General features: G+C 69.2%; 45 protein-coding genes (2 of these 45 only partly in view). 27 read left to right on the top strand and 18 right to left on the bottom strand.

Annotation, left to right across the window (positions count from 1 at the left end; all coding sequences use genetic code 11):
• The 3 genes in view from ACIBTM_RS38625 to ACIBTM_RS38615 are tightly spaced (each overlapping or abutting the next) and all read left to right on the top strand, a layout consistent with a single transcriptional unit that may run on beyond the window.
• Positions 1-914: the 3' portion of an AI-2E family transporter gene (locus tag ACIBTM_RS38625; RefSeq protein ID WP_395882094.1), read on the top strand. It extends 283 nt beyond the left edge of the window; 914 of the gene's 1,197 nt are visible here — the last part of the coding sequence; the start codon falls outside the window, past its left edge; the stop codon is at positions 912-914.
• Positions 911-2,077: a MacS family sensor histidine kinase gene (macS, locus tag ACIBTM_RS38620; RefSeq protein ID WP_395882093.1), complete on the top strand. Its 1,167-nt coding sequence runs from the start codon at positions 911-913 to the stop codon at positions 2,075-2,077. The genes ACIBTM_RS38625 and macS overlap by 4 nt, the downstream gene beginning before the upstream one ends.
• Positions 2,074-2,733 carry a response regulator gene (locus ACIBTM_RS38615; RefSeq protein WP_395882092.1) on the top strand — a complete coding sequence of 220 codons (660 nt, stop codon included), beginning with the start codon at positions 2,074-2,076 and terminating at the stop codon, positions 2,731-2,733. Before macS ends, ACIBTM_RS38615 begins: the two co-directional genes overlap by 4 nt.
• Here the strand turns inward: ACIBTM_RS38615 and ACIBTM_RS38610 are convergent, their stop codons facing one another.
• Positions 2,734-3,633 carry a hypothetical protein gene (locus ACIBTM_RS38610; protein ID WP_395882091.1) on the bottom strand — a complete coding sequence of 300 codons (900 nt, stop codon included), beginning with the start codon at positions 3,631-3,633 and terminating at the stop codon, positions 2,734-2,736.
• Between the two features lie 216 nt (positions 3,634-3,849).
• Between ACIBTM_RS38610 and ACIBTM_RS38605 the strand changes: the two genes are divergently transcribed.
• On the top strand, positions 3,850-4,512 hold the full coding sequence (locus ACIBTM_RS38605; protein ID WP_395882090.1) for a DUF1707 domain-containing protein: 663 nt from the start codon (positions 3,850-3,852) through the stop codon (positions 4,510-4,512).
• On the opposite strand, the gene ACIBTM_RS38600 is transcribed toward ACIBTM_RS38605, so the two are convergent.
• The 8 genes from ACIBTM_RS38600 to ACIBTM_RS38565 all read right to left on the bottom strand — a co-directional run bounded on the left by ACIBTM_RS38600 (position 4,509) and on the right by ACIBTM_RS38565 (position 14,429).
• Positions 4,509-5,927: an MFS transporter gene (locus ACIBTM_RS38600; protein WP_395882089.1), complete on the bottom strand. Its 1,419-nt coding sequence runs from the start codon at positions 5,925-5,927 to the stop codon at positions 4,509-4,511. The two genes, ACIBTM_RS38605 and ACIBTM_RS38600, sit on opposite strands and share 4 nt — an antisense overlap.
• 105 nt (positions 5,928-6,032) lie before the next feature.
• The gene (gene ptsP, locus ACIBTM_RS38595) at positions 6,033-7,667 is read right to left on the bottom strand and encodes a phosphoenolpyruvate--protein phosphotransferase (protein WP_395882088.1); all 1,635 of its coding nucleotides are present in this window, start codon (positions 7,665-7,667) and stop codon (positions 6,033-6,035) included.
• Between the two features lie 56 nt (positions 7,668-7,723).
• Positions 7,724-8,584: a ribokinase gene (locus ACIBTM_RS38590; protein ID WP_395882087.1), complete on the bottom strand. Its 861-nt coding sequence runs from the start codon at positions 8,582-8,584 to the stop codon at positions 7,724-7,726.
• Between the two features lie 316 nt (positions 8,585-8,900).
• Complete coding sequence (locus ACIBTM_RS38585; RefSeq protein ID WP_395882086.1) at positions 8,901-10,046, bottom strand: hypothetical protein; 1,146 nt, start codon at positions 10,044-10,046, stop codon at positions 8,901-8,903.
• Between the two features lies 1 nt (position 10,047).
• The gene (locus ACIBTM_RS38580) at positions 10,048-12,420 is read right to left on the bottom strand and encodes a hypothetical protein (RefSeq protein ID WP_395882085.1); all 2,373 of its coding nucleotides are present in this window, start codon (positions 12,418-12,420) and stop codon (positions 10,048-10,050) included.
• A 28-nt stretch (positions 12,421-12,448) separates the two neighbouring features.
• Entirely contained in the window at positions 12,449-13,549 is a 1,101-nt protein-coding gene (locus tag ACIBTM_RS38575; protein WP_395882084.1) for a hypothetical protein, read from the bottom strand.
• A 2-nt stretch (positions 13,550-13,551) separates the two neighbouring features.
• Positions 13,552-13,854 carry a hypothetical protein gene (locus ACIBTM_RS38570; RefSeq protein WP_016338319.1) on the bottom strand — a complete coding sequence of 101 codons (303 nt, stop codon included), beginning with the start codon at positions 13,852-13,854 and terminating at the stop codon, positions 13,552-13,554.
• A gap of 26 nt (positions 13,855-13,880) precedes the next feature.
• On the bottom strand, positions 13,881-14,429 hold the full coding sequence (locus ACIBTM_RS38565) for a YbaB/EbfC family nucleoid-associated protein (RefSeq protein WP_395882083.1): 549 nt from the start codon (positions 14,427-14,429) through the stop codon (positions 13,881-13,883).
• Between the two features lie 190 nt (positions 14,430-14,619).
• Here ACIBTM_RS38565 and ACIBTM_RS38560 point away from each other — a divergent pair, with 190 nt between their 5' ends.
• From ACIBTM_RS38560 to ACIBTM_RS38540, 5 genes are all read left to right on the top strand, one after another.
• On the top strand, positions 14,620-14,991 hold the full coding sequence (locus ACIBTM_RS38560; protein ID WP_395882082.1) for a hypothetical protein: 372 nt from the start codon (positions 14,620-14,622) through the stop codon (positions 14,989-14,991).
• 79 nt (positions 14,992-15,070) lie between these two features.
• Entirely contained in the window at positions 15,071-16,438 is a 1,368-nt protein-coding gene (locus tag ACIBTM_RS38555) for a hypothetical protein (RefSeq protein ID WP_395882081.1), read from the top strand.
• 2 nt (positions 16,439-16,440) lie between these two features.
• A complete protein-coding gene (locus tag ACIBTM_RS38550; RefSeq protein WP_395882080.1) occupies positions 16,441-17,196 on the top strand; it encodes an ESX secretion-associated protein EspG in 756 nt (251 codons plus the stop codon).
• A gap of 10 nt (positions 17,197-17,206) precedes the next feature.
• Complete coding sequence (locus ACIBTM_RS38545; RefSeq protein WP_395882079.1) at positions 17,207-17,605, top strand: hypothetical protein; 399 nt, start codon at positions 17,207-17,209, stop codon at positions 17,603-17,605.
• A 32-nt stretch (positions 17,606-17,637) separates the two neighbouring features.
• The gene (locus ACIBTM_RS38540) at positions 17,638-18,231 is read left to right on the top strand and encodes a DUF3558 domain-containing protein (RefSeq protein WP_395882078.1); all 594 of its coding nucleotides are present in this window, start codon (positions 17,638-17,640) and stop codon (positions 18,229-18,231) included.
• Here ACIBTM_RS38540 and ACIBTM_RS38535 read toward each other — a convergent pair.
• A complete protein-coding gene (locus tag ACIBTM_RS38535) occupies positions 18,215-19,306 on the bottom strand; it encodes a hypothetical protein (RefSeq protein WP_395882077.1) in 1,092 nt (363 codons plus the stop codon). The two genes, ACIBTM_RS38540 and ACIBTM_RS38535, sit on opposite strands and share 17 nt — an antisense overlap.
• 93 nt (positions 19,307-19,399) lie before the next feature.
• Here ACIBTM_RS38535 and ACIBTM_RS38530 point away from each other — a divergent pair, with 93 nt between their 5' ends.
• Positions 19,400-20,119 carry a TetR/AcrR family transcriptional regulator gene (locus ACIBTM_RS38530; protein ID WP_395882076.1) on the top strand — a complete coding sequence of 240 codons (720 nt, stop codon included), beginning with the start codon at positions 19,400-19,402 and terminating at the stop codon, positions 20,117-20,119.
• A 1-nt stretch (position 20,120) separates the two neighbouring features.
• Here the strand turns inward: ACIBTM_RS38530 and ACIBTM_RS38525 are convergent, their stop codons facing one another.
• The 3 genes from ACIBTM_RS38525 to ACIBTM_RS38515 all read right to left on the bottom strand — a co-directional run bounded on the left by ACIBTM_RS38525 (position 20,121) and on the right by ACIBTM_RS38515 (position 25,116).
• Positions 20,121-20,858, bottom strand: coding sequence for an SDR family oxidoreductase (locus ACIBTM_RS38525; protein ID WP_125731332.1), 738 nt, complete (start codon positions 20,856-20,858; stop codon positions 20,121-20,123).
• Positions 20,859-20,947: 89 nt separating this feature from the next.
• Positions 20,948-23,794 (bottom strand): leucine--tRNA ligase, encoded by a 2,847-nt coding sequence (gene leuS, locus ACIBTM_RS38520; protein ID WP_395882075.1) that lies wholly within the window; start codon positions 23,792-23,794, stop codon positions 20,948-20,950.
• Positions 23,795-23,964: 170 nt separating this feature from the next.
• The gene (locus ACIBTM_RS38515; protein ID WP_395882074.1) at positions 23,965-25,116 is read right to left on the bottom strand and encodes an esterase-like activity of phytase family protein; all 1,152 of its coding nucleotides are present in this window, start codon (positions 25,114-25,116) and stop codon (positions 23,965-23,967) included.
• Between the two features lie 65 nt (positions 25,117-25,181).
• Between ACIBTM_RS38515 and ACIBTM_RS38510 the strand changes: the two genes are divergently transcribed.
• Entirely contained in the window at positions 25,182-25,604 is a 423-nt protein-coding gene (locus tag ACIBTM_RS38510; RefSeq protein WP_395882073.1) for an SdpI family protein, read from the top strand.
• Here ACIBTM_RS38510 and ACIBTM_RS38505 read toward each other — a convergent pair.
• Positions 25,601-26,182 carry a YqgE/AlgH family protein gene (locus ACIBTM_RS38505; protein ID WP_007032276.1) on the bottom strand — a complete coding sequence of 194 codons (582 nt, stop codon included), beginning with the start codon at positions 26,180-26,182 and terminating at the stop codon, positions 25,601-25,603. The genes ACIBTM_RS38510 and ACIBTM_RS38505 overlap by 4 nt on opposite strands.
• A 209-nt stretch (positions 26,183-26,391) precedes the next feature.
• Between ACIBTM_RS38505 and ACIBTM_RS38500 the strand changes: the two genes are divergently transcribed.
• The 10 genes from ACIBTM_RS38500 to ACIBTM_RS38455 all read left to right on the top strand — a co-directional run bounded on the left by ACIBTM_RS38500 (position 26,392) and on the right by ACIBTM_RS38455 (position 45,537).
• Complete coding sequence (locus ACIBTM_RS38500; protein WP_395882072.1) at positions 26,392-27,654, top strand: MFS transporter; 1,263 nt, start codon at positions 26,392-26,394, stop codon at positions 27,652-27,654.
• 83 nt (positions 27,655-27,737) lie between these two features.
• Positions 27,738-28,355 (top strand): YbaB/EbfC family nucleoid-associated protein, encoded by a 618-nt coding sequence (locus ACIBTM_RS38495; protein WP_395882071.1) that lies wholly within the window; start codon positions 27,738-27,740, stop codon positions 28,353-28,355.
• Complete coding sequence (locus tag ACIBTM_RS38490) at positions 28,355-28,684, top strand: WXG100 family type VII secretion target (protein ID WP_395882070.1); 330 nt, start codon at positions 28,355-28,357, stop codon at positions 28,682-28,684. The genes ACIBTM_RS38495 and ACIBTM_RS38490 overlap by 1 nt, the downstream gene beginning before the upstream one ends.
• 10 nt (positions 28,685-28,694) lie before the next feature.
• Positions 28,695-36,065 carry a toxin glutamine deamidase domain-containing protein gene (locus ACIBTM_RS38485; protein ID WP_395882180.1) on the top strand — a complete coding sequence of 2,457 codons (7,371 nt, stop codon included), beginning with the start codon at positions 28,695-28,697 and terminating at the stop codon, positions 36,063-36,065.
• On the top strand, positions 36,062-36,508 hold the full coding sequence (locus ACIBTM_RS38480; protein ID WP_395882069.1) for a hypothetical protein: 447 nt from the start codon (positions 36,062-36,064) through the stop codon (positions 36,506-36,508). The genes ACIBTM_RS38485 and ACIBTM_RS38480 overlap by 4 nt, the downstream gene beginning before the upstream one ends.
• Before the next feature lie 5 nt (positions 36,509-36,513).
• Complete coding sequence (locus tag ACIBTM_RS38475; protein ID WP_395882068.1) at positions 36,514-37,983, top strand: TNT domain-containing protein; 1,470 nt, start codon at positions 36,514-36,516, stop codon at positions 37,981-37,983.
• Positions 37,984-40,230 carry an ADP-ribosylglycohydrolase family protein gene (locus ACIBTM_RS38470; RefSeq protein ID WP_395882067.1) on the top strand — a complete coding sequence of 749 codons (2,247 nt, stop codon included), beginning with the start codon at positions 37,984-37,986 and terminating at the stop codon, positions 40,228-40,230.
• A gap of 190 nt (positions 40,231-40,420) precedes the next feature.
• On the top strand, positions 40,421-42,436 hold the full coding sequence (locus ACIBTM_RS38465; RefSeq protein WP_395882066.1) for a YrhB domain-containing protein: 2,016 nt from the start codon (positions 40,421-40,423) through the stop codon (positions 42,434-42,436).
• A gap of 4 nt (positions 42,437-42,440) precedes the next feature.
• Positions 42,441-43,568: an ADP-ribosylglycohydrolase family protein gene (locus ACIBTM_RS38460; RefSeq protein WP_395882065.1), complete on the top strand. Its 1,128-nt coding sequence runs from the start codon at positions 42,441-42,443 to the stop codon at positions 43,566-43,568.
• Positions 43,569-43,608: 40 nt separating this feature from the next.
• Complete coding sequence (locus ACIBTM_RS38455; protein WP_395882064.1) at positions 43,609-45,537, top strand: TNT domain-containing protein; 1,929 nt, start codon at positions 43,609-43,611, stop codon at positions 45,535-45,537.
• Here ACIBTM_RS38455 and ACIBTM_RS38450 read toward each other — a convergent pair whose 3' ends face one another.
• The 4 genes from ACIBTM_RS38450 to ACIBTM_RS38435 form a co-directional block, all read right to left on the bottom strand.
• Positions 45,538-46,524, bottom strand: a complete 987-nt coding sequence (locus ACIBTM_RS38450) for an LLM class flavin-dependent oxidoreductase (RefSeq protein WP_395882063.1) — start codon at positions 46,522-46,524, stop codon at positions 45,538-45,540.
• Positions 46,525-46,544: 20 nt separating this feature from the next.
• Positions 46,545-47,396, bottom strand: a complete 852-nt coding sequence (locus tag ACIBTM_RS38445) for a class I SAM-dependent methyltransferase (RefSeq protein WP_395882062.1) — start codon at positions 47,394-47,396, stop codon at positions 46,545-46,547.
• 16 nt (positions 47,397-47,412) lie between these two features.
• The gene (locus tag ACIBTM_RS38440) at positions 47,413-48,720 is read right to left on the bottom strand and encodes a sensor histidine kinase (protein ID WP_395882061.1); all 1,308 of its coding nucleotides are present in this window, start codon (positions 48,718-48,720) and stop codon (positions 47,413-47,415) included.
• 79 nt (positions 48,721-48,799) lie between these two features.
• Positions 48,800-50,218 carry a CCA tRNA nucleotidyltransferase gene (locus ACIBTM_RS38435; RefSeq protein ID WP_395882060.1) on the bottom strand — a complete coding sequence of 473 codons (1,419 nt, stop codon included), beginning with the start codon at positions 50,216-50,218 and terminating at the stop codon, positions 48,800-48,802.
• Between the two features lie 147 nt (positions 50,219-50,365).
• Between ACIBTM_RS38435 and ACIBTM_RS38430 the strand changes: the two genes are divergently transcribed.
• The 6 genes from ACIBTM_RS38430 to sigM form a co-directional block, all read left to right on the top strand.
• On the top strand, positions 50,366-50,890 hold the full coding sequence (locus ACIBTM_RS38430) for an NUDIX hydrolase (protein WP_395882059.1): 525 nt from the start codon (positions 50,366-50,368) through the stop codon (positions 50,888-50,890).
• A complete protein-coding gene (locus ACIBTM_RS38425; protein WP_395882058.1) occupies positions 50,887-53,028 on the top strand; it encodes a DUF6049 family protein in 2,142 nt (713 codons plus the stop codon). Before ACIBTM_RS38430 ends, ACIBTM_RS38425 begins: the two co-directional genes overlap by 4 nt.
• Positions 53,029-53,127: 99 nt before the next feature.
• Positions 53,128-53,361: a hypothetical protein gene (locus tag ACIBTM_RS38420; protein WP_395882057.1), complete on the top strand. Its 234-nt coding sequence runs from the start codon at positions 53,128-53,130 to the stop codon at positions 53,359-53,361.
• Positions 53,362-53,438: 77 nt separating this feature from the next.
• The gene (gene murJ, locus ACIBTM_RS38415; RefSeq protein ID WP_395882056.1) at positions 53,439-55,397 is read left to right on the top strand and encodes a murein biosynthesis integral membrane protein MurJ; all 1,959 of its coding nucleotides are present in this window, start codon (positions 53,439-53,441) and stop codon (positions 55,395-55,397) included.
• Between the two features lie 120 nt (positions 55,398-55,517).
• The gene (locus ACIBTM_RS38410; RefSeq protein WP_395882179.1) at positions 55,518-57,074 is read left to right on the top strand and encodes a protein kinase family protein; all 1,557 of its coding nucleotides are present in this window, start codon (positions 55,518-55,520) and stop codon (positions 57,072-57,074) included.
• Positions 57,075-57,105: 31 nt separating this feature from the next.
• On the top strand, positions 57,106-57,671 hold the 5' portion of the coding sequence (sigM, locus tag ACIBTM_RS38405; RefSeq protein WP_395882055.1) for an RNA polymerase sigma factor SigM. Its footprint extends 94 nt past the window's final position; 566 of the gene's 660 nt are visible here — the first part of the coding sequence; its start codon is at positions 57,106-57,108; its stop codon lies off the right edge, out of view.

The following is a 57,671-nucleotide window of genomic DNA, read 5'->3' as shown; positions in this document are numbered from 1 at the left end:
CCGGGATAGTGCTGATCGCCGGTCTCGCGGTGCTCGGCGGGCTGCTGACGTTCGTCGTCGCGCAGTTCTCCTCCGGCCTGCCGGAACTGCAGAAACAGCTGACGGAGAGCCTCAACCAGATCAAGGTCTGGCTCATCGACGGGCCGCTGCACCTGCGCCAGGAGCAGATCCAGGAGTTCATCAACCAGGCGATCAGCTTCCTGCAGAACAACCAGGCGTCGATCACCACCACCGCGCTCACCACCGCGGGCACGGTCGGCGAGATCGTCACCGGTTTCATCCTGACGCTGTTCATCCTCATCTTCTTCCTCTCCGGCGGCGACCAGATCTGGACGTTCCTCGTCCGCGGCGTGCCGGGCCGCGTGCGGAACCGGGTCGACGTCGCGGGCCGGCGTGGCTTCGCGTCGCTGGTCAGCTACGTGCGCGCGACGGCGGCGGTGGCCGTGGTCGACGCGGTCGGCATCGGCATCGGCCTGGCGATCGTCGGCGTGCCGCTGGTGATCCCGCTGGCGACGCTGGTGTTCCTCGGCGCCTTCATCCCGATCATCGGCGCGGTGATCGCGGGCGCGGTCGCGGTGCTGATCGCGCTGGTGACGAAGGGCGTCGTCGGCGCGCTGATCGTGCTGGCCATCGTCATCGGCGTCATGCAGCTGGAGAGCCACGTGCTGCAGCCGATCCTGCTCGGCCGCGCGGTGAAGCTGCACCCGCTCGCCGTGGTGCTCGCGATCACCGCCGGTCTCGTCGCCGCCGGGATCGCCGGCGCGCTGCTGTCGGTGCCGCTGCTCGCGGTGCTCAACGCCGGTATCCGGTCCCTGCTGCACGAACACGATCCCGATCCGGCCGAGATCGACGTCCTGCGGGATCAGGCGGCGCAGCCGAACGATCCCGGGGAAGAGGCCGAAGCGAAGTCATGACCGAGCCCCCGCTCTGGCGCGCCGTTTCGGCGCTCGGCACGCGGGACCCGGCCACTCCGCTGTGGCGCGGGGTGATCGTGCTCCGCGTGACGACGCTGCTCTTCGCACTCGGCTCGTTCATCGTCCATTACGACGGCTACGCGAATAAGTGGCTCGCGTGGACGTCGTTCGGCGTGATGACGCTGTGGACGGTGCTGAGCAGCGTGTTCTACGCGCGGCCGTCGAGCCGCTGGCCGTGGCTGGTCGGCGTCGATCTCGCGCTGACCGCCGCTCTCATGGTCACCTCGGCGTGGATCCTGACCACCGCGCAGTTCGACGCCAACACCCCGCTCATCACGACGGTGTGGGCGGCGGTCCCGCCCGCGGCCGCCGGGACGCGGTTCGGCGCGCTCGGCGGGGTGCTGGCCGGGCTGGTGGTCTCGGTGGTCACCGGGCTGGTGCGCTGGCGGTTCGACGTCGACGTCGCGCGGGACGGCTTCCTGCTCACCGCGAGCGGGTTCGTGATCGGGCTGGCCGCGACCATGGCCCGCCGGTCGGCGGACGCGCTGACCAGGGCGTTGCGCATGGAGGCCGCGACAGCGGAACGGGAGCGGCTCGCCCGCTCGATCCACGACAGCGTCCTCCAGGTGCTCGCCCGGGTGCGCAAACGCGGCGCCGAATTCGGCGGGGAGGCCGCCGAACTGGCGAAACTGGCCGGTGAGCAGGAGATCGCGCTGCGGGCACTGGTCACCACCGAGCCGACGCATCCGAGCGAGAACGGGACCACCGACCTCCGGTCCGCGCTGCAGCTGCTCGCGACGCCGTCCGTGCAGGTCTCGACGCCCGCGGGCGAAGTCCAGCTGCCCGAACACGTGACCGCGGAGCTGGTGGCCGTGGCGCGCGAGGCGCTGTCGAACGTCGAGAAGCACGCGGGGGAGGACGCGCACGCCTGGGTGCTGCTGGAGGACCTCGGCACCGAGGTCGTGGTCAGCGTCCGCGACGACGGGCCGGGAATCGCGCCCGGTGTCTTGGAACGCGCGGCGGCCGAGGGACATCTAGGTATCGCGGAGTCCATCAAAGGGCGGGTGCGGGATCTGGGCGGAAGCGTCGCCCTGGACACCGCGCCCGGCCAGGGCACGGAATGGGAAGTCAAGGTTCCAGTGGCGGCGAGGGGAAAGCGATGACCGAAGCGCCTCAGGTCTCGGTGATGGTGGTCGACGACCATCCGATGTGGCGGGACGGCGTCGCGCGCGACCTGGCCGAGCACGGTTTCGACGTGAAGGCCACCGCGCCGGACGCGCCCGCCGCGGTGCGGATCGCGCGCACGGTCCGGCCGGACGTCGTGCTGATGGACCTCAATCTCGGCGACACGTCGGGCGTCGACGCCACCCGCGAGATCACCGCGGAACTGCCGTCGACGAAGGTGCTAGTGCTGTCCGCGAGCGGCGAGCACAGCGATGTCCTCGAAGCGGTCAAGGCCGGGGCGTCGGGGTACCTGGTGAAGTCGGCCTCGGCGAGTGAGCTGGTGGACGCGGTCAAGCGGACCGCGGCGGGCGACCCGGTGTTCACCGCCGGACTCGCCGGACTCGTCCTCGGCGAGTACCGCCGGATGGCCGACGCCCCGGACGACGGGCCCGCGCCGCCGCGGCTGACCGAACGCGAGACCGACGTCCTGCGCCTGGTCGCGAAGGGGATGACGGCGCGGCAGATCGCCGAGAAACTCGTGCTCTCGCATCGGACGGTGGAGAACCACGTCCAGTCGACACTGCGCAAACTCCAGCTGCACAACCGCGTCGAACTCGCCCGGTACGCCATCGAGCACGGGTTGGACGAGGAATAGTCAGCCCTGGGCGATGGCCACCACCCGCTGGTTCCGCTCGGCGGGCAACGCGGTTTTGACGACCGTCCACTGTGGCCGGTCGAGCCGCCAGCTCGCGACGACGTCCGTGGCGAGCACCAGGTCGTCGCTCTCGGTCCATTCGATCACGGCCCGTTTGAGTTCGGTGGCGATCGGCATCGAGGGCGCGCGTGTCCAGGTCAGCGTGTCGAGCGCGAGCACCCAGATGTCGGCGGTCTGCGTGGCCGTCCCCGCCCAGGCCGGGTCGCCGAACAGCACGGCGACCCGGTAGCCGTCGCGGCTCGGCACCACCGGCCCCGGTTTGCCGTTGGCCACCGGCCGCTTGACCGGTGTGCGCTGGTTGTTCCGCAGGTCGAGCACGGAGAACTCGGTCAGCTCGGCCAGCAGCATCCGGTCCTTGGTGATCGCCAGTACCCGGGGGAACTGGCGCACGGCGCGGCCGGTGGCGGGGTCGATCAGCACGTCCTCGGCGGTGGCCGTCCCGGTGTTCACCGTGATCAGCAGGCCCTGCGGTACCTCCTGGCGCACCGCCATCGTGCAGCTCGCCGGACGGCCGCGCCCGCGCTCGACGCCGAGCAAGGAGACGTATTGGAGGCGGCACAGGTCGTCGCCGTCGTCGCGGATCAGCCAGACGCCGCTTTCGTCGGCGGCCGGGGCGACACTGCGGGCCTTGCCGAGCTTCCAAGGCTGGTTCTGGGGATCGCCGTAGACGAGCACCTCGGACGGCTCCAGGCAGGACGGCCCGCAGCGGCCGGCCGACAGCACGACCGGGAACTTGCCGACCCGGATGACGTCGTTGACCCGGTCACCGGCCGGAGCACCGGGCAGCGGAGTGGTGGCACCGGTGGCGGGATCGAGCATCGACGGCGGGGACGTGGCCATGACCAGGCGGAACCCTGAGTAGTCCACCGGTATGCCTTCGAGTTTCGACGCCGGTGGGGCCGTCGGTACCGGAACGGCCCCCGGCGGGTCCGCTTCGACGGTGCATCCGGTCAGCAGCAGGACAGCCGCCAGCAGGGCGGCACAGGGAAGAAATGCGGGTCTGTTCAGGGTATTTCCCCGATCTCGCGCGTGAGAATCGGTTCTACCATTCCTGGCATGGGCGAGGAAGAGCAGCCGGCGACCGAAACCAAGCCGTTGACCGGACGGGACATCCGGGTCTCCGACGCGGAACGCGAGCATGTCGTCGAGGTCCTGCAGAAGGCGATCGGCCTCGGGCTGCTGAACCTCGACGAGTTCACCGAACGGACCGACCGCGCCCTCGCCGCCAAGACCCGCGGTGAGCTGAACGCGGTGCTCACGGATCTGCCTGGCCTGGTGCACCCCGAAGCGGGGATGGTGCCGCGACAGCAGCAGAACCCGTGGGCGCCGCCGCGGCAGCACGCCTACGCGCAGGCGTCCGGGCAGGTCATGGAGCTCAACGGCAAGTACTCGGCGTTGCAGCGCAACGGGAACTGGCTGGTCCCCGAGGCGATGGTGATCCGGAACAAGTACGGCGCCACGAAACTGGACTTCTCCCAGGCCGAGATCCGGTATCCGGTGGTGCACATCGAACTGCAGGCCAAATGGGGGCCGGTGGAGATCACCATCCCCGAGAACGGCGCCGTCGACACCAACTCGATCACCGACATCAAATTCGGCAACCTCGACGACCGGACGCGATCGAACGGCCGCCCCGGCACGCCCCGGTTCGTCATCACCGGGCGCGTGCACGGGGGGTCGCTGATCATCAAGTACCCGCGGCGGGGCTTCTTCGGTTAGGCGCCGACCGGGCGCACGTGGCGGAGGTGCCGGAGCACGAAGTAGGCGACCGCGGCCAGCACCAGCGCGGCCAGCCCGGACACCGCGTGCATCCCGCTGGCGAACGCGTCGTGCGCGGGGACGGCGTCGGCGAGCCGGGACCGGGTGACGGCGTTGCCCAGCGTCCCGACGGTCGCGATACCCAGCGCGTAGCCGAATTCGTTGCCGGTCTGCGAAAGCGAGGCCGCCGAACCGGCCTTCTCCGGCGGCACCGAGCCGACGACCAGATCCGTGCCCAGGGTGATCAGCGGACCGCCGCACAGGCAGGTGATGGCGAAGGCGATCGACGGGATCACCGGACCGGCGCCCGCCTCGACCTGCGTCAGCAACAGGAACCCCGCGATCGCACCGGCCAGCCCGGTGGCGATCAAGGTCGCGGGGCGGACGCGACGGGCGAGGATCGGGGCGGCCAGGAAGCCGACCGTCGAAGCCAGCATCCCGGGCAGCAGCGCCAGCGCGGCACCGACCGGGGAAAGCTCCAGCACGATCTGGAAGAACTGCGCGACGAAGAGCATGGTCGTCCCGCCGAGCATCGAAAAGGCGCACATCCCGCCCAGCGCCGTCGAGAACGCGGGGCCGCGGAACAGCGTCAGGTCGATCAGCGGGTCCCGCAGGGTGCGCTGGCGCCGCACGAACACCGCGCCGAAGCCGAGACCGATCAGGAGCGAGGCCACCGGAACCACGTGCACACCGTCGCGGGCGAGTTCCTTGATGCCGTAGACCGCGGGCAGGATCGTGACCAGTGAAAGCGCGACGCTCACGAGGTCGAGACGGCCGGCGTTCTCGTTGCGGTACTCGGGCAGGAGCTTCGGGCCGACGGCGAGCAGCAGGACCATCGCGGGGACACCGAGCAGGAACACCGAACCCCACCAGAAGTGCTCCAGCAGCACGCCGCCGACCATCGGGCCCACGATCGCGCCGACGGTGAAGCAACCGGCCCAGATGCCGATCGCGAGCGAACGCTGACGGCTGTCGGAGAACAGGTTGCTGATCAGGGCGAGCGTCGACGGCGCCAGCGTCGCACCGGCGATCCCGAGGAGCGCGCGGGCGGCGATGAGCATCAGCGCGGTGGTCGAGAACGCGGCCAGCACGGAGGCCAGCCCGAACGCCGTGGCGCCGATGAGCAGCAGTTTCCGGCGGCCGATGCGGTCGCCGAGGGTGCCCATGGTGACCATGAACCCGGCGATCATGAAGCCGTAGACGTCCATGATCCACAGCTGCTGGGTGCTGTCGGCGCCGAGGCTCTGGCTGAGCTTCGGCAGCGCGAGGATCAGCACGAACACGTCGAGGGAGACCAGGAAGGTGGGCAGGGCCAGCACGGCCAGCCCGACCCATTCCCGGCGTCCAGCCCGCGTCGAGGTCATGGTGGTCGTCATGGTCCGGTCCTTTCGTCGCTTCGGTGTCTTTCACCTAGGCGTCGAAGTGGTGAACCGGATTTCGACATGCCCCCCGATCCTTTTTTGGGGAGCGGGGGACCTTTGCTACCGCTCCGCGGCGGCTTGCCTTGCGGAGACCGGGTCCGGTGTGGCCAGTACCGCGTCAGCCAGTGCCTCGCATTCGGCCAGCGTCGTGGCCGCCAGGCTCGCGCCGACCGCGCGCACGGCGGGTGCGTTCATCGAGAGGCTGGTCAGGCCGAGGCCGGTCAGCACCAGCGCGAGCCTCGGATCGGCTGCGGCCTCACCGCAGACTCCGGCGGGCTTGCCGGTGTCCTTCGCGGCCTGGCCGATGACCTTGAGCAGGCGCAGCAGGCCGGGCTGCCACGGGTCGTTGAGCTTGGCGACGGCGCCGAGCTGGCGATCCGCGGCGAAGGTGTACTGCGCGAGGTCGTTGGTGCCGACGGAGACGAAGTCGACCACGTCGAGGATCTCGCGGGCGGTCAGCGCGGCGGCCGGGATCTCGATCATCACACCCGCGCGGGCGATTCCGGCGGCGCGGACGCGCTCGGCGAACCAGGCGGCCTCGGCGGCGGTGGCGACCATCGGGGCCATCACCGAAACCTCGGCGCCGGAGTCCTGCGCGGCACCCGCGATGGCCTCGAGCTGGCGGTCGAGGATCTCGGGACGGTCGAAAGCGACACGAAGGCCGCGTACGCCGAGCGCCGGGTTGGGCTCGTCCTCGGGCTCCAGGAACGCGAGGGGTTTGTCCGCTCCCGCGTCGAGGGTGCGGACGATGACCGGCTTGCCGCGGAACGGCGTGAGCACGGCGGTGTAGGCCTTGCGCTGCTCTTCGACGCTCGGCTCGGAAGAGGCGTCGAGGTAGCAGAACTCGGTGCGGAAGAGGCCGACGCCTTCCGCGCCCGCCTCGGCGGCGGCCTGGGCGTCGGTGGCGGAACCGACGTTGCCGAGCACCTTCACCCGGTGCCCGTCGGAGGTCGCGCCGGTGCCGTCCCACTCGATCGCGCCGATCTTGGCGGCCGCGACGACTTCGGCGTTCGGGTCCGCGACCTCGACGACGCCGGTGTCGCCGTCCACCGCAAGCGCTTGCGCGTCGAGCGCGAGGATCCCGCGGATCGCGACGACGGCGGGAATGCCGAGCGCGCGGGCGAGGATCGCGGTGTGGCTCGTGGGGCCGCCCTCTTCGGTGACGAGCGCGAGCACCTTGTCCGGGTCGAGGCCCGCGGTGTCGGCGGGCGCGAGGTCGCGGGCGACGAGCACGCTCGGCGACGCCAGGTCGGGAACGCCGGGAGGCGCGATGCCGAGCAGTTCGGCGATGAGCCTGTCGCGCACGTCGAGGACGTCGCGAGCCCGCTCGGCCATGTAGCCGCCCGCGGCCGCGAGCGCGTCGGCGAATTTCCCCGCCGCCTGGTGCACCGCACGCGGCGCGGGCAGGTTCTGCTCCTTGACCAGCTGCTCCGCCGAGGAGACGAGCGCCGGGTCGGCCGCCATCGCCGCGGTGGTGATGAGGATCGTCGCGGCCTCACCTGACGCCGTCTCGGCGAGCTTCTCGAGCCTGCCCGCCACGATCTGTGCGGCCGGGGCGATCCGGGCCGCCTCGGCGGCGGGATCGGCCGGTGCCGGCGTGCTCGCGGGTTCACCGAGCGGTTCGGCGACCCGGACGACAGGACCGCTCGCGCGGCCGGGACTGACGGCGACCCCGGACAGTGACTCAGACGGCATGGTCTAGACCATATCTCATAGGCGGCGTGACCTGGCTCATAGCCATCAGCAGACCATCATTCCAGTTCGGACGCCAGTGGATACGAGGGCTGCGCACCCTGGCGGGTCACAGTGATCGCCGCCACCCTCACCGCCTTGCGCGCCGCATCGGCCAACTCCTCGCCCTTCGCGAGCGAAGTGGCGAGCGCCCCCGCGAAAGCATCACCGGCGCCCGTCGTGTCGACGGCCTCGACCTTCGGCGACGGCACCTCCGTCACCCCGTCCGCCGTCACCACCGCCGCCCCCTTCGCGCCGAGCGTCACGACCGCGGCCTTCGGGCCGAGGTCGAGCAGCTTGGGGAAATCCGCCTCGCCACCGAGCAGGAAGGCGGCCTCGTGCTCGTTGACCAGCAACACATCGAGCCCCTGAAGCGTCTTCGCGGAAAGCTCCGCGGCGGGCGACAGGTTCAGCAGCGTCTTCACATGGTGTTCAACGGCTTTCGCGACGGCGTGCTCGACGGTTTCGAGCGGGATCTCCAGCGACAGCACCACGATCTCGGCGCCGTCGAGGTCGACGTCCTCGGGCCGCAAGGCGGAATTGGCGCCGGGCGAGACGAGGATCGAGTTCTCGCCGTCCGGCGTGACCGTGATGTACGCGATCCCGGTCGGGCGCTCACTCGTGCGCAACGAGCCCGTGTCCACCCCGGACTCGGCGAGCGACCGCTTGAGCAACTCCCCGTACGGGTCGTCGCCGACCGCCCCGAGCAACGCGACGTCCGCCCCGAGCCTGGCCGCCGCGACCGCGGTGTTGGCGCCTTTGCCACCCGGTGACAAGATCGTGTCGCCACCGAGTACGGTTTCGCCACCACCAGGTCGCCTATCGACCGGGACGACGAGATCGGCATTGGCGGACCCGATGACCAGCACCTGAGAAGTCATGGAAGAGACCATGCCATGACCAGCAGTTGTCCGGCCGAGCCCCTTCTCCAGGCGAAGATGTGAAGAACTTTGTAACTTTCTCGGCGCGTAGTGCGACAATCAGGCGAGCAGCGGAACGCCGTCACTCTTTCGGGGGACAATCTTCCCCCGGGCGTCACTTCGGCGATCACGCCCGCTCTTGAGATGCGTTGCCGCGTCCAAGCGGTGACGTTGCCCCGATCCCGGCTTCCGCCGGGAAGAGGGCATCGGGTCGCCGGCGTCGATCACGTAGCCCCCCGAGTGATCGGCGCCGGCGGCGCCCCGGTTGACGGGCGCCTCAGCCCGCTACGGCCGTTTCCCGGAACTCCACGCGATCTGATGTCCGCATACTGCTTTCGAACTCACGTCGCGCGTTCACGCTGAACGGGCGCCCCAGCCGATACCAACCACCGGCGAGACTTTCGGACTCGTCGTTGTACGGATCACTTCTGGTCAATTCAGCCAGCTTCGGATGGCGGATCGCGAACATGTCCGATCCCGGCAGGAAGTCCAAGTAGGTGGAGCCATGGTCGACTCCCCACCGCACCGCGTCGATCTCGTGCCACCACACTCCGACGAAGGTGCCGTAGGTCCGGAAGTAGAAGCCGCGAGGTCCTAGTTCCAGCACGACTTTTCTCTTCTTCTCGTGCGTCGCTCCTTCGAAGGCTTCGACCACCATCGCTACCGCAAAGAGCGCGAAGAGCACTACAAGCGCGCAGACGCGAACTGAGCCTTCAGCGGCGGCGGCGATCACCAAGGCCGTGACCTCGATCATCAAGGCCGCGAACCGGAAGATCCCCAGCTTGCGCTTGTCCCATCCGTTGACGTGGATCTTCACCACGTCGTCCACGACGTCAAGAGCTTCCTCGCGGGCCGTGGCCACCACCGGTTCGTCGGGCACGGTCCGCACGGCGGTGTTGTCGTCCTCGATCGCGACGTCGACATGTTTCACGAGAAAGGGCATCAGCAGCTTCACCTCACGATGCCTGAGGTCGACATCGGCCACTTGGAGGTCTCCATCGGGTTCGCGGGCCAATCCAGCGGACAGCGCGTCGAAACCCGATCCCGGGCGAATGACCAGAGTGAAGTCGTCAGATCCGGAACGGTGTGGGGAGTACTCACGAAACTTGAGACTCAGGATGACTTTCGCGATGTCCTCCCACCTGGCGCTCCAGGCCACCACGCCACCCTTGATACGCCTGATTCCCGCACGATCGAAAATCAGTTCGTCAGCGGGAGGGGGCGTCCGGTAGTTACGGAACTCGATGGTTCCGCAGTAGATGAACACGGCGCAGAGGACCCCGGCCACGATGCGCACAGCCAACTGATAGTCGCTGACCACGGCGATCCCCATGACCACGGTCAAGGTGCCGAACAGGATCACCAGCACCAGGTGACCGATGACCCCGGGCGTTCGTGAGATCACCAACCGTTCGTCGGACACGTCATGGTTCCTGTCGCGTCGACGAAGGTTCTGAACCTTCTTCATCGAGATAGCCCGGGTTGTCGATTCCCGGTGAGTCGAAGGCGACTTCCGCGTTTCTCTTGAAGACCGGCCAGATCTCTTTGACGTCCTCCGTCGTCAGTTCCGTCTCCGCGAGGAGGATGTCGCCGTTCTCCTCACGCTTCAATCCCAGCGGTCGCGCCAAGCGCTCACGCGGGTAGTACGCGTCGACGTTCTTCGACGGGCTGAGAACTACGTGAAACACGTCCGTGCCGGCGGCTCGGCGCAGTACGATCTTCTCGATGTCGCTCCAGCGCACAGACCAGCTCCACGTGCGGGACGTCAAGGTCGTCACCGTGATCCAGCGCGGCTTGAGAACCATTTCCCTGATGACCTGGCTCTGATCACGTCGCAGCGAAACGATCGCCGCCGAGAACATCGACAAGCCCAGCAAGCCGGCGACGACACGCACTGCCACCCCGGTGTCCGAGACGACCCCGAAGCCGAGGACCACCGTTGCGGCAAGCGCGATGAAACCGGCGCGCCGCTGTTTGCCGGCATCGAGGACCTTCGAGATCGACAAGCCCTCTTGTGGCGCCGGGTGCGACGCTGTTCCGCCCCTCCATCGCAAGGCGGCGCGTTGGAAGAGACCGAATCCGCCTCGCTTGGTCTTCCGAGCGGGCCAGCGCACCAAGCCGGGCCGCCGGGATTCGACCATGGCCGCGAATCGCTCCGCCTCGGCGGCCGTCATCGTCGGTGTCAGTCGATGACCGAACCTCGATCGGTTCCGGAACATTTCATGCAGGAGAACCACTGCTTCCGCCTCGGCCAAAGCGATATGGGCAGAGAAGCGCCCACCGGCGATATGTTGGTCGAGGATCACTTCGCTGACTTCATCCCATGGCAGGACAAGGGGTTTAGCCTGCTCGGCCGGTTGCTCCAAACCCTCGTCCATCACGGACACTCGAAGCGACTTCGTGGTCTCGCGATGGCGAAACGCGATGGATCCGAGGCAAAAGAGCCCGATCACGAAGACCGCTGCACCGAGAAGCTTCGCGACGCCATCGTCGATCACGGCCTGATCGGCGACAACGAACAGGCCGCCGCCGAAGGTGATCAAGCCGATGCCATTGAGCCCGGACACCAGGACCATGGTGACGAACTTGGTGTTGTCGGGAATCCCGAACCCGACCACATCCGCCGGGAGAGGCCAAAATCCGCGGACCTCGCGCCGCCGGAACACGAACCGGTTCATGACCGCCCGCCGGCCGGTCACCACTACCGCCAGGACGCCTGCCAAAGCCACCACGATGCCGGCGACGACCAGAAACGGCATGCCGCCGCCCAGCGCATCGGCGTTCAAGATCACCGTCGACAAGGTCGAGACGAGAACCACGGACACCGACCACGCGGCGATACCTTTGGCGACCGCCACGGATCGAGACTCCCGGGCGACGACAGCCGTCGCCTGCTGGGGAGCGGAGGCCGGGTCGTCCGAGCGATCGGGCTCGCCCCAACGCACGACGGCGTCGTCGCCGCCGCCGGGATTCTCGAGCCCGAATCCGCCGCGCCGAACTCTCTGATCCCGCCACTCCACCAAACCGGGATTGAATCGCTCGATGGCCGCTTCGGCACGTTCGGCTTCAGCGGGATCCATAGCGGTGGTCATCAGGAATCCGTGCTCGGACTCGTTGGCGAACAACGGCAACAGCTGGTGCCGTCCTCGGTCGTCCGAGATCGCGATGTGAACGTCCACACGGCGACCACCTCGGTGGCGATCGAAGACAAACCCGCCGATGCTCGACCAGGCAACGGTTTTCTGACCTTCTCCGACAGGCTGACTCATGCCGACAGGCGTGAAGGTGATCTCGATCGGCCAAGTGCGGCCGCTGTCACGCGCCCGGCTGATCGCCATCGGGATGAGCGGATAGAGCGCCAGCCCGGCGACGAGGAACGTACCTGCCGACAACGCGGTGAAGCCGCCGCCATCGAGCATCGCCCACCCCGCGGCACCTCCGGCCAGCAGCAAGCCGAGCCCGATCAGGAAAAGCTCCACGGCAACGATGTTCGCCGCGGTACGACCGCCTTCCTCGGTCTCGGGAATGTCGAAGGTGATCGCAGCCTTCTCGGCAACGGTCTTTTCAGGTTTGATCGCACCGAAGGTGAGTGCCTGGACGACGCTCACGAACCCGATCTTCGTGACAACGAGCAACGCGATGATGAACGTTACGAATAGCACCACCCTGACGAAACCGTCGACCTGCGTGTAGCCCGGGTCGTCCGGATCTCGTTGGATCTGGACCAGGGTGTTGGCGCCGACCAGTACGACGGCCAGCGCGAACCAGCCGATCAAACCCCTCAATGCCGTCTTCAACGCACTCCTCGGCTGTCACAGCATTGCGTCACTCCAGCGAACCGGATATGCGCTGCCCACCTTGCTGGTCGAAAATGGGTGCTTCAGAAGATCTGGCGGAAGAGGCCTGCGGAGCAGCGCTGTTCGGACCGACGATCCCGGACTGTTTCGGCTCATCGTCCTTCATGAGCTTGTCGGATTCTTTGCCGACAGCCTTCAAAGTCTCTTTCACCAACGTTTCCGTGTACTTACCGGCATCCCCGAGAGTCGTCGAAACGTTCTCGATCCCCCGGCCGACGGCACCGAGGTTGTTCCAGTTGGCTCGCATCACCCTCGAGGCGGAGTCACCAGCCCTGGACATCGCCTTCCCCACCGGGGCAAGGAGTTCCCTTACCCTGACGAAGGCAGACATGAGTTGCTTGAAGAGCTTGTTCGCCTCGCCGAATGCCTTGGCGAGCTTTTTGACCCACCCCATCGCCTTCTGCGCGTACTGGATGGCTTTGGGTACTCCTTCGGCGGCCAACCCGGCAGGAGCCGCCGGCCCTGGGTATCGCATCAGGATACTGACGAGCTTGGCGAGTGCTTCGGAGATGAGGTCCCGGACCATGGTCCGGACGACGGCCAGAATCGTCTTGCAAAGGCTGACCAACATACCCATCGCGTTGGCGCCGACGGCTAGGCCCGAGTAGAGGTCGGCACGATCCTTCGCGAAGGCACGGTAAGCGTCAGCAGCCGTCCCCTTCCAACCCGCACTGTCGTGATCGACGGTCTTGGAGAGGTCCTCAGCGACCTGTTCGAGTTCCTTGCCCACGTTCTCCCAGGTGCCGATCATGTTGTCGAGCGCGACCTGGTCGCCGACGAGCATGTCGAGAGGGTCCCGGAGGAAGGACACATGCTCGATGACCCAACCGAACCCAGCGCTCAGAAGCGTGCCGATCGGATCGGTCATCAACCCGACAAGTCCCATGGCCCCGTTGGCCAGGTTCGCGAGTCCCTCCGCCCAGTCACCACTGTTGATCTTGGCGGCGGTGTCCCAGAAATCCTGGACGATTCCAGCGCCTTCGAGAGAGCTCTCGTCCGCGGCGGCATCGGTCTTGACCAGTGGGTTGGATGTGCCCGGGCCGGGGCGAATCTCAGCGGTCTCAGGCATCGTCAGTCCTCCAGCTTGAACAGGCCCTTGAAGTCCTCTTCATCCCACTCTTTGACCTTCTGCCAGGTGTGCACCCGTTCCGCATGATCCAAAGACGCCTTCGACGCGGCCACGATCGACTCGAGTGCCTCGACCTGCCCGAGCCCGCAAATGGCGGCCAGAGGAATGCCGACCAAGCCGAAAGCCTCGGGGTTGGCCGTCGTCTCGACGGCCGAACCGACCCGGTTCAATCGGATGCTGATGTCGTCGATCTTCTTGCGATGAGTCTCGAGCTCACCCGGATCGACATGGAAACCTCCGGACATGTTCTTTCCCTCCCTCAAGAACCCGCTCAGCGCAGGAAGTCGCCGCCGGTGAAGTAGTCGTCCTCGTGGTCCGTCTGCTGCCGGCGCGCGGCACGCGGCGGCGCGGGTGTGGCCGGAGGAGCGGGCGGCTTCGGGGCGGGAGGAGGCGGAGGTGCGTCGAGTTCGTCTTCGGCGACGAAGCGGTCGTCCTCGTCCGCTTCCTGGTGACCACCCTCGACGTAGCCCGTCGGTTCGGGTTCCGGGTACTCGTTGTGCAGCTGGTTGACCAGCTCGTTCATCGTTTCGGTGCCCGCGATGGACGGCACGCCGGTCTGCATCGCGCCCGCGAGTTTGCTTTGCGCGCTCTGGACGACGCGGAGGATCTCCTGCGCGAGCGCCGGGTTGTCCCGTACGGAAGGGCCGATCTCCAGGCCGACGAGGTTCCCCGCGTGGTTGACCTTGACCGAGATCTGGCCATCCTTGCTGCGTTCGGACACCGAGACGCTTTCGATCTCGGTTCGCATCTGATTCGCCTTCCGCTGGGCGTCGGCCAGCTTGGCCTCGAAATCAGCGAAGAGCTGCTCAGGGTTCGACACGCGAACCTCCCCTGTTCACGTCGTAGCCATTCGGCGACCGAGTGTGGCATACCCGTCTGACATCGGGGAACGTTTGGCGTACATCCGCACCCCGGTCGTGTGGATCACCACAGTGACCTCCGGTTTTCCCTACCGGATCCGACGGCTTACCCGATGTTTCCGCAGGTCAGCGAGCCCTAACGTGCCCGGTATGACGATTTCGGACTGGAAACGCGCGGTCTACGCGCTTCTCGTGCTTCCGGGGTACCTCGGTGGCGCGAAGGTCCAGCGCGGACTGACGCGGCGCTGGCTCGGGCACGAGAGCGGGTCGCGGCCGCGGTTCGTGGCGGCCTTCGGTCCGAGCGCGGTCGCGTTCCTGCTCGCTTTGCTGCTGTTCTACCTCGTCGGGCGCATCGCGACCTACGGTCTCTTCTGGACCGGGAGCGACCCCGAGGGCACGTGGGGCGGGCCGACGCTGGCGGGAGCGTGGATCGTGCACTTCCTCATCGCGGCCGGGATGGCCGTGCCGATCTTCCTGGTGCTCCGGCCACTTACCAGGCTCCAGGCTCGCCTTCTCGGCTGAAACCCGTCTACCAGGTGTGATCGGCGCGGTATCGTGCGTGAGCGCAAGACATCGACCGATTGGGCCGGGGAGGGCTTCGATGGGTTTGTTCGGGGACGTGTGGGAGGCGGCCACCGGCCTGCTCGGCAAGACCGGTGCGGGTGCCGTGGCCGGTTTCGCCGTGGGCGGGCCGGTCGGCGCGATCGTCGGCGGCATCGTCGCCTCGAACGCGAGTGACGGCTCCGGCGCGGTCAATCAAGGCGGATTGACGCCAAAGCAGCTGCTCGAAGCCGTTGTGAACGGCCCCGGAACGGGCTCATTGGAAGAAGCGCGCCGGGTCGGTGGTGAGCAGGCGCGGAACCAGACCCAGCTGCATGACGGGACCCGCGACGTGATGACGGCGTTGGAGTCCGCCTGGACCGGGGGCGCGGCGGACGCCGCGCGGGCGAAGCTTCAGCCGCTCGCGGACTCCTCCATGTCAGCGTCATCGAGCCTGGAGCGCAATTCGGGGTTGACGCAGACGCAGCTTGATCAATTCGTGTCGCTGAAGAACTCGCTGGACCGCGAAGTCGCCGCCGACCCACCGACCACGGGCACCTACGACGACGTGACGCCGTGGGACACCGACACCGAAGACAAGGTCAATCAGTACAACCAAAAGGCGCAGGCGAATCTCGAGCGCTACAACGCCTACAACGAGCAGTCCACCTCGAACAACGCCGGCCGGACCATCGACTACGGGCAGCTCGGCGCGTTCGACGGCGGGGATTTCAAGGTCGACGACGGCCGGCCCGGTCCTGGCGACGGCGGCAAGGTACGCGGGTTCGACGGGCGCTCGGATTCGGGTGGCGACGGGTACCGGCCGCCTCCGGGCGGGGTGCAACCGCCGCCACCGTCGTCGGGGCCTCCACCGACCGGCCCCGAAACGCCGAACCACCGGCCGTACGAGGTCCCACGCCCGCAGCCGTCCGATCCGGGCTTTCGCCCCGGCCAGTACGACGACGGCACGCGGGCGGCGGGCTATACGCCTCCGCAGCCTTCGTCGTATCCGGGTTACCAGCCGCCGTCCTTCGGCCCCGGTACCGGCGGCGGCACCAACTTCGGCCCTGGTGGTGGCGGAGGTGGTTTCGGACCGGGCTTCGGCCCCGGCACGGGCGGTTTCGGGCCCGGCTCGGGTTCGTCCGGCGGCCCGGGGAGCGGCTCGGCGCCTGGACCCGGTCGCGGCAGTGGGGCGATGACTCCCGGTCAGCCCGGTCAGGTGGCCCGTCCGGGGATGCCCGGTGGCCCCGCCGGAGGCGCGGGCCGGCCCGGCGCACCGGGAATGGGCCCGATGGGCGCCGGTGCGGGCAAGGGAAAGGGCGGCGAGGACGAGGAACACAAGCGTGCCTCTTACCTGCAGGAAGCCGACCCCGACAGTGTCTTCGGCGGCACTGAGACAAAGCCGGTCCCGCCGGTGATCGGGCTCTGATCGTGTTCGAAGCACCCCTGTACCTGCCGAAGACCGTCCTGCTCACCGCGTGGGAGTGGGAGCGCCACGGCACCCCGCCCGCGGTGCTCGGCCCAGACCACCTGTGGCTCGCCGAGGAGACCAAGAAGAAGCTCGACGACGCGGTGCTCGACACCCTCACCGAGCTGAAGCTGGCCTCCGGAGGCGCCCTGACCAGGGAGTTCCGCGACCTCCTCCGTGTGCTGGCCAACGGTCCGCTCCGGTTCACCGCGTGGCTCGGCGACATCGAGTCGGACGAGACCGGGAACATCCTCGTGTCGGCGTCCGGCCGGGACGCGGTCCGGGTGATCCGCCAGGACGAGAAGGTCCGTATCGACGTCATCGACCCCGGCTACGGCGCCGAATCGCTGGTCGACATGCTGCCCCCGGTCGAACCGGCCCGGATCGACCCGGTCAAGATCCCGAAATCCCGCTTCTCGGGCCAGCCGGTCTACGAGGATTCGTACGATCTCGAGGACCCGACCGAAGAACCCGACTACGACCCCTTGCCCTCGGCGCGGGAGCTGATGGCGGCGAAACGAACCGGCGTCCACCAGCTCTACGCGGTCAACAACGGCACCAGGAGCACTCCGCTGACCGTGGTCGACACCGCTCATGCCGGACGCGTCCTCACCTACGTGCTGCCGGGCGAGGACGGCGAACCGCTGGTCAGCTTCGAACCGGGGCGCAGGGATGTCCTGGTCGACGTCCTCTACGCGACCCTGCACGGACTGAGGTAAGGGGATTTCGATGACTTCGTTCTTCGGGGACGTCTGGTTCCAGAACAGTGACACCGTCGTGGGCGGTGGAGCGGCACCGGCCGGTGGCCAGGGCTTCAGCATGAGCGGCGACGAGATGCGCGCCCTGCTCAAGAAGTGCCAGGACCAACGAAAGTTGGTCCGCGAAATGCAAGACACTGCATGGAAACTGCAGCAAGTCATAGCGCCAGGTAATGAGCCTGCGAGCAAGCATGCGGTCTACGGCCCAAACGGAATAAAAGAAACCGGGGTGTACTATGAAGGACACTTGCGGTTCCAAGATAACTACTTCACGGAACTGATCCTCCGACTGGAAAAAGCACTGGGAATGACCGAGGAAACCGACCGGCAAGCAGCCGAAGCAACCAAGAAACGCGGGTCACTCGAATGACTTCACGGCACCAGGTGGCCACTCTCGCACTCATGGCAACCGGCACCCTGCTCCTGGCGGCTTGCGATGGCAACCGCGGCAATCCGACACCTGGTACAAGCACGCCCGCCGCATCGCCAAGCGCGGCGGGCGTCCCGCACAGCGGAGCGCCAGCCGTGCAGAATCCGTTGCCTGCCACAGTGCTCGACGGAAGTCCTTGTGACAGCGCCCTCACCGTTCAGCAACTCGAGTCGTTCCTCGGTGAACCAGATCCCGCCAAGCCCAGCACGGACGCTCTCGGCGCCGCTTGCAGGTGGAATGCCGCGTCCGGCAGTGGCGCAGGATTCACGGTCAGCTACCAAACCAAATCGGATCAAGGTATCAGCCTCGCCTATCAGAGCGTGAAACCGAAAGTAGCTCGCTGGGTGGAACTCACTCCCATCGACGGCTATCCCGCGATTGGGTACGGCGGAAATGCGGCGGGCGACGAGCGGCATTGCGTCGTGGTGGTCGGGGTCTCTGATCAGCTCGCTTACTCGGTTTCTCTCTCCCGAGGAGACAAAGCTGGCCGCGAGGGTAAGGACTCATGTGAACTCGGCCGGGGCGTGGCTGCCGAAGTCCTGAAGAACCTCAAGGGGAGGGCGTAAGCCGCGCATAGACGGCCTCCGCGCCTTTGGTCAGGTTTTCGCGGGTGGTGGCCGGATCGGTCTTCGCGGCGATGAGGCTGATCCGCACCATCGCGCGGCCACTCTGGAAGAGGACCTGGCCGCCGTCGGAGCCGGGAAGGCCACAGCCGGCCTCGCCGATCGGCCTGGGCAGCGGCTCGCCTCGGCTGAAGTCGCAATGCTCGCGAACAGCGGCGATGGCGGCGGTGGGGTTCGGCACGGACAGCACGGTCTGGCTCACGGTGACGCTCGGTGCGATCCCCTCCGAAAGCGCCACCTGACCGGCTCGATCACAGCGCATTTCGACCGTGTTGTACTTCGAACCGGGGGTTTCGCTCAAACTGAACAGATCCTGCTGCAGGCCATCGGTCGGCCGCCCGGTGATCGTGGGGAAGACCTCCGCGGGGAAGGCCGCGCACGGGTCGGCGACGAGGTCGTAAGGCGCGGGGTAGCTGTGCACGGGCATGGACCGCGGGCCTTGGGCGACGTTCCGGCGGATGCCGTCGAGCAGCGCGGTCAAGGCCGCTTCGGGATCGGGGAGCCTGGTGAAGCCGGTAATGCCGAGCTCCAGGATGTTGTAGTCGGTCTGGAGACTCACTCTGATGTCGTCGGTCCCTCGGCGAGCACCGACCTTCAGCACAGCGTCGCGCCAATCCATCCGTCGCGAGAATCGCGAGTGCACGACGTTCAGGCTCACACTCGTGTCGATCTGCTGCGGCGCACCGGACACGGTGACACTGCCGCCGCACGTACTCGCCCACAGACCCGTTCCGGCGAGTTCGGGGCGGTCCCCGTCGGTGGTGCTCAAGCGTTGCCCGCCCTGGAGAAAGCCGTCCTTCAACGCCAGGCCCGCGGCGGCCAGCACCTCACGGGTGAGGACCGCGCAGGCGTTGTGGACGAAACCGCCCTGGAAGGTCGCGGGTGGTTCGGTGCTCGGGGTTTCCTCCAAGATGAAACGCCGGGGTGGCGGAGGCGGGTCGGCGGCGGGCCCGGATCGGGGAACGCAAGCGGCACAGACCAAGGCGGGCACGATCAACAGCAGTACGCGTTTCATCAAGCTGGAACGTTACGATTTGCCGCCGCGGAAGCCAGCCCACTCCGGGGTGGTCCATTTGCCGCGAATCCCGTACTGACCACCTAGAATGCGCGGATGACCAACACCGGCCGCAGGGGTCGCGAGCGGGCCGCGACCGATCAGGACATCCGCCGGACGGCGCGGGCGCTCCTGGTCGAGCAGGGGCCGGAGGCCGTGACCCTGCGGGCGATCGCGCGCGAGCTGGGCATCACGGCGCCGGCGTTGTACCGCTACTACGGTTCCCGCGACGATCTGGTCGAGCATCTTCGCGCGGACGTCGTCGCGGATCTGGCGGCCGGGCTCGCCGAGGACATCGCGCAGCTGCCGGACGAGGGTGCGCTGCAGCTTTTCGCCATCTGCAAGGGATTTCGGCGCTGGGCACTCACGCACACCAAGGAGTTCACGCTGGTCTTCGCGTCGCCGGCGGGCGACGACACGTTGAGCAGGCTGGGCGAGCCGTTCGGGCGGATCTTCCTCGCGGCGGCGGGCCGGGTGCTCGCGATGCACGATCTGGTGACGCCGTCGAACGACGTGGTCCCGGCCGAGTTGCGGGACGATCTCACGTCCTTCCAAGAGGAACTACTCGCCGTGCTGAAGGAGTCCGGGGCGACGTTCCCGCTCGAAAAGCTCGACCTCGGCGTGACGTACCTGATGATCCAGTTCTGGGCCCGGCTCTACGGGCACGTCACGCTCGAGGTCTTCGGCAACTATCCGATCCCGTTCTCGAAACCGGACGTCCTCTTCGACGCGATGCTGGCCGATCTCGCGCGCGAGATCGGCCTGTCCACCGACTGAGTCAGGCCGCGTGCCCGCCGTCGACCGACACGGTCGCCGCGGTCACGTACTTGCTTTCCGGCCGTGCCAGGAACGACACGGTGGCGGCGACCTCCGACGGCGAGCCGTAGCGGTCGAACACCGTCAGGCTCCGCTGGTCGGCGGCGTACGGGCCGTCGGCGGGGTTCATGTCGGTGTCGGTCGGGCCGGGGTGGACGATGTTCACGGTGATACCGCGCGGCCCCAGTTCCCTGGCGAGTCCCTTGGTCATGCCGAGCAGCGCGGTCTTGCTCACCGCGTACAGCGACATCCCGGGGCCGGGCACGCGGTCCGAAACGCAGCTGCCGATGGTGATCACGCGTCCGCCGTCGCCGAGGTGCCGGGCCGCGGCCTGGGTGGCCACGTAGACACCACGGACGTTGACCGCGAGCACGCGGTCGATGTCCTCCAGGCTCGTCTGGTCGAGCGGGCCGACGAAGCCGACGCCCCCGTTGTTGACCAGCACGTCGAGCCTGCCGAATTCGGCGACCGCCGTGTCGACCGCGGAGACCACGGCCGCGGCGTCGGCGCTGTCGGCCTGGATCGCCAGCGCCCGGCGGCCGAGCGCCTTGATCCGGTCCACGACACCGGCCGCGAGTTCGGCGTTGTTCTGGTAGGTGAGCGCGACGTCGGCGCCGTCCTCGGCGAGCCGGATCGCCGTGGCGGCACCGATCCCGCGGCTGCCGCCGGTCACCAAAGCCACCTTGCCGTCGAGGGTCATGCGGTGTTCTCCGTTCGATTTCGTTGTCCTTGAACAACTCCATCGAATCGCCTCATGACCCTCGACGCTGGCACGAATCGGCCACGGCGCTACAGCACGATGTTGACCAACCGCCCCGGTACGACGATCACCTTGCGCGGGGTGCCGTCGCCGACCAGCGCGGCGACCTTCTCGTCGGCCAGCGCGGCCGCCTGCACGGCGTCCTTGCCCGCGTCGGCGGGCACGGTGACGCGGGAACGCACCTTGCCGTTGACCTGGATCGGGTACTCCACGGAGTCCTCGACCAGGTATTTCTCGTCGACCACCGGGAACGGGCCGTGCACCAGGGAATCCGCGTGGCCCAGGCGCTTCCACAGCTCCTCGGCCAGGTGCGGGGCCAGCGGCGCCAGCATCAGCACCAGCGGCTCCACCAGTTCCCTCGGCGTCGCCTCGGTGCCGCCGTAGGTCTTGGTGACGTAGTTGTTCAGCTCGATCAGCTTGGCGCCGGCCGTGTTGAACCGCAGCTCCGCGTAGTCCTCGCGGACCCCGGCGATCGCCTTGTGCAGCTGTTTGCGGTCGGCGTCCGTGGCGTCCACTGTGGACACACGCAGCTCGCCCGACTCCTCGTCGACGACCAGGCGCCACAGGCGCTGCAGGAAGCGCTGCGCGCCGACGACGTCCTTGGTCGCCCACGGCCGCGAGACGTCCAGCGGGCCCATCGACATCTCGTAGAAGCGGAAGGTGTCGGCGCCGTAGTCGGCGGCCATCTGGTCAGGCGTCACGACATTCTTCAGGCTCTTGCCCATCTTGCCGTATTCCTGCTTGACCTCTTCTTCGCCGAAGAAGAACTTGCCGTCCCGCTCCACGACCTGGTCGGCCTGGACGTGCACACCGCGGGAATCGGTGTACGCGTACGCCTGCACGTAGCCCTGGTTGAACAGCTTCCGGTACGGCTCCTTGGACGACACGTGGCCCAGGTCGAACAGCACCTTGTGCCAGAACCGCGAGTACAGCAGGTGCAGCACGGCGTGCTCGACACCGCCGACGTACAGGTCCGTGCCGCCGGGGTCGTCGACGCCGTGCTCGGCGGGCCGCGGCCCGACCCAGTACGCCTCGTTCTCCGGCGCGACGAACACGTCCTGGTTGGTCGGGTCCAGGTACCGCAGCTGGTACCAGCAGGAACCCGCCCAGTTCGGCATGGTGTTGATGTCGCGGCGGTAGGTCTTCTTGCCCTGGCCCAGGTCCAGTTCGACCTCGACCCAGTCGGTGGCGCGGGCCAGCGGCGAGGACGGCGTGCTGTCCTTGTCCTCCGGGTCGAACGTCACCGGCGAGTAGTCGGCGACCTCGGGCAGCTCCACCGGCAGCATGCTTTCCGGCAGCGCGTGGACGTGGCCGTCCTCGTCGTAGACCACCGGGAACGGCTCGCCCCAGTAGCGCTGACGCGAGAACAGCCAGTCGCGCAGCTTGTACTGGACGGTGCCGCGGCCGTGCTCGTTCTCCTCCAGCCAGCCGATCATCGTCTTCTTGGCCTCGTCGACGCCCATGCCGTCCAAGAAGCCCGAGTTGATCGCGGGCCCGTCGCCGGTGAACGCCTTGCCGTCGAAGCCGTCCGTCGGCTGGACCGTGCGGATGATCTCCAGGCCGAACTTCTCGGCGAACTCCCAGTCGCGGGTGTCCTGGCCGGGGACGGCCATGATCGCGCCCGTGCCGTAGCCCATCAGGACGTAGTCGGCGACGAAGACCGGGATCTCCTTGCCGTCGGCCGGATTCACCGCGTAGGAGCCGGTGAAGACGCCGGTCTTCTCCTTGTTCTCCTGACGGTCCAATTCGGACTTCCGCGAAGCCGCGGCGCGGTACTCGGCGATCGCTTCGGCCGGGGTGGCGGCGTCGCCGGTCCAGCTCGCGTCGACGCCTTCCGGCCACGTGGCGGCGGTCAGTTCGTCGACCAGCGGGTGCTCGGGCGCGACCACCAGGTACGTGGCGCCGAACAGGGTGTCCGGGCGGGTGGTGAAGACCTCGATCTTCTTGTCGCCGGAATCGAACGACACCCGCGCGCCGTGCGAGCGGCCGATCCAGTTGCGCTGCATGGACTTGACCTTCTCCGGCCAGTCCAGCAGGTCCAGGTCGTCCACCAGGCGATCGGCGTAGGCGGTGATCCGCATCATCCACTGACGCAGATTGCGCCGGAACACCGGGAAGTTGCCGCGTTCACTGCGGCCGTCGGCGGTGACCTCTTCGTTCGACAGCACCGTGCCCAGGCCGGGGCACCAGTTCACCGGCGCCTCGGAGAAGTAGACCAGCCGGTGCGTGTCGATGATCTCCAGCTGCTCGGCGCGGGTCAGCTCGCACCAGTTGCGGCCGTCGGGGGTACGGCGCTTGTCCTGCGCGTACTCGGTCTCCAGCTCGACGATGGGCCGGGCCTTGCCCGCCTTCTCGTCGTAGTACGAGTTGAAGATCTGCAGGAAGATCCACTGGGTCCACTTGTAGTAGTCCGGGTCGATCGTCGAAATCCGGCGACGCTCGTCGTGCCCCAGCCCCAGGCGCCGGATCTGGCGCAGGTAGGTCTCCATGTTCTCTTCGGTCGTCTTGCGCGGGTGCTGCCCGGTCTGCACCGCGTACTGCTCGGCGGGCAGGCCGAAGGCGTCGAAGCCCATCGTGTGCAGCACGTTGCGGCCGATCATGCGGTGATACCGCGCGAAGACGTCGGTCGCGATGAAGCCCAGCGGGTGCCCGACGTGCAGGCCGGAGCCCGACGGGTACGGGAACATGTCCTGGACGAACAGCTTGTCCGACGGGACCTCACCGCTCTCGTCCGCGAGCGGGCCCACCGGGTTCGGTGCGTGGTAGGTGCCGTGGTCGGACCAGTAGTCCTGCCAACGCTGCTCGATCTGGCCCGCCAGCTCCGCGGTATAGCGGTGCTGGGGGGCCGCGTCGGCGCCTTCGCTCGCCTGGTTCATCGCCGAAATCCTCCGTGCTCATCCACGTCAAGCCACTCCAGAAACAACTCGACCCCTCAGCCCGGAGGGCATGAGGGGTCGCCGCGCTGGTCCCGGCCGTTCGGCCGAGTTCAGCGCGGCAGGCTAAGGAGCAGCCGAGCCGTGTTCATGAGTCCAGTTTAACGCCCAGGTCAAAGGCGTTCCGAGGGGACCGCCAGAGCGATGAACTGGGTCACTTGGGTCGCGGAGAAGTTGTTGTCACTGACCAGGACCAGGCTGCGCTCCCCGGTCGGGAGGCGCGGGCCCCAGGTCATGCCCTCGACGTTGTCCACCGTGGACAGTTCGAAGTCCGCGAGGTCCGCGAGCAGGCGCTTCTTGACCGGCTTGACCTTCTTCGCGTCGGCGAGGGAGGGCGTGTTCAGGATGTTCGTGGCGCCCTTGGTGTCGATTTCGTAGATGCGGACCTTGTTGCCGACGCCGGTGACGAACGACCGCTCCATCACCAGGTAGCGCGTCGGATCGGCCTGGTCGACGGCCAGCAGCGACGAGATGCCGGTGGTCGCGAACGCGCCGGGCGGGTTCGGGGACGCGAAGACCTTCTCCTGTGGGTACGCGTACTGCGCGAGGACCGGACCGAACCGCGACTGCACGGTGATCCGCGAAAGGGCACCCGACGTGGTGTTCGCCTCCGGGCCGTCCTGGAGCAGCGGGCCCTCGACCGAGCTGGCGACCAGCGACCCGAAGCCCGCGAAGGTGAGGCCTTCGAGGGCGAGGTTCTGCCGCGGCCCTGCCGTCTCGGCCATCTTCTCGTTGGCGGGAATCGGCAGGTCACGGACGTAGGAGCCGTCGCGCTCCGCCTCGCGGATCGACGGGTCGATCCGCGCCGCGGCCGACCGCTCGCCCTCCTGCGACCAGACGTACCGACCGGTCCAGGGGTCGACGCGCAACTCTTCGGGGTCGATGGTCTGCATGTTCGGCGGCTGCGCGGGGTCGTTCTTCGCGAGCGGCGGGTACGACGTGCCGTCGGGACGCAGGAGCGGCTTGGTGCCGGTGAAGGTCACCGGGCCGAGGCCCTTGGCGTCGAGGGAGAACTTCGCCGTGTAGAACCGCGCCGGGTCGATGGCGGAGCGGTCGTCGCAGATCAGCGCGTACTCGCCGGTGCGGGGGTCGTAGTCGATGCTGGACAGGCCACCGACGACGGTGCCCTCGTAGGGCAGGGCGTTGGGGACGCGCTGTTCCCCGACCAGGCGAAGCGGACGGTGACCCGCTTCGGCGGCCGGTGCGGCCATCAGGGTGAGGGGGAGGGCCCCGATCAGGGCGCTGGCTAAAGCTCGGCGTGACATGGCCTGTAGCACAGTCGATCAGGGTATCCGGCAGGTTGCCGGAACGTCACGCTTATCCTCGTGGAGTGTTCGTCATAGCGCTGGTCCCGATCGTGCTGGGTGTCCTCGTCGGCTGGGGTGGGTTCCTCGGCCTGCGCGAGAAGCTGCCGCGTGACCGCGGCGCCGGCGTGCGCACCGCCGCCACGATGCGCAGTGAGGACGCCTTCCGGCTCGGCAACAAGGTCGCCGGGGTCCCGACGCTGGCCGGTGGTCTGATCGCCGTGCTCGCGGGGATCGCCGCGCTGGTCATGCCGACGACATTCGGGCTGCTGCTCGCCTCGTTCGTGGGCGTGGCCGGGATGGTCGCGCTGGTCGCGGCCGGGGGAGTGCTCGGCAACCGCGCCGCCGCGACGGTGCCGGAGCCCGAACCGGAGCGGCCCGCCGGCTGCAGTGGCTGCGCGTGCGGCACCTGCGGTGTCTTCAAGAAGGCCGACACCGCTACCGCCTAGTTGCGCTGAAGGTCTCCCGGGTGGGTGGCCAGCAGCGCCAGCGGGATGCCCTGACGCCGCAGCACCTGGCCCCACAGGTCGTGGTGCGGCGAGGCGAGGACGTCGCTGGGCAGCGCCGGGACGATCACCCAGTCGTCGCGTTCGATCTCGTTCGCCAGCTGGCCGGAATCCCAGCCCGCGTACCCGGCGAACACCCGCACGCCCCGGACCTTCGGCACCAGGATCTCGGGATCGGTGTCGAGGTCGACCAGCGCGACCGGGCCCCGGACGGCGATCACGCCGGGCACGCTCGACGCCGTCTCGCCGGTCCGCAGCGCGGCCAGGCACAACGCTGTCTTCTTCTCGACCGGGCCGCCGACGAACACCGACTGCGGCTCGGCGACGTGCCCGCCCCAGTTGGGGAGCACGTCGTACACCGGCACGTCACTCGGCCGGTTGAGCACGACGCCGAGCGTTCCCTCGTCCCGGTGATCGATGACGAACACGACGGTTCGCCGGAAGTTGGGATCGAACATCGTGGGGGCGGCGACCAGGAGCGTTCCCGGTTCGACCTCGGCGTCCGCTGGCACGTCCGCCATGATCCCACTTCGAGCGGAGACAAATCGTCCGGCTCTGGGAACAACAGCATCACGAGCACCGTTGGACACAACGGTCGGTGCGCTTTCCGTGTCCCCCGGGCTCACTGAAGAACCGCCTTTGTGGAATACCGTCCGGCTGGAGCCACACTGCGCATAGCCGCCGAGAGGCGACCTCAAAGCGCACCGGCCTTTCTTTGTAGGCTGCTGTCGTGACGACCACCGCCACGGCGCCCACCAGGGCGTTCGTCCGCGACCGTGACTTCCGCCGACTACTGTTCACGCGGTTCTCCGCGCACTGGGGCAACGGCATGTACCAGGCCGGACTGGCCGGAGCCGTCCTCTTCAACCCCGAACGCGCCGCCGACGCGCTCGCCATGGCGGGCGGGTTCGCGGCGTTGCTGCTGCCGTATTCGATCGTCGGCCCGTTCGCGGGCGCGCTGCTCGACCGCTGGGACCGCCGGAAGGTCTTGGTCTTCGCGAGCCTCCTGCGGTCGGCCACCATCCTCGCGACGGCCGTCGCCGTGGGCACGGGCGCGGCCGGGATCGGGCTGTTCTCCCTCGCGCTGGCGTCCGAAGGCATCTCCCGGTTCATCGGCTCGGGTCTGTCCGCGTCACTTCCGCACGTCGTCGAAGAGAAGTCCGTGGTGGCCGCGAACGCCTTCGCCGCCACCTGGGGTTCGGTGCTCGCCGTCGCCGGGGGCGGCTGCGCGATCGGCCTCCGGGCGCTGACCGGCGCGGACGACTCCGGTTCCGCCTGGGTCACCGCCGTCGCCGCGCTGGGCGGGATCGGCGCCGCCGTCCTCGCTTCCGGATTCGCGCGCGGACTGCTCGGGCCTTCGACGGTCGACGAGCCGTCGAACCCGGCCCTCGCCGTCGCCCGCGGCCTGGCCGACGGCGCGAAGGCGGCCTGGCGCACGCCCAGCGTCACGGCCGGGTTCCTCGCGCTGTTCGCTCATCGTGCGTCGTACGGCGTCTCGTTGCTGGTGACCGTCCTGCTGATGCGCAACCACTTCCACGCCGGGATGACGGGGCTGGGCTGGATGGCGGCGCTGGCCGGTGCCGGGATCCTCGTCGCCGGACTGCTGACCGCCCGGCTGATCAGGCTGTTCGGCAGGGTCCGCGTCGTGGTGGGGGCGCTGGTGCTGGCGGCGGTCGCGCAATCCGCGCTCGGCCTGCCGATGACGATCCCCACCGCGTTGCTCGCGGCCTTCCTGGTGACCGGGGCCGGGCAGGTGCTGAAACTCTGCGTCGATTCCTCGGTACAACTCGACGTCGCCGACGAAGCGAGGGGACGGGTCTTCGCGCTCTACGACACGCTCTTCAACATCACCCAGGTCGTCGCGGTCTCGCTGGCCGCGACGGTGATTCCGCCCGACGGCCGCTCGCCGGGGCTGCTCGTCACGGCGACCGTCCTCTACCTGGCGGGAGCCGCCGGTCATCTGCTCGCGGTGCGAAAACGCCAGATCCGGTGATATGGCGCGGGCGTTGGCATTAGGGTGACGCATACCGACACCGGGTGGCGTATGCCCGGGATCCAGCACTAGCGGGGGCTCAAGTGACGACGGCCGGCGACGACAGCGCACGCCTCGAAGCGCGCAATGCCGCCATGAAGGACCAGGTCGACACGCTGCTCGAACAGTTCGAGCGCCAGACGGCCCAGCTCCGGGACGCGCAGGAAGCCGCTTCTCAGACGTCGGCGACGGTGGTCTCGCAGGACGGCCTCGTCCGCGCCACGATCGACGCGACCGGCACCCTCGCCAAACTCGAGATCCAGCCGAACGCCTTCGAGCGCACCAACCCCGCGCAGCTGGCCAACACCGTGCTGACCTTGGTCCGCCAGGGATCGCTGCAGGTCAAGCAGCAGGTGGCCGAGCTGATGGCACCGATCACCGAGGGGCTGCCGGACCTCTCCGACCTCATCGAAGGCGCGCCCTCGCTACAGGGGCTGATGCCGGCGATCCCAGACTTCCTCGCGGCCGAAGAGGAAGAGGCGCCGGCGAAGTCCGACGAAGACTTCGACGCCCCGCTGATGATCAAGGACGACACCCCGCCGCCTCCGCCGCCCCCCGCTCCGCCCGCGCCACCGACGCCGAAACCGGTGCCGAAACGGGTGCGTCAGCAGGACGACGATGAGGAAGAGCCGCCTTCGAGCTGGCTGACCAGGGGGGTCTGATGCCGAACGGTGGGGGCGGAGCCGGATTCACCGCGGATCCGGATGCGGTGAAGACGGCCGCGGCCAAATTGGGGATCGCCGCGGACCAGCTGGACGAGGCGGGCAAGGAACTACTGGCCGCGATGAACTCGCTCGGCCAGTGCTGGGGCAACGACGACGCGGGCAAGGAGTTCGCGAAGGACTACGAGCCGGGCGCGCAGGGATCGTCCGAGGGGTTCGCGAACATCGTCGAGGCGCTGCGGGGCATGCAGCACAACGTCGAACGGTCGATGACCGCGTTCACGAACGCCGAGGAAGAGATCAAGTCGACGCTGGACAAGAAGGTCTAGCGCCGTGGGTATGGAGATGCCCGACGCGGTCAAGTGGCTCTTGCCGATCGTCGTCGGGGAAAGCTGGCCCGAAGGCGACGAAGACAAGCTCCGCGAACTGCGCGACGCCTGGCACAACGCGTCGAAGGCGATCCAGCCGATCGCCGACACCGCGACCAAGGGCGCCACCGAGGTCCTCGGCGGCTGGAGCGGTCAGGGCGCGGAGAAGTTCGCCGAGGCCTGGAAGAAGTTCGTCGAGGGCGACGAGGCGTACTTCAAGTCGCTCGCCGATTCTTCGAAGGCGCTCGGTGACTCGTGCAACGCGACCGCGCTGGACGTCGAATACACGAAGTACATGATCATCATCTCGCTGGTGATCCTGGCCGCCCAGATCGTCGCGATGATCGCGGCCGCGGCGGTGACGTTCGGCGGTTCGACGGCCGGGATCGCGCCGGCGCAGATCGCCACCCGCATGACCGTCCAGATGATCTTCCGCCAGCTGATGCAGAAGCTCGCGCAGGAAGGCTTCAAGAAGGTCGCGAAGGAACTCCTTGAGAAGCTGCTCAAGGAGGGCCTGAAGAAGATCGGCAAGGAGGTCCTGCAGAACACGGCGATGAACCTCGCCATGGACGCGGGGATCCAGGGCCTGCAGATGGCCAAGGGCGACCGCGACAGCTGGGACTTCAGCAAGACCAAGGATTCCGCGATCAGCGGCGCCGTCGACGGCGTGGTCGGCGCGGGCAGCAGCAGTATCGGCAAGGGCGCCACCAAGGGACTTTCCGACAGCGTCGGCGGCCAGATCGTCGACAGCGCGGCGCGAGGTGCCGTCCGCGGCGCGGCCGAAGGGGTCGCCAGCACGGTCGGCCAGGCCGCCGTCACCGGTGACCTGGACAAGCTTTCGGCCAAGGACGTCCTGATGGGCGCGTCCGGCGGGGCGGTCGGCGGCGGTGTCGACGGGGCCAAGAGCCAGATCGGCGACATCAAGGCCGCGAACACACCCGGCCCCTCGGCGGGCGACGGTCCTTCGGCGCCGGATGTGGATTCCGGGGATTCCGGGACGCCTTCGCGCACGCCGGGTTCTTCGGACCCGGGTTCGTCTTCTGACTCGGGTTCTTCGCGGTCGGACTCTGGTTCTTCGTCGGACTCCGGTTCTTCGTCGGACTCCGGTTCTTCGTCGGACTCCGGCTCTTCGTCGGACTCCGGCTCTTCGTCGGACTCCGGTTCTTCGTCGGACTCGAGCTCTTCCAGGTCGGACTCTTCGTCGGATTCCGGTTCTTCTTCGGATTCCTCTTCGCGGCCGGACTCTTCTTCGGACCCGGCACCACGGTCCACTTCGGACGGTGAGTCTTCGGCACGGAGTACGTCCGGGTCCGCTGACCCGCAACCCCAGCGGGCGGCCGACGGCGACCGGGTCAGCCAGTCCTCGACGCAGGCTCCGGAACGTCCGGCGGACGCCCCGGCGAACACCGGCGACGGTCAGCGTGCGGCACAGACCCACCAGAACGCACCGGCGGCCGCCGCGGACAACGGATCCGGTCAGCAGCAACAACAGCAGGCCGCGGCGGGGAATCAGCAGCAGGCACCCGCCGCCCAGCAGCAGGCACCGGCGGCGAGCCCGGCCCAGACACCTGCGGCGAGCCCGGCGCCCAGCCCTTCGCAGGGACCGGCATCCGGCCCGGCCCCGTCGCACAGTCCTTCGCAGGGACCGGCGTCCGGTCCTTCGCAGTCCAGCGCGATGCCGCCCGCCGCTTCCTCCGGTGCCCCCGCCTCGACGGGCGCGCCGTCGAGTTCGGGCGGCTACGGCATGGCGTCGAACCCGGGTTCGGGCTCGTCCGCCCCGTCGGGTGGTTACGGCATGGCGCCCGGCGGCAACCCGCCGGGCAATGGGCCCACGCCAGGCGGGTTCCCGTCCGGCGGACACGATCCGTCCCGGCCCGCCCGGCCGAACGACGGCGTCCAGGCCGCAGGCCTCGCCAGCAACGGCGGACCGCAGCAGCCGCGGTTCGACCAGCCGCCCGCGCCGATGCCCTTCCAGGGCCAGCAGCCGATGCAGCCGCCGCCTCCGGGTGGTTTCGCGCCTTCTCCGGGTGGTGGTGGCGGCGGACCGATGCCGCATCGAGGACAGCAGGGGCAGCCCGGCCCGATGGGCCCGCGGCCGACCGGGCCGCAGCCTCCGCCGCCGCACCCTGGCCAGGGCGGACATCCGCAGGACCACGGGCCTCGGCAGCGTCCTCAGCAACCGCCGCAGCCGCCGGGTCCGCAGGGTCCGCCGCGGCCGCCCCAGGGTTATCAGGGCAGGCCGGGACCTGGCCAGCACGGCGGGGTTCCGCCGCGCCCGCAGACACCTCCGCCCGGTCCGCCTCCGGGCAACCGCGGTCCGGCGGGCTACCCGCCGCCTCCGCCGCGGCCCCAGCATCCGGGCAACGGCCCGTTCCCCGGCAACCGCGGCCCGATGCCGCCGCCTCCGCCCGGTCACCACCCCGGTCCGCCGGGGCGTCCGGGACAGCAGCCCGGACGGCCGATGCCGCCCGGTGCCGAGCCGCCGCGGTTCGGTGGTCCGCAACGTCCGCCGCAGGTCCCGGCCCCGCGCCCCGGCCACCCCGGCCAAGATGGGAACACGGGCCCCCAGCAGCCACAGCGTCCGCAGCAGCAGCCACCGGTGCGGCCGGTGGAGCACGCGCCGCAGCAGGTGCCCCAGGACCACGGCGGGAACCCGCCCAAGGACACCGAGCTCCCGAAGGACACCCAGGCTCCCAAGGACACCGAGCTCCCCAAGGACACGGAAGTCCCCAAGGACACCGAGACGCCGAAGGACGTCGAGAGCCCCAAGGACACCGACGCTCCTCACGACACCGAGGCGCCCCAGGACGTCACGCCCGACGACAAGACCACTGTCGACGAGCCGTACCTGACCGACCCGGACTTCCACACGGACGATCCCGCCGCCTACCGCGCGCTCGCCGAGACGCAGATCGACAAACGCGGTTTCGACAAGGACACCGGGGAAGCGCGGAGCGAACAGGTCCGCCGCGAAGGTCTCGCCAAACGCGACGCCCACGAAGACCCGCGCGTCAAGGAAATGTCGGATCAGGGCGCCTACGCGGTGCACAGCTACACGCGGACCGACATGGCCGAGCGGATCACGCACGCCCAGCGTCACGGTGGCGCGGAGCTGGACGCGCTCCGGCCGCATATCGAGGCGATCACCTCCGGTCTCAACGAGATGCCCGCCTACGAGGGTCTCGTCTCGCGGCGGGTGAACTTCAACGGCAACGAGAGCGCGATCCGGGCCTTCCTCGATGCGCACGCCAAGGGCCAGGTCATGGTCGACCCGCAGATGCTGAGCACGTCGCGGGTCACGCCCGACCATCCGCGCAGCACGTTCCCCGGCGAAGTCGAGATGCGCATCCAGTCGAAGACCGGACGCCATATCGAAGACCTAGCGTCCAAAAAGGACGAACGCGAAGTGCTGATGAAGTCGGCGACGCAGCTGCGCGTCACCGACGTCAAGCCGGGCCCGGGGCATCCCGAACACCCGGACTACAAGGAGCGGCTGGACGACGGCTCGCCGAACAACCTGCCGAAGTGGATCATCGAATGCGAAGAGGTCGTCGCCGGTGACGACGGCCACCTGAGCCCGGACGAGGTCCACCAGAAGGTCGCCGAGCGGCGCGACTACAACAACGCCGTGCAGGAGCGGCTGGCGCAGGAAGCCGCCGACCAGGAAGCCCAGCTGCGCCGCGATCACCCGGAACTCTTCGAGTCCAAGGGCTTCGACGCGTTCGAAACCAAGCTGGCCGACGGCAAGGGTGGCTGGGTCGACGCCACGGACGTCCCGGTCCGGGAGACCCCGAAGCCGCCGAGGGAGCACGCGCCCGACGGCGGCTGGTCCGAGCTGGCGAAACCGCTCGAAGAGGGCGGGACGCCGGTCATCCACGCCGGTTCCACCGAGACGCCGCATCAGCAGGTCCGGCTGGTCATGGACGAGATCCCCGCGATCGGCGAGGCCAACACCCGCAACTACTACGCGCCCGAGTCGTGGAAGGACGGCTACCAGACGAACTCGGCCGAGGCGCTGGTCGCGTTCGAAGACCGGATGAACGGTGGCGATTCCGTCGCCGGGCCGTCGACCGGCGGTTCGCCGTTGCAGCACGTCAGCGACCGGCTCGGCGGGCAGTGGTCGGATCGCGGCGGTTTCGCCGACGTCGCCCGTGAGCTGGGCGAACGTCCGGTCGGCGCGCGGACCGCGGTGGCGTTCGAGCATCACGCCGCGGCCGATCCGAACGCGCCGGAAGGCTCGCCGCGGTCCAAGGACCGGATCGAGACGCGCATCGTCGCCGCGGTGAACACGCCGCACGGCGTCGTCTTCGCCGACCCGATGACCGGGCGGCTCGCGACGCTGCCCGACGATCCGACGTCGATCAAGGCGATGCCGATGGGCGGCGGCGACGCTCCGCACGTCCACACGCCGGAAGCACCCGAAGCACCGAAGGCACCTGAGACGGCGCACACCGAGCCGCACACGGACAAGACGCACGAGGCCGAAACCCCCGTCCAGGACCAGGCGCCCAAGACCGAACTCGACATCGCCGAGCGGCTCAAGGGCCCGGAAGAAACGCCGGCCCGACTCGACGAGAGCTACCTCGACGACGACGGGTTCCGTGGCACGCCTGAGGATCACAAGAGCCTCCGGGACCGCTACGACAACGCCGACCTCGCCGAGCAGGCCCGCGAAAAGGCGCTGAAGCGTCTCGAAGCCAGCCCGCTGAAGGATCGCGTCTCGCCCGAAGCCGCCGAAGCGATCTACTCGTACTCGCGCGAACACGCCTACGCGATCAACGAAGCGAACCGGCGCGGCGAGGCGCACCCCGACTTCGAAAACGCCCAGCGCAGCACCCGGGCGATCGTCGGCGCGCTCAGCGAGCTGCCGAACTTCCACGGCGAGGCCATCCGCGGTATCGACACCAAGGGCGACATGCAAGCCGCCGCGATCATGGCGGCGCACTACGAGCCCGGTCAGACCGTCGTCGAGCCGACGATGACCAGTTCCACCATCAAGACGTCGCCGGACACGAAGTCGAAGTTCGGCCAGGACGTCGAGATCCACATCGTCTCGAAGACGGGCAAGGACGTCTCTTCGCTCGCGGAGAATCCGGGCGAGAACGAGGCCATCAACAAGCCGAAGACTCAGCTTTACGTGCACAGCAAGGAGTTCAAGACTCCGCCGCTGGTCGACCGGCCGAAGTGGGTCATCCACGCCGAAGAGGTCACTCCCGGCGACCCGCGCTACCTCGACCCCGAGACCGCCAAGCAGAAGATGGACGAGCGGCGGGCCCGGCACGCCGCGGAGGCACCGGAACTCGCCCGTCTCGCCCAGGCGCGGTCGATGGCGCGCCTCGGCGGTTTCGACGAGCCGCAGACCCCGCACCTCACCGCCGAGAACCCGGCGGAGCACACGGTCGCGGACGCCGACAAGGGACCCGAGTACGGCGAGGAGCCCGCTCAGGACCACTCCGCCACCGACGACACGGCCGAACTGCCGGTCCCGGAACGCGACTACTCGTCGATGGCGGTCGCGACCAACCCGCCGAGCGAACCGGCGATCCACGCCGGTTCGGCGAGCCCCGCGCAGCAGGCCGCGTACATCGCGGACCGGCACCCGCGGCTCGGCGAGGTCAACCCGCATTTCAACGACCCCGACGCGCTGGCGAACGGCTACCGCTCCAACTGCACCCGCACGCCGGGCGCGTACATGGACCGGCTGAACGGCATCGACTCGACCGCCGATCCGCTGCTCGTCCACGAGATGGACAGCCGCGGCACGCTGGAGCACGTCGAAGAGCGGTTCGGCGGGCAGTTCTCCGACCGCGCCGACTACGACACCGTGATCCGCGAGATGCGCGGCATGCCGACCGATCACCACGCGGTCGTCGCGGTGAAGTACCTCGACGAGAACGGCGTCGAGCGCGGCCACGTCGCGATGGTGGCGAACACGCGTGACGGCGTCGCGTTCCTCGACCCGCAGTCGGGCGCGCTGATGAACCTGCCGCATCCGCCGCTGGGCATGAAGCTGATGCACGTCGGTGTCCCGGAGGGCCCGGCCGCGCAGCACGCCGACGGGCACACCACGCGGACGGAGACCTCGTCGACGCGGCCTGTCGATCCGCGGATCGCGTTCGCGCGGCCGGATCAGCCGGCGGTGGACCCGCGGATCGCGTTCGCCAGGGAAGACGCGCCCGAAGTGCAGCCGTCGCGGATCGGGCCGGACGGCCGTCCGATCGTGACGCCGCCGCGCGACGCGGGCTACGGCATAGCACCCGACGAGCCGTCGCACGGGGACCGGGCCGACGCCGAACGGTTCCTGAACGATCCCGAGGTCGCGGCCGCGGTGGACGGACTCGACCCGGACAAGAAGCGGGCCGTCCACGAGGACGAAAACGGGGTCAAGCACGACGTCGGGCCGATGCGGGACTTCATCCGCGAGCAGCTGCCCGCGCATCCGGAACTCGTCCGGCTGATGGAGCACCCGGACAACGCGTACCTGCGCGCTTCGCTGCTGAACAACCCGATGACCATCGGCAGCCTGCTGTTGCACCCCGAGGCCATCCCGATCCTCGAAGACGCCCTGCGTGACGTCGAGGAACGCGGCCACCAGATGATCGACGACGTCCACCAGGACGGTCCTGGAGACACCCCGCTGACGCAGGAGCAGCGGGACCTCGCGAACGCGGCGGCGGAGATCGCCGCCGACGTGGAACCGGGCGATCAGTATCACGCCGGCTTCGATCGCGCGGACAAGGGCGACACCGCGAAGATCCAGGAATTCCTGGACGCCGAGCGGGAGGCCTGGCCGCGGAATCAGGGCGATCTCAACCGGATCGCCGAGCGGATCGCGGCGGACAACAACGGCGACGCTTCCGGCCGTCCCGGCCCGAAGGATGACGACCGCGCGAAGGCGAAGATCGCGGGCTACGACGGCGACGCGTCGAAACTCACCGACCTGGTGGGCGTGAAGATCCAGTTCGACACGCTGGCCGACGTCTACAACGCGCTGAACGCGGTGATGGCCGATCCGGATCTCCGGATCGTCAGCTTCGACGACCGGTTCGCGAATCCGCAGGACAGCGGGTACCGCGATCTGCAAATGAACGTCCGGCTGCCGAACGGACATGTCGCCGAACTGCGGCTGCACCTGAGGCATATCGACACCGTCTCGGCCTACGAACACGCCTTGTACGAGGTCCGCCGCGACTTCCCGACGTACAACCGGACACTGGACGAGGACAACAAGAAGCGGTTGTCCCCGGAGCAGGCCCTGCTGGAAGCGGCGCTGATGGACCGGGTCCGGGAGAAGTTCATGGCCGGTCTCCGCAAGGGCCTGCCGCCGGAGGAGAACACGTGATCCAGACACCGTCCTTCTACACCTACTTCGGGAAGACCTACCGCGTCGAGTCGACTCCCGACGGCGGCCTGACGGGTTACCTCCTCAACCTGAGCTCCGGCGAGTTCGACGAAAAGCCGGAGCACGTCCGCGAGGTCCTGCGGGCGATGGCGAGTTCGGACATCAGCAAGGTGCCCGAGGAGAAGTTCGTCCAGGAGACCGAACGCGCCCGTGCCTACGAGCTCAAGGGCGACGGTCCGATCTTCGCGCTGTACGAGACCATCGACGGCCTCTACCAGCAGGCAAAGCGCGAGAACCGCCGCGTGGAACCGCAGGAATCGGCGTTGATCCGGTCGCTGCGCGCGCGCACCTTCAAGATGTGGGAGGACGAGCTGGCCCGCCGCGCCGCCGGTGAGCCGCCATCGTTCCGGGCGGAGCCGCGTTTCCCGAACCGGGCGCGATGATTCACGTGGAACAACTCACTCCGGAACAACAGCGCGGGCTGCTGGTCCAGATCGGCAGGCTCATCCTGGCGGGTATCACCGACCCCGCCCACGCCGCTGTCGCCGATTTCCGGCGGGCGGGGGAGCACACCGAACTCGAGGGCCACAATCTCACGCCCGCGCCCGAGCTGAACGATCTCTTCGGCAGGCTCCGCGCCGGGATGTACGCGACCGGCCGGGGAACCTGGCTCCAATCCCGGTTCACGCTGAAACCCGACGGCACCTTCGACTTCGACTTCACCCTCGACGACGAGCCGGCGTGGACCGAGGCACCGCCGTCTTCGGCGTACCCGGACGAGCTGGCCGCGTTCCCGCGAGAAGACGAGCACGTCCCGGACTGGTGGCGGCTGCGCGCGCAGCTGCCGTTGCGGGTCGAGTTCCGGCACGCCCGGATCGTCGACGCGTACACCGAGGGCGAGCCGCCGGTGGTGGAAAGACCCGAACTCGACGAGTCCGAAGCGCCGCTGGTCGCGCAGTACCTCGAACGTGAACCGGCGATCCTGTCCGGCAGCGGCCTCGGCAAGGACATCTTCGATCCGGAGGCCGACGGCGACGTCCCGGAGAGCTACCACACCGACGGCACCTGGATCTGGCACGCGTCCGTACCGCACTACCTGCGGAAATACGGGATCCCGCCGGAGCCGGAGCTGGTCGAGCACATCCGCGGCCAGCGATTCCAGCCGCCGTACGTCGAGCATCTGGTGCGGCGGACCGCGGAAGCGGATCTGCTCGGCAAGCCGCGGCCGAGACCGGGCCGCTCCGACGTCAAGAGGACCGAGGGCGACATCGCCGCGGAGCTGGAGACGTCGCCGAATCCGGCGCTGACCGACGAAGAACTCCTGGTCGTGCTGGTCAGCAGGCTCGGCGAGCACGCCGTCTGGCCGGAGGCGTACCGCATCGGCGACCGCGCGGACGGCGCCTGGTGCCTCAACTTCACCGAGAAGGGCTGGGAGGTCGCGGCCTACTCGGGCGGCGCCGCGGTCTCTCCGAAGTATTTCGACAAACTCGAAGACGCGTCGCATCAGCTCCTCGGCGCGGTTCTGCTGCATCCGGCGAGGATGACCGCCGGACACGAGACGCCACTGGAGACGGCGAAGGAACTCGCCGACTGGCCGGTGCACGCGGCACCGGGTGAGCCTCCCCTCACCTTGCTCCGCAACAAGCGCGTCAGCCGGATGGTCGCCGGTACGGTCGTACTGCGGTTCGGCGAGGAAACCGGCAATCTGGTTCACCACGGAGGGGTACGGTTCGCCACGACGTCCCTGCCGCTGGAACGGGAGCGTGTCGGTGGGACCTACCGGCTGCGACGCCCGCTCCACGTGATCATCGGTGTCACCGTCCCTTGGGCGAACATGCCTGGTGGGGCGGTGGCCTACGTGCTCCCGAGGACCATCGCCGAGCACGTGTCCGACGGCAGCCTGGAGAGGATCGAGTAGGTGGAATCGGCGGAAGCGGTAGCCAAGGTCGAAGAGTGGCTGCGCGCGGTCCACGGTCCGGACGTGTCCGAACCGGGCGGCGCCGGCCTGCGCGTGAACCACGAGAAGGTCCTGCGGATCCCCGAGGGCTGGTCGGTCCCCTACAACACGATCGCCTTCCTCGACGAGGGTCATGCCGAGAAGGAGATCTTCCCGCCGCCGTCGGTGATCGTGCGCGAGCCCGACGGCGAGCTGCGCCAGGCGCATCCGCAGCCCGGCGGGCTCAGCGTCCCGGTCGCGTTCCCCGGCCAGGAGGCCTGGCGCGAGGTCGTCGACCCCGAGTACGCCAAGTCCGGTCTCGGTGACCTCGGCGTCCCGCCGGCGGTCGTCGCGGGCTGGGTCAAGGTCAACGCGGAGGGCGTGCAGACCGGGGAGGAACGGGAGAATCCCGAGTACAAGGCCGGCCCGGTCCGCCGCGGCTACCCGAAGCCCGAGAACAAGCTCGAAACGCTGCTGTCGTTCGCCAGTGTCGGCTGGCTGACCAGGGAACAGCTGCTCATCGGGCTGCTGCGCTGCGAGGTCTACGTCCCGCTCGACCTGGCCTCCGGCAAAACGGAGCGGTTCTACTTCAACGAGGAACGCGCCGAGCTGCGGGTGTTCAGCTCGACCAGGAACCTCCCGTCCCGCGAACACGGGTATTGGAAGGTCGACATCGCCACCCTGGCCGGTTACGAGAGCCCGCCGAACCTCGTGATCAACGGCGGTCCCGCGACGTTCGAGGACGTCAGCGGCGCCGAGCTCGCCGAGACCGCGCAGCGGTTCCCCCGCCGGGGCGCGGGGGTCGACGTCAACGAACGCTGCCCGGAAGCGGAACCCGAACTGGTGACCTTCGCCGCCGAAACCGCCGCGAAGATGGGCCTGTCCGAGCCGGTGAAGCCGCCACTGGCGGCGGCCGAGCGGGCACGTCGCCGCGGGTTCGAGCTGAGCGCCGAGGAATGCCAGAAGACCATCCTCGGCCAGTCATGGCTGGCCCGGCTCAAGCAGCCGGAACCACCCCGCGGCCGTCCGAACGACCTGCGGGCGAACGGGCTGGCGCCGGGCTACGACAACGAGGGCCAGATCCAGCCGCGTCTGGACACCTTCGGCAAGTACTTCGAACGAGACCGCTCCAGCTCGCGTTACGGCTGGCAGCGCGTCACGGGCGCGTACGTGGGCTTCGCGCTCGGCGAGGCGCTCGGGGCGGCCGTCGACCGGATGCGGCTCGACGAGATCCACAACACCTACGGCCCCGAGGGCATCTCCGACCTGACGGTCGCCTTCGACCTGCCCGGTCGCGTCGGGCCGCTCACCCAGCGGCTGTTGTTCTACACCGAGGCCGTGATCCGCAGCCCGCATCGCGAGCAGCCCGAGAACCGTGACGCCGAAAAGGCGCTCGGGACGGTCGCCCGCAACTCGCTGATGCGCTGGCTGCACACCCAGGGCGCGCCGCTGGACAACGCCGACGGCTGGCTCGTGAAGGTGCCGGAACTCCGCGTCCGCCGCACCCCTGACGACGCCGAGCTGAACGCCTACCACGCGCTGGCGACGATCTCGCCGACGGCGATGCCGATGAGCGGCCCGGACGCGCTGGTCGCGGCGCTGCCGGCGGCGATGACCGCGGCCGGGCCGGGGAGCGCGATGAGCGGCGGCGTCCGGCAGGCGGTGCGGGACCTCGTCGCGGTCACGCATCCGGGTGAGGTCGACGTCGAAGCGGCGACCTACCTGACCTGGCTGTTCGAACCCGCGCTGACCTCGGAGGCGTTCAGCTACCCGATCTGGAACACCTCCCGCGAGATCTTCAGCGACCAGAACCCGCACCAGCGGGGACCGGTCTGGGCGGATCTCAAGGCGATGGTCGCGGAATCGGTGCCGTTCTTCGGCAAGCACGGCCTGCCCGATCTGCGGGTCCCGGAGCTGATCGGCGACGGCAAGAGCACGCTTTCCGTACTGGGCCGCGCGTTCGCGGCGCTGTCCGGCTTCGAGAACTACCCGGAGCAGGCGCTGCTGCGGGCGGTCAACCACTCGGGCCGCAGCGCGATCACCGGCGCCATCGCCGGTGCGCTGCTCGGCGCCCGCACCGGGATCCCGGGGCTGCCGCAGAAGTGGGTCGAGCAACTGGAACTGCGGTATCTGCTGGAGAACATCGCCACGGACGCGTTCTGGCACTTCGACCGCCATTCGGCGCTGCACGAGGTCGACGGCTGGTCCCAGCGGTACCCCCGCTGGTGAAGGATTCTGGAGCTGGGGGCGGAGCTGAGATGGAAGCCGAAAATGACCGAGGGTGTGAACCCGCCCGGCCGAAGGCCCCGCTATCGCGGTGGCAGGACGCCCTTTCCGCGACGGTGACGCGGACGACCAGGCGGCGTCCTGCCGACGTCGATCGCGGTCGCGGGTTCACCGACAGGCCAGGATGGGGACGATGAACGAAGAGGAAGCCGTCAGCCGCGTCGAGGAATGGCTGACGGACCGAGGCGGGGAGGGGACGGCCGCGTTGCGGGTCCGCCGCGACTACGTCGTGCGCGCGACCGGCGGCTGGAACGTCACCTACAACACCGTCGGCTGGCTCGACGGCACCGACCCCGGCACCGGCCTGTTCCCCAGCCCGGTCGCCTTCGTCCCGGACGACGGCGGCGAGATCCGCCTCGACCTGGAGCTGATGGCCGTTTCGGCGGCGGGCGACGACACGGACGCGTTCACCCGGTGGGCGGAGGTCGTCGATCCCGAGTTCGATCCGGCCGCGGTCCCCGGCTTGCCCGTGCCGAAGGCGGCGATCCTGCGCTGGGAGCAGCACACGCTCTTCGGCGAGCCGACCGGCGCGGTCCGCGTGAACCCGGAGCACCGGCCGGGGCCGCGGTTCGCCGGCCGCCCGGCACCGGAAAGCCCCGTCGAAACGCTTCTCGGCTACCTCCGCGTCGAGTGGATCACGCCGGAGGAGTTCGTCCATTGGATGCTCGACCTCGAGGTGCTGGCCCCGGCGAAGGACGGCCACCTGCAGGTCCGCGACTTCGGTGACGCGGGCGCGCGCTTCGTCGTCTACACCTCCGAGGCCCAGGTCCCGTCGGAGTACACGGTGTGGCAGCGGGTCCAGCCACGTGTGCTCCTGCGCCGGGCCAAGGACAACCCCGGGGTCGGGCTGCTGGTCAACCCCGGACGCCCGGAGACGTTCAACGTCTACCCCGAGACGCTGCGGCAGGTCGCCGACCTCGACCTCCCGGCCGGTACCGAGCATCCCGAGTCCGTCGGGCGTCCCGCCTACTTCAGCGGGGAGTACGGCAGTCCCGCCGTCGCGAACCTGCGAAGCCTCGTCGACCAGGCCAGGGACAACGGCTACCCGCTGAGCAGCGAAGAGCTCACCCGCTACACGCAGGCCGCGACGCTGTCGTTCGAGCGCTCACGGGCGAAGTACGACGGCCGCCCGCTGCCCGAACTGCCCGAAGACCTGTTCGCCAACGGGCTGGTCACGCACTTTTACGACAACGGCGAGCCGCGCCCGGCCGCCTGGACGTTCGGGAAGTTCTACGACCCGACACTCCCCGTCGGCAGCTTCGCGTACCCGCGGCTTCTCGGCGCGTACGTCGGCTTCGCGCTCGGAGACGCACTCGGCTCGGGCGCCGATCCCGCCGACGGCTTGCCGCTCGGCGGCCTGACCCGGCAGCTGCTGTTCCACACCGAATCGGTGATCCGCGGCCTGGACCCGACTCCGGACAAGCCCGAGATCCCGGCCTCGCTGCCCGCGGGCGGACGGCCGGACGGCTGGGTCGCCAAGGCCACCGCGGGCGCCGGACCGGCCCCCGCCGAATTCTCGGCCATGCTGGCGACCGCGCTCGCCGCGACGGTGACGGGTGGCGTGCAGGGTCCCGCCGACAGCACCTTCTACGCGATGAAGGTGGTCCGCGAACTGGTCGGTTCCGCGGCGGGCCACGAGGTCGTCCACGGCGCCGAACTGCTGGTGAACGTGTTCCGCGCCCAGCTCGCGGCCCAGAACGGCGAACCGGCGGTCGCGAACTTCCTCGAAGGCTTCGACGAGTACAGCGGCGAGGTCGGCGAGCTGGTCAAAACCGTGCTCGACCTCCGGAACGACATCGGCGGCGACGACGTCGAGCAGTTCGACAGCATCGGCGACGGCAGGACGCCGCTTTCGGTGCTCGGCCGGGCCCTGTTCGCCGCCGCCAAGCGCGGGTACGACCCCGAAGCCGCGCTGACGCTGGCCGCTCGCGGCGGCTCGGTGACCGCCGCGCTGACCGGGGCGATGGTGGGCGCCAGGCTCACCGTGCCCGGCCTCCCGGAGGCTTGGCTCGCCGCGTACCCCGGCCTCGGCGTCATCGACAATCTGGCGGGCGACGCCTATTACTACTTCAACCGCTTCGGCCTGCCCCGCGAGCCCGAAGAGCGGCGGCGCTGGGAAGCGAAACGGTATCCACGAGGAGATCAGTAGAGCAATGCGCGAGTGGCTTCAACATCCGGCGACCAGGTCGCGGCTGCGCGGCAGCCTGTTCGCCGGGGCGATCGGCGACGCGCTCGGCGCGAAGACCGAGTTCGACTCGATCGACCGCATCCGCGAGATCGCCGGCCCGGCCGGGATCACCGACCTCATCCCCGCGTACGGCGGTGTCGGGCGGATCACCGACGACACCCAGATGACGCTGTTCACCCTCGAAGGCCTGATCAGAGCCCATGCCGCCGCCCGCCGGGAGCAAGGGACCTTTGCTACCACTGCCACCGCGTCGCCGGTCGAGCAGTCGCTCCAGCTGGCCTACCAGCGCTGGCTGCACACCCAGGGCGTCTCGTGGGAGCGAGCCCGCGGCCCGCAGGACACGAGCACCGAACCGGACGGCTGGCTGATCACGAACCGGGAGCTGTTCAGCCGTCGCGCGCCCGGGCTCACCTGTTTCAGCGAGCTGGAGGCGTACGGCAAGACCGGCGTGCGCGCCGGTATGGACAAGCCGGTGAACAACTCGAAGGGCTGCGGCGGGATCATGCGCGCGGCACCGGTCGCGCTGTGGTCGGACGATCTCGCCGAGGTGTTCCGGCTCGGCGCTGAGAGCGCGGCGCTGACGCACGGTCACCCGAGCGGGTATCTCTCGTCGGGTGCCTTCGCGGTGATCGTGCGCGAGCTGCTGCTCGGGAAACCGCTGCTCGACGCCGTCGCGACCGCCCGTGCCGAGCTGGAGAAGTACCAGGGGCACGAGGAGCAGAGCGTCGCACTCGACCAGGCGCTCGCCCTGTCCCGGGAAGGTGCCCCGACGCCGGAGAAGCTCGAAACACTCGGCCAGGGGAACATCGGCGAAACCGCGCTCTCCATGTCGGTCTACGTCGCGCTGACCACCACGGACGCGAACACCGCGCTGCTCGCCTCGGTGAACCACAGCGGCGACAGCGACTCGACGGGGTCGATCTGCGGAAACCTCGTCGGCGCGATGTACGGCGAGGAAGCGCTCAACACGGACTGGCTCGCGAAGCTGGAACTGGCCGAGGTCATCGGAGGGCTGGCGGACGACGCGCTCGCGGAGTTCGGCGGGAGCGCACCGGGTGACGACCGGTGGTACGCCCGCTATCCGGCCCACTAGATTTACCTCCGGTTTGGGGTACTTGGGGAGGGGACACATAGTGCGTTACCGGGTTCAAGCGGCGGAGCGGCCGGACGGCCTGTACGCCGTCTGGGGGGACACCGTCTTCGCGGCGCAGCGGTCGACCGAAGACGGCACACTGCTGCTCATCGCGCCGCCGGGGGAAGCGGCGCCAGAGGGCTTCGACCGCGACTGGAACGGCCGTCCGGCCAGGGTCGTGCTGAACGGCGAGGCGGGCGCGACCTTCAGCCTGCAGTCGTACGGCCGGTTCGACGACGAGCATTTCCAGATCGCGCCGAGCACCGGCGGCGGCGACCTGACGTTGCGCTGGGCGGGCGAGGACGCGGCCCGCGCGGCCGAACTGGGTCTGACGGATTTCTCGACCACGGCCGCGCCGACGCGGCTGACGGCCTTGTGGCAGACCAGGCACGACTTCGTCGAGACGCCGGAATCCCGGCCTCAGGCGGGTACGGGCGATCAGGCCGCGCTCCTGCGCGCCATCGGCCGGACACTGCTGCGGGTGCTGCCGCCCGGCTGGCAGCGGGTCGGCGCCCAGTTCCGGCAGGTCGGCGACTACTCCGAACTCGAGGTCCGCTCGGTCGGCGACGAGGGCAACGGCCCGGTGTCGGTGTCGATCGCGGCCCCGCCGGAGCTCGGCTCGCTGTTCGCGCGGCTGCGCGCGGCGATGCACCAGCCCGAGACCGGCACGTGGTTCCAGGGCACCTTCACGCTCGACTCGGAGTCGCACTTCGACTTCGACTTCGACGCCGATCAGGAGCCGACGTGGCGGCTCGCGCCCAACGAAGGCGGCAAGCCGTCTCCGCGCGCGTACGCGACCGAGCTCGCGATCTTCCCGCGCGACCAGAAGCACGTCCCGGCCTGGCTGTCGGCCAAGGCGGGTCTGCCGCTCGACGTCGTGTTCCGGCACGCACAGGTCGTCGACGCGCACAACGAGGGCGAACGACCGGTCGTCAACCGGCCGCCGGTGCCGCCGGACATGATGCGCGGCGTCTTGGACTACCTCTTCCGTTCGCCGGTGGCGCTGACCCGGCCCGGTCCGCAGCCCGACATCTTCACCCCGAACGGCCCGCCGGACGTGCCGAACGCCTTCCACACCGACGGCGTCTGGATCTGGCCCGCGGCCGTCCCGCACTACCTGCGGAAGTACGGGGTGCCCCCGGAGCCCGAGCTGATCGAGCACATCCGGGCCGCCGGTTTCCGGCCGCCGCTGGTCGGCGAGCTGGTGCGGGCGACCGCCGAGGCGGAGATCGCCGGCAAGCCGCGGCCGCCGCAGACCGCCGCGGACCTGCCGGACGAAAGCGCCCGCACCCGGGTCGAACGCGACGGCGAGCCCGCCCGCGACATCCGGGCCGTCGAGGTGCTGGACGTCCTGTACCAGCGGCTGGCCGAGCACGGCGTGGCGCCGACGTCCTTCCGGATCGGCGCGAACGCGGTACCGGAGCCGGGGCTGTGGACCTTGCGCCGCACCGAAAGCGGCTGGGAGGTGTCCCGCCCGCCGACCGACGAGCCGGTGGCGTTCGCCAAGCTCGAAGAGGCGGCGCGGTTCTTCCTCGGCACCCTGCTGCTGTATCCGGCACGGGCCGCGGCGGGCGCGAGCGAGGAGGCCGACAACCCGGCCGACTGGCCGATCCTGCCGCTGCGGGGCGAGCCGCCGCTGAACTTCTTCCGGCGCAAGCGGATCGTCGTCCTCCCGGCGGGCACCACGGTGCAGCGGTTCGGGAACGAGACCGGCAACCTCGTGCACGCCGAATCGGCGCGGTTCATCGAGACCTCGCTGGCCGCGGACCGCGAACGGGAGCGCCGTCTGTACCGCGTCCTGCGGCCCCTGCGCGTGGTCACCGGTATCACCGCGCCGTGGAACGGGACGCCGGGCGGGGCCGTGGCCTACGTGCTGCCCCGGCCGATCGCCCAGCATCTCGAATCCGGCGCGCTTTCCCGCGTCCAGTAGTCAGAAGGCCTTCGCGACCAGCTCGTAGGACCGGGCCCGCGCGGCCGCGTCGTACACCGGTGCCGTCAGCATCAGCTCGTCGGCACCGGTGGCTGCGGCGAGGTCCTTCAGCGACCGCACCACCTTCTCGGGTCCGCCGTGCGCCTGCGCCGCGGTGAACTGCGCGATCAGTTCCTTCGCCTCCGGCGTGAACTCATGCGCGGCGGCCTGCTCCCTGGTCGGGAAGGCGAGGTCGCCGCCCTCGCCGTTGAGCAGGTACGACTTGATCACCGCGCACGGCCCGGCGACGTAGGCCGCTTCGGCGTCGGTGTCCGCGCAGATGGTCTCGACACAGAGGATCACGTACGGCTCTTCGCGCCATTGGGACGGCTTGAAGTTCTCGCGATACGCCTGCAAGACCTCGGCCGTGTTCTGCGGCCGGATGTGGTGCGCGACCGCGATCGGCAGGCCGAGCTCGGCGGCGAGACCGGCGCCGGCCGCACTTGAGCACAACAGCCACGGCTCCGGCGCCGGGACCTCGCCGGGCAGCACCCGGATTCCGGTCTCCCCGGCCAGATGACGCAGCAACTCGGCGACGTCGGCGCGGTACTCGTCGTCCGTCGCCGGATCCGCGCCCCGCCGCAACGCGCGGACGATCTTCTCGTCGAAGGTGCCGGGACCGCGCCCGACGCCGAGGTCGATCCGGCCGGGGTGCAGCGCCGAAAGCGTCGCGAACTGCTCGGCGACCGCCAGCGGGGCGTGGTTCGGCGCCATCACCCCGCCGGAGCCGATCCGGATCGACGACGTCACCGCCGCCAGATGCGCGGCCAGCACCGGCGGCGAAGCCGTGGCGATGGCCGGTGAACCGTGGTGCTCCGCGATCCAGACGCGGTGATACCCCAGTTCCTCCAGTTTCGCGGTGACGGTGGTCGTCGAAGCGAGTACTTCGGTGGCCGCGCGGCCGTCCTCGACGACGGCGAGTTCGAGCGCGGAAAGCGGAATCCCCATACCCCCAACGTAGCCAAACTTCAGGACGCGGTGATCAGCACCGCGGGCGACCACCAGTAGTCCGCGAGCGGCTCGATCCGGACGCCGGTGAAACCCGCTTCCTTCAGCTGCGAAGCCCAATCGGTGGCGGGCTGCTCCCAGTTCGTCCGGCCCGTCCCGGGTTCGACCAGGCCGAGCAGGACCGGCAGCAGGAACCCCTGCGCCACCAGCGACGCCTCCTTGCCGTACTCCGCGATCCCGCGTTCGTAACGCGTGACCAGGGAAAGCAGGTATTCGGCGGAGTCTTCGTCGTACTCGGGCACGTCGAATTCGGCCAGCACCAGACAGGAGGTGCGGGGCCGGAGCGCACGCAGAACCTCGGTGCGTTCCCCGGTCGGGATCGACTGGAGCGCGAAGGTCGACTGCGTCAGCTGCCACTGCCGGTCGTCGTCCCGGTCGAGGAATTCCTGCGCGGTGGCCTCCCAGGTGTGCAGGCCGTGGGTGCCGTCGAGCTGCTTGCGTGTTTCCGCGAGCAGCGCGCTCGACGGCTCGACGAGATCGATCCGGCCCGGCTGCCGGTCCGCCTGTTCGAGAGCCGGGACGACGGCGAGCCCGTCGCCGCAGCCGAGGTCGAGCAGGGAACCGACGCTGCCGTAGCGCCGGGCGAGCATGGCACTGAGCCGCCGGTAGAGCTTGACGTTCCCGCCCCCGCGGATGAACGCCGTGAACGCGGCGGGCCGGTCGTAGACGGCACCACCGCCGCCCTCGGTCAGGTACCGGTGCAGTTCGATGCCGAGCGTGGATCCGGCCCGCTCGGCGAGGTCCGCTGCCTTGGCCCGGTCACCGGCGCGGTACGCGGTGAGCGCTTCGGCCAGGACGTCCGTTTTCTTCATGTGCTCCTGTTTACCGTCAGAAAGGCACCCAAAGGGTGACTCTGGTGCCATTGCCCGGAGCCGACTCCACCCTCGCCGTTCCACCGACCTCGTTCAGGCGGGCGGTGATGGACTCGCTGATCCCGAAACCGGCGGGCCGGGTTTCGAGGCTGAACCCGGCGCCGTGATCGCGCGTGATCACCGCGACGCCGCCTTCCTGCTCCTCGACCCGCACGACGACCTGGTCCGTCCCGGCGTGTTTGAGGGTGTTGCGCAGCGACTCGCGGACGGCGTCACGGATGGCGATCTGCCGGACCTCCGAAAGCGTGTCGTCGTCGAGCTCGGCGATCACGAGCTGGGCGCGCAACCCGTCCCGCGCCATCTCCGCCGCCAGCGACGCGAGCTTCTCGCCCAGCGGCCGCGAACCGGCCTCCGAGCGTTCCGAAGCCTCGTTCTCGATCGTCCGCCGCAGTTCCATCGACTGCGCCCGCGCCAGCCGCTGCACCTCCGCGAGGCGCGCGGCCGGGTCGCCCTTGTCGGCCAGCGCGATCGCTTCGAGGGTCTGCAACACGGAGTCGTGCAGCATCCGATGCTGGCGGGCGCGTTCGGCGATCCGGCCGTTGCGGATGCCGTACGCGAGGGCGAGCCGGGTACCGAGACCGATCAGGACGAGGGCGCCGCTCGCGGTGAAGAGGACGCCGAGGATCGACGGGAAGGTGGCCATGGCGTCGCCGGGCGCGGCGTGACCGGTGCCGAACAGGGACGCCAGCATCCGCACCGGGAAACTCACGACGGCGAGCGCCGCGGCGGCGGGCATGCCCAGTGCCAGCGCCAGCAACGCGACCTCGCCGAGCAGATGCTTGCCGGGCACCGCCATCGCCTCGGTGAAGACCGAAGCCGGTACCAGCGCGCCGATGGCCAGCGGCGCGAGCAGGGTGAACACGAGGTCGATCGCCAGCAGCCGGGCGGCGTGCTGCGGGCGGAACGGCGCCGAGCGCAGCATCCACCGGATCCCGTACAGCGAAAGCCCGACCGAGCCGAGCGCCACCAGCCCGACCGGGCCGATCCCGATCATGCCGTGCGTGGAGACGTAGACGCCGAACGCGCCGGGCACCGCGAAGAGCCGGTAGACCAGCGGGACGAGAGCGACGTAGCGGGCGGCCCTGAGCAGCAGGTTGTCGCGATGAGCCGTGTCGATCGGACCGGACATCTGCTGGATCCGCCGGAGGGCGCGGATCGGTGTCGGGTCGCCGACCTCGTCGGACAGCTCGCTCGTCGCCGTCGCCAGCGCGGGCGCGCCCCGACGCAGCAGCGTCACCAGAAAACTGGACGGCCGCTTCGCCATGGATTTTCCCCCTGCCCGGAGTACCGGCAGGAGTATCTCCGGTTACGCCGCGTGGATCCAGAGACCAAGGGAGTTTGTCTCAGCCTATGCCGTTCTCGGCGGCCCATTTCTTCAGTTCGGCCACCGCCTCGTCGTGCTCCAGCGGACCGCGGTCGAGCCGCAGTTCCTTCAGGTGCTTCCACGCCTTGCCGACGTCCGGCCCCGGCTTGAGCCCGAGGATCCGCATGATCTCCTCGCCGTTGAGGTCCGGCCGGACCCGGTCGAGGTCCTCCTGCGCCTGGATCGCTTCGATCCGCCGCTCAAGGTCGTCGTAGGTCGCCTGCAGCGCGGCCGCCTTCTTGCGGTTGCGCGTGGTGCAGTCGGCGCGCACCAGCTTGTGCAGCCGGGGCAGCAGGTCGCCGGCGTCGGTGACGTAGCGCCGCACCGCCGAATCCGTCCATTCGCCCTTGCCGTAGCCGTGGAACCGCAGGTGCAGGAACACGAGCTGGCTGACGTCCTGGACGATCTCCTTCGAGAACTTCAGCGCCCGCAAACGCTTGCGGGCCATCTTCGCGCCGACGACCTCGTGGTGGTGGAAGCTCACGCCGCCGCCGGGCTGGAACTCACGCGTCGCGGGCTTGCCGACGTCGTGCAGGAGCGCCGCGAGCCGCAGGATCAGATCCGGCTCGGAGGTCGGTTCGTGCGTCTTCTCCAGGTCGATCGCCTGCGCGAGCACGGTCAGCGAGTGCTGGTAGACGTCCTTGTGCTGGTGGTGCTCGTCGATCGCCAGCCGCATCCCGGGTACTTCCGGGAGCACGCGATCGGCGAGGCCGGTGTCGACCAGCAGCTCGATCCCGGGCCGGGGGTCGTCCGCCAGCAGCAGCTTCGACAGTTCGGCCTGGACGCGCTCGGCGGTGATCCGGTCGATCTCCTCGGCCATCGACGCCATCGCGTCGACCACCCGCGGCGCGGCGGTGAACCCGAGCTGCGCGGAGAACCGCGCGGCCCGCAGCATGCGCAGCGGGTCGTCGGCGAAGGACTCCTGCGGGGTCGCGGGCGTGTCGAGCACCTTGTCCTGCAGCGCCTGAAGACCGCCGTGCGGGTCGACGAAGGTCTTGTTCGCGAGATCGATCGCCATCGCGTTGACCGTGAAGTCGCGGCGGAGCAGATCGCCCTCGATGCTGTCGCCGAAGGTGACCTCGGGATTGCGGCCGACGCGGTCGTAGCTGTCGGCGCGGAACGTGGTGATCTCCAGGGTCATGCCCTGTTTGGTCACGCCGACGGTGCCGAACGCGATACCGACGTCCCAGACCGCGTCGCCCCAGGCGCTGACGATCTTGAGCACCTGGTCCGGCCGGGCGTCGGTGGTGAAGTCGAGGTCGTTCGACAGCCTGCGGAGCATCATGTCGCGGACGCTGCCGCCGACCAGGTACAGGCTGTGTCCCGCCTTCGCGAAGAGCTTCGCGAGCTCGTCCGCCAGCGGGGAGATGCGCATCAGCTCCGTCACAGCGTTCTGCATCGCAGTGCTCTTCCCCGCAATCGCCTGCCCGGCGACCACCTTGTTCACGACAATCCCACCACGATTTGGATGTACTACTACGGCCCGGCCCAACACGGGCACGGTGAGCCAGCGTACCCGTACCGCCGTTTGCTCTAGCATCGCAGCATGTCTGGATCAGCCGGCCGCTCCGGCGCTTCGAAGCCGGGCCGCCGGCGGAGGCGCAGGCGGGGGCGGCGGCTGACCACGGTCGACGAAACCTCGGCCGGTGGACTCGTCGTCGACGCCGACCGGACGAACGCCGCGCTGATCGGGCGGCTCGACCGGCACGGCAGACTGCTGTGGTCGCTGCCGAAGGGCCACATCGAGGACGGTGAGACGGTGGAGCAGACGGCTGTGCGCGAGGTGAAGGAGGAGACCGGCATCTCCGCGCGGGTCCTGCAGCCCCTCGGCACCATCGACTACTGGTTCGTGGCCGAGCGACGGCGCGTGCACAAGACGGTGCACCATTTCATCCTGGAATCCACCGGCGGCGAACTTTCGGACGAGGATGTCGAGGTGACCGAGGTCGCCTGGGTGCCGCTCGCCGACCTGGAGACCAAACTCGCCTACTCCGACGAGCGCAAGCTGGTCCGGAAGGCCAAAGAACTCTTCGCGCAGCAACAGCACACCGCCGAGGGAGCACCTGAGTGAAGCGGCTTGCCGCCACTGTCCTGTCGATCCTGTTCCTGGCCCTGTCCGCGTTGCCCGTCGCGGTCGCGCAGGCACAGGAACAGCCTCGGCTGCGCGTGGACCTCGACCAGCTGAACCCCCGCGTGCTCACCACGACCTCGGCTTCGCTCACGGTCGCCGGCCGCGTCACCAACATCGGCGACCGGCGGATCAGCAAGCTGGGCGTCCGGCTGCAACTGGGCACCCGGCTGCAGAACGAACAGCAGATCGGCGACGTCCTCGCCGGTGACAAGTTCAAGGACCTCGCGGCGACCGAGTTCGTCGACCTCGAACCGGACGAACTGGAGCCGGGGCAGAGCGCCGCGCTGAACCTGTCCGTACCGCTCGGCCAGTCGTCGAAGCTGCAGTTCCCGAGGCCGGGCGTGTACCCGCTGCTGGTCAACGTCAACGGCACCCCGGACTTCGGCGGCCCCGAACGGCTCGCGGCGGTCACCCTGCTGATGCCGGTACTCGGTGTCCCCGGCAAGCCTCCCGCGTCACGTCCACCGTCGGCACCGTCCACGAGCCTGCTGTGGCCGATCGCGAACAGCACCGTGCACGTCGTCTCGTCGCCGCTCGGCGGCCCGCTGACCCTGGCGGACGAACGGCTCGCCGGCGAACTGGCCGCCGGCGGGCGGCTGGACTCGCTGGTCGAGGCGGCGCGGGCGGCCGAGGCCGACACGAAGGTCTCGTCGTCGTTGTGCCTGGCCATCGACCCCGACCTGGTCGCGACCGTCGACGGGATGACCCGCGGCTATCAGGTCGCGGGCGGTGTTCCCGGCAAGGGCGTCGAGACCGCGAAGAACTGGCTCGGCAGGCTGAAGGCCTTGGTCGCGGGCCGGTGCGTGGTCACCCTCCCGTTCGCCGACGCCGACCTCACCGCGCTGACGAAGGTCCGCGCGGGCGACGCCACCGACACCGCGCTCCTGGCGAGCGCGCTGGGCGGCGCGGGGACGATCAAGAACCTGCTCGGCATCCAGCCGCAGGACGGCGTGCTCTGGCCAGGCGGCGCCCTCGACTCGCAGACCGTCGAAGCGATCGGCAAGGCCGGCGTCAAGACCGTGCTGACCGATTCGGGCAAGCTCCAGTCCGGCTCGCCGCTTTCGGGCGGGGTGTCGATCGAGGGAACGGACCTGCGCGCGCAGCCGATCGACGCGCTGATCTCGTCCGCCCTGAACGGCTCGGGATCCACCCAGAACGGGCTCGGCGCCATCGCCTTCCGGGCGGGGCTCGGCGGGCAGGCCGAGGGGCCGTCGCGCTCGCGGCTGCTGATCGCGCCGCCGCGGCACTGGGCCGCGACCGGCACCGAACTCACCACGTTCCTGGAGCGGATGGGCGACTTCTACACCGCCGGTCTGATCAAGCCGGCGCCGTTGCCCGAGCTGCTCGGCGACGACCCGTCCGGGACGGCGTCGGTCAACTACGACCCGCAGGATCTGACGGCCGCGACCAGCGGTGAGGTCACCGCGAAGATGTCCCAGATCGACAACGAGACGCTGGGCCTGTCGTCGGCGATGACGATGGATGCGACCAAACGAGTGAACCCGGCCGACGTGATCGCCCCGGTCCGGCTCGCCCTCATCCGGGCCGCGTCGACCTCGTGGCGTGGCGCGGACGCCGCGATCGTCACCGGCAACGCCCGCGGCGATCTCGAAGCGATCCGCAGCCAGGTCACCGTGGAGCGGCCGAAGCAGACGATCGCGCTGGCCTCCGGCGCGTCGCCCCTGCCCGCGTACATCACCAACGGCCTTCCGGTCGGCGTCAACGTCCGCACCGTGCTCAAGAACAACGTGGGCCTGCGCCCCACCGAAGCGGTCCCGGAGCGGACCGTCCCGGCGAACGGCGCCATCAACCAGCTGCTCCCGGTCGAGGCGCTGCGAGCGGGCCGGTTCAGCGTCGACGTGGCGCTGACCACGCCCGACGGGACCCCGCTCGGTTCCGACGCGCGGTTCGAGCTGACCTCCACGGAGTACGGCGCGATCACCATCATCATCACCATCACCGCGGCGGGTGCGCTGCTGCTCCTGTCGTCCCGGCGGATCTACCGGAGGATCAAGGACTCGCGGGCCGATCGGGCGAACGAAACCACCCCACGTGTGACCGAGGACGCACAGGTTTAAGTGTTTCCGGCCGTTCCCGATTACCCTGGGTCGAACGATGCCGCCGGGCATCACGTAGCCGAGCACCGAGGATTGGGCACGCGTTGGAAAGAGAGCCGGGTGTACCGCCCGAGCGTGCAGGCCGTCCCCGGCGCGAAGGTACTCCGCCACCGCCCCGCCGTACCGACGGACCGGCACGCCGTCCGGAGCGTCGTCAGCCACCGCCCCCGCAGCAGCCCCCGCCCGAACGCGGTGAGCGCCCGCGGCGGGCCGTGCCGCCGCCTCCCCAGCAGCCGCCGGACGGTCGCCGCCAGCGGGTGGCGGGCCGTCCCGACGACGAAACGCGACGGCTGAGGGCACCCCAGGGCCCGCCGCCGCGGCAAATGCCCCCCGGACAGGGGACGCCGCCTCCGCCGACCCGTCGTCAGCCGGTGCCGCCTCCGCAGGGACCGCCGCTGCCGCAGCCGTCGCAGAACCAGGCGCCGCGCCGTCCGGCCGCACCCCAGCCTTCCCAGGCGCCGCAGGCCCTCCATCAGACACCGCCCCCGCCGCATCGTGGGCGCCGCCAGCCGCCGCCGGTCCGCCCGTGGCAGGTCGACCGGCGCGACGAAGCCGACGCGACGCGGTTCATCCCGCGCACCCCCGGCGTCCCGATGGGTTCACGCTGGCCGGTCGCCGACCCCGACGTCCTCCGCCCGTACGACCAGCTCGCCACGCAGGTCATGCCGGCGATCAAGGACGCGCCGCTGGTCAAACCGCGGCCGGGGGACACGGGCGAACAAGACGTCGCGGCCCCGGCGAAGGCGCCGTCGATCGCGAAGTCCAGTGGCCGGATGGCGATCGCGTCGCTCATCAGCCGTATCACCGGCTTCGCGTGGAAGCTGCTGCTGGTCGCGGCCATCGGCGCCCAGGTGGAGAACGACTCGTTCAACGTCGCCAACACCATGCCGAACATCATCTTCGAACTGCTGATGGGCGGCGTGCTGTCCAGTCTCGTGGTCCCGCTGCTCGTGCGGTCGCAGGACGACAAGGACGGCGGCGAGGCCTACACCCAGCGGCTGGTCACGGTGGCGGGCACGCTGCTCGTGGCCGGGACGGCGATCGCCGTGTTCGCGGCACCGTTGATCACCAAGCTCTACGTCGACGACAAGGGGCAGGCGAATCCCGAGCTGGTCACCGCGTTCGCGTACCTGCTGCTGCCGCAGATCTTCTTCTACGGTGTGTTCGCGCTGCTCTCGGCGGTGCTGAACGCGAAGAACATCTTCGGCCCGACGGCGTGGGCGCCGGTGATCAACAACCTCGTCGTCATCTTCACGATCCTCGTCGTGTGGATCATGCCCGGGAACATCTCCACCGATCCGGTGTCGATCACCGACCCGAAGGTGCTGACCCTGGGCATCGGCGTGACCTCGGGCATCGTGGCGCAGTCGGTGCTGCTGATCCCGCCGCTGCTGCGGTCCGGGTTCAAGTTCAAATGGCGCTGGGGCATCGACAAGCGCATGAAGGAGTTCGGCGGGCTCGCGCTGTGGACCGTCGGCTACGTCGCGGTCAGCCAGGTCGGCTACACGATCACCACCCGGGTGCTGACCAGCGGTTCGCAGGGCGGTGTGACCGCGTACAGCAACGCGTGGCTGCTCTTCCAGCTGCCGTACGGCGTCATCGGGGTGTCGCTGCTGACCGCGATCATGCCGAGGATGAGCCGGGCGGCCGCGGACGGCGACCACAAGAAGCTGATCGGCGACCTCTCCTACGCGTCGCGGATCTCGACGGTGATGCTCGTGCCGATCTCCGCGGTGATGACCGTGGTGGGCGGTTCGGTCGGTATCGCCCTGTTCACCTTGGGCAAGGGCACGGTCGAGGACGCGTCGCGCATGGGTGAGGCGCTGGCCATCTCCGCGTTCGCGCTGCTGCCGTACGCGCTGGTCATGCTGCAAATGCGGGTGTTCTACGCGATGAAGGACGCGCGGACGCCGGTGCTGATCATGATCGTGATGACCGTGGTCAAGGTGCCGCTGCTGTACCTGTGCCCGGCGCTGCTCTCGCCGGACAACATCGTGCTCGGCGTGATGATGGTCAACGGCCTCACCTTCGTCGTCGGCGCGATCCTCGGTCAGGTCTGGCTGTGGGTGACCCTCGGAAACCTCCGGAGCAAGCGAGTCCTCGGGGTGATCCTCTTCACGGTCGTCGCGAGTGTGCTCGGGGTCGGCGCGGCGTGGCTCGCCGGGCAGATCGTGCCTGACTCGTTCGGGCCTACTTTCCAGGCCTGGGTGAAACTTCTCCTGCAGACGGTGGTCGGGATCGTGGTGTCGTTCGGCGTGCTCATCGCCTTGAAGGTCGAGGAATTGAAGCCCGCCACGGCGAGGATCACCCGGTTGATCAAGCGCGGATAACGATTCACGTACGGATGGCGCGCGTTCACGGGTCGTATTCTGGGTACCCTCGGGGCGGGAGCTACGCGGGAGAGTGCGGTGGATACGAGACGGAGCGAACAGGCAGGGGAGGCGAGCCAGGTGGGCATCCGGGCCCAAGGCGGGTCGCTGGCCCCTGGCCGGGTCGTCGGTGACGGCCGGTATCGCCTGCTCGCACAGTTCGGGGTGGACGAGCGGGCGGCCGCGCATCTTTGGCGTGCCCGTGACGGGCAGCTGAAGCGGGACGTGGCGCTGACGCTGCTGGTCGGCGACCCCGCGGACGCGGAGGCCGCACGGCTCGCGCGCCGGACGCTGGAGCGTGCCGCGCACGCCTCGAAGTTCGGTCACGGCGGGGTCGCGCGCGTCCTCGACGTGCTCAGTCTCGGCAGCGGCGTCACCTCGAGCGAAGGTCTGCTCGGTGTCGTCGTGGCGGAATGGACCAAGGGCAGCGACCTGGTCGACCTGGTCGCGCAGCGGCCGGTGGCGCCCGCCGCGGCCGCCCGGATGGTGCAGGCGCTGGCGGAAGCCGTCGACCACGCCCACCAGAACGGTCTCGTCCTCGGCCTCGACCACCCGCAGCGCCTGCGGCTCACCCCGGACGGCGCGCTGAAGCTCGCCTTCCCCGGCCCGCTGCCTGAAGCGACCCTTCGCGACGACGTCAAAGCACTCGGCGCAGTCCTGTATCTGCTGCTGACCGGCCGGTGGGCCCTGCCCGGTGGCCCGGCCGCGATCCCCGCGGCGCCGCACGCGCCGACCGGACGCGTCATCCCGCCGCGTTCGCTGGTCCCGACGGTCCCGGTCGAGCTGTCCTCACTCGCCGTCCGCACCATCGAGGACGGCGGCCACGGCGGCATCCGCACCAGCGCGGCCATCCTGCGCGTGCTGGACCAGGTCGCCGAAGCCGAAGAACGCACCCAGCTGATCAAGGCCGTCGGCGAGGAAGAGGCCGTCGCCGAATCGGACGGCACGGTCTGGACGACGAAGAAGCCGGTCAAGGACGTCGCGCGGCGCAAGAAGCTGGCGCTCGGCGTGACCGTGCTGGTCGTCGCGACCGTGGTCATCCTCGCCTGGGGCGGGATGATGCTGATCAACCTGTTCCAGGGCGAGTCGAAGTCCAGCGGCCCGAAGATCAACGTCGCCGCGTCGTCCTCGCAGGTCGTGCCGCCTTCGGGCGAGCAGCCGCCACCGGTGCAGAAGCCGCCTGCGCCCGCGGTGGGTGCCGCGGTGAAGCCGTCGGCCGTCGCCGTCTACAACCCGGGCGGCAAGGGCGACAGCCCCGGCAGGGCCAGGAACACCACCGACGGTGACGCGGTCACCTCGTGGAAGACCGACCAGTACGACAAGCAGTTCCCGGTGCTCAAGGACGGCGTCGGACTGGTCGTGACCTTCAAGGACCCGATCAACCTCAGCCAGGTCAAGATCGACGCGGCCAGCCCGGGCTCGAAGGTCGAGATCCGCTCCGCCGACAAGAAGAACCCGAAGCTCGAAGAGACGAAGGTCGTCGGGAGCGGGGACCTCGCGGCGGGTGAATCGACCATCGCGTTGCAGCAGCCTCAGCAGGGTCAATACTTCATCGTCTGGATCACTCAGCTGGGTGAAGATGACGAGGGCAAGTTCCTCACCGAACTCAAAGAGCTGACCTTCCTGCCTGCGGGGTGACCTCAGACACCGGGTCAGTAGGCTCTCTCGGGTGACAGCTGCAGCTCCCACGGACGCGGATCTCATAGCGGCGCACGCCGCTGGGGACCCGCACGCGTTCAGTGAACTGGTCCAGCGACATCGAGACCGCATGTGGGCGGTAGCCCTGCGCACCTTGCGGGATCCGGAAGAAGCCGCGGACGCCCTGCAGGACGCCTTTATCTCCGCGTTCCGAGCAGCGGGCAACTTCAGAGCGGAATCGCAGGTCACGACGTGGTTGCACCGCATCGTCGTGAACGCGTGCCTCGACCGCATCCGGCGGGGCAAGGCCAGACCGACCGTTCCGCTGCCCGAGACCGGGCAGTTCAACGAACCCGCCTCGCCGCGCGACTCGATGTCCGAGCGCGAGACGAGCCTGGTCGTCAAGGAAGCCCTCGATCAGCTCCCCGACGAGCAACGTGCCCCGATCGTGTTGGTCGACGTCGAGGGATACTCCGTCGCTGAGACGGCGAAGATGCTCGGCATCGCCGAGGGCACGGTCAAGAGCCGGTGTGCCCGAGGTCGCGGAAAGCTCGCGAAGGTTCTCGGACATCTACGGAACCCCGATGCTATTGCGAA

It is taken from the genome of Amycolatopsis sp. NPDC049868, assembly GCF_044461365.1.
Lineage (GTDB): Bacteria > Actinomycetota > Actinomycetes > Mycobacteriales > Pseudonocardiaceae > Amycolatopsis.
The sequence above is the reverse complement of the archived record's forward strand: the minus strand, read 5'-3'. Positions and strand labels throughout refer to the sequence as shown.

Coding starts and splice junctions, on each gene's coding strand:
- macS (WP_395882093.1), top strand. CDS start 911: ATGACCGAGCCCCCGCTCTGGCGCGCCGTTTCGGCGCTCGGCACGCGG.
- ACIBTM_RS38615 (WP_395882092.1), top strand. CDS start 2,074: ATGACCGAAGCGCCTCAGGTCTCGGTGATGGTGGTCGACGACCATCCG.
- ACIBTM_RS38610 (WP_395882091.1), bottom strand. CDS start 3,633: ATGGCCACGTCCCCGCCGTCGATGCTCGATCCCGCCACCGGTGCCACC.
- ACIBTM_RS38605 (WP_395882090.1), top strand. CDS start 3,850: ATGGGCGAGGAAGAGCAGCCGGCGACCGAAACCAAGCCGTTGACCGGA.
- ACIBTM_RS38600 (WP_395882089.1), bottom strand. CDS start 5,927: ATGACGACCACCATGACCTCGACGCGGGCTGGACGCCGGGAATGGGTC.
- ptsP (WP_395882088.1), bottom strand. CDS start 7,667: ATGCCGTCTGAGTCACTGTCCGGGGTCGCCGTCAGTCCCGGCCGCGCG.
- ACIBTM_RS38590 (WP_395882087.1), bottom strand. CDS start 8,584: ATGACTTCTCAGGTGCTGGTCATCGGGTCCGCCAATGCCGATCTCGTC.
- ACIBTM_RS38575 (WP_395882084.1), bottom strand. CDS start 13,549: ATGCCTGAGACCGCTGAGATTCGCCCCGGCCCGGGCACATCCAACCCA.
- ACIBTM_RS38570 (WP_016338319.1), bottom strand. CDS start 13,854: ATGTCCGGAGGTTTCCATGTCGATCCGGGTGAGCTCGAGACTCATCGC.
- ACIBTM_RS38560 (WP_395882082.1), top strand. CDS start 14,620: ATGACGATTTCGGACTGGAAACGCGCGGTCTACGCGCTTCTCGTGCTT.
- ACIBTM_RS38555 (WP_395882081.1), top strand. CDS start 15,071: ATGGGTTTGTTCGGGGACGTGTGGGAGGCGGCCACCGGCCTGCTCGGC.
- ACIBTM_RS38545 (WP_395882079.1), top strand. CDS start 17,207: ATGACTTCGTTCTTCGGGGACGTCTGGTTCCAGAACAGTGACACCGTC.
- ACIBTM_RS38540 (WP_395882078.1), top strand. CDS start 17,638: ATGGCAACCGGCACCCTGCTCCTGGCGGCTTGCGATGGCAACCGCGGC.
- ACIBTM_RS38530 (WP_395882076.1), top strand. CDS start 19,400: ATGACCAACACCGGCCGCAGGGGTCGCGAGCGGGCCGCGACCGATCAG.
- ACIBTM_RS38525 (WP_125731332.1), bottom strand. CDS start 20,858: ATGACCCTCGACGGCAAGGTGGCTTTGGTGACCGGCGGCAGCCGCGGG.
- leuS (WP_395882075.1), bottom strand. CDS start 23,794: ATGAACCAGGCGAGCGAAGGCGCCGACGCGGCCCCCCAGCACCGCTAT.
- ACIBTM_RS38515 (WP_395882074.1), bottom strand. CDS start 25,116: ATGTCACGCCGAGCTTTAGCCAGCGCCCTGATCGGGGCCCTCCCCCTC.
- ACIBTM_RS38505 (WP_007032276.1), bottom strand. CDS start 26,182: ATGGCGGACGTGCCAGCGGACGCCGAGGTCGAACCGGGAACGCTCCTG.
- ACIBTM_RS38490 (WP_395882070.1), top strand. CDS start 28,355: ATGCCGAACGGTGGGGGCGGAGCCGGATTCACCGCGGATCCGGATGCG.
- ACIBTM_RS38485 (WP_395882180.1), top strand. CDS start 28,695: ATGGAGATGCCCGACGCGGTCAAGTGGCTCTTGCCGATCGTCGTCGGG.
- ACIBTM_RS38465 (WP_395882066.1), top strand. CDS start 40,421: ATGAACGAAGAGGAAGCCGTCAGCCGCGTCGAGGAATGGCTGACGGAC.
- ACIBTM_RS38460 (WP_395882065.1), top strand. CDS start 42,441: ATGCGCGAGTGGCTTCAACATCCGGCGACCAGGTCGCGGCTGCGCGGC.
- ACIBTM_RS38450 (WP_395882063.1), bottom strand. CDS start 46,524: ATGGGGATTCCGCTTTCCGCGCTCGAACTCGCCGTCGTCGAGGACGGC.
- ACIBTM_RS38445 (WP_395882062.1), bottom strand. CDS start 47,396: ATGAAGAAAACGGACGTCCTGGCCGAAGCGCTCACCGCGTACCGCGCC.
- ACIBTM_RS38440 (WP_395882061.1), bottom strand. CDS start 48,720: ATGGCGAAGCGGCCGTCCAGTTTTCTGGTGACGCTGCTGCGTCGGGGC.
- ACIBTM_RS38435 (WP_395882060.1), bottom strand. CDS start 50,218: ATGCAGAACGCTGTGACGGAGCTGATGCGCATCTCCCCGCTGGCGGAC.
- ACIBTM_RS38430 (WP_395882059.1), top strand. CDS start 50,366: ATGTCTGGATCAGCCGGCCGCTCCGGCGCTTCGAAGCCGGGCCGCCGG.